The organism is Marinicauda sp. Alg238-R41, from assembly GCF_947331485.1.
GTDB classification, from domain to species: domain Bacteria; phylum Pseudomonadota; class Alphaproteobacteria; order Caulobacterales; family Maricaulaceae; genus Marinicauda; species Marinicauda pacifica.
Genome location: NZ_CAMZOJ010000003.1, coordinates 112,040 through 168,973 on the forward strand (window position 1 = coordinate 112,040; position 56,934 = coordinate 168,973).

The window sequence follows — 56,934 nt, forward strand, 5'->3', positions numbered from 1 at the left end:
TACGGTAGGCCAGGGTGCGAAGCCCCCAGTATTCGGTCTTGTTGACCGTGCCACCGTTTTCCTCGACGAGGGTCTTGAGATCCTCGAGGAGGCTTTCGGCCTGCGCCGGGGAGATATCCGGACGGGCCACGAACGTGTGTTCGTACTTAGCCATATATATGACCCTTCTGTCTGTGGGCTGCGGCGCGTCGGGTCCGAAGGGCCGGACCGTCCACGATGGCTCCGAACGCGCCCGTGCCGCACCATGCGACAGGGGGTAACGAACGGACCGCAGACCGGTGAAGGCGCGGGATATACGGGAAATGAGGACGGCGGGCAAGGGCGCTGCACGTCAGGTCCGGCGCGCCAGGCGGATCGCCGCCCTGACGGGCAAACCCTGCGGGTGTTTCGGCGGGATGTCGAAGAAGCCGCCGCTCGTGCCTTGCCACCGGACCCCCGGCCAGTCTATCGACGCGGCATACGAAGACCAGCTAGCAGGGAGGACGCCACGCATGGCGCTTGCTTTCACCTTTCCCGGACAGGGCAGCCAGTCGATCGGCATGGGCAAAGACCTTGCCGATGCCTTCGCGTCAGCGCGCGCCGTGTTCGAGGCGGTTGACGATGCACTCGGGCAGAAACTCTCTGCGATCATGTGGGAGGGGCCGGCTGACACGTTGACCCTGACCGAGAACGCCCAGCCTGCGTTGATGGCAAACTCGATGGCGGTCATGGCCGCGCTGGAGTCCGAGTTCGGGGTCGCGGTGACCGACGCCCAGTTCGTGGCCGGTCACTCGCTGGGCGAATATTCTGCACTGGCCGCCGCCGGCGCGCTGTCGCTGACCGATGCGGCCCGTCTTCTGAAGCTGCGCGGCCAGTCGATGCAGCAGGCGGTGCCCGTTGGCAAAGGGGCGATGGCAGCGCTGCTGGGCGCTGACGAGGACCTGGCCGAACGCGCCGTGGCCAAGGGGAGCGAAACCGGAATTGTCGCGATCGCCAACGACAATGCGCCCGGGCAGATCGTCATTTCAGGCGAGAAGGCGGCGGTGGAAGCCGCGATGGCGGCGGCACAGGAAGAAGGCTTGAAGAAAGCGATGCTTCTGCCGGTATCCGCACCCTTCCATTGTGCCCTGATGCAACCGGCCGCGGAAGTCATGGCCGAAGCTCTGCGCAAGACCGAAATCCGCGCCCCGAAAGTCCCGGTTGTCACGAATGTGAACGCCGGTCCGGTCGACGAGGCCGCCCTGATCCAGGCCCAGCTCGTCGAGCAGGTGACCGGCCGCGTGAGATGGCGTGAAAGTGTTCTGTGGATGGCGGAGAATGGCGTTGACCGCTTCGTCGAGTGCGGATCCGGCAAGGTGCTGACCACCATGCTGAAGCGCACCACCAAGGACGCGACGGGTCAGGCGCTGAATACGCCTCAGGACCTCGAAGCCTTTGCCAAAGAGATCAAGGGATAAGCGACATGTTCGATCTGTCAGGAAAGAAAGCGCTGGTAACCGGCGCAACGGGCGGGCTCGGCGGGGATATCGCTCGCGCGCTGCATGCTCAGGGCGCGACCGTCGCCATCTCCGGAACGCGTGAGGAGAAGCTTCAGGACCTGGCGAGCGAGCTGGGTGACCGGGTCGAGATCACCCCCTGCAATCTCGGCGATAGCGAGGCCGTCGATGCGCTGCCCAAGCAGGCCTCCGATGCGCTGGGCGGGCTCGATATCCTCATCTCCAATGCCGGCGTGACCCGCGATCAGCTGCTGATGCGCATGAAGGACGAAGACTGGCAGACAGTGATGCGGGTCAACCTGGAAGCCCACTACCGGCTGTGCAAGGCGTCCATGCGCGGGATGATGAAGGCCCGTTGGGGCCGGATCATCGGCATCACGTCCATTGTCGGCGTGACCGGCAACCCCGGACAGACCAATTACGCGGCCTCCAAGGCCGGCATGATCGGTTTCACCAAGGCGCTTGCCCAGGAGGTGGCGTCGCGCGGGGTGACGGCCAACTGCGTGGCGCCGGGTTTCATAGCCTCACCCATGACGGATGCGCTCAATGATGAGCAAAAACAGGCAATTCTGGCGAAGATCCCGGCGGGCGATCTGGGCAGCGGTGCGGACATCGCCTCGGCTTGTGTGTATCTTGCCAGCGAGGAGGCAGGCTATGTCACAGGCCAGACATTGCACGTGAATGGCGGCATGGCCATGATCTGATATCGCGTCTTGCGAGTCGGTGCACCAAGATGCATCTGCACGGAAGACGATTGTTTCGGGCTGCTGGTATCGGTGAAAAAGCCGTGTTATCAGCCCGCTATGCTGGGGATCGGAGGCCGCAGGGCAACCGGTGCCTCATATTTGTCCCTGGAGCGGCTATATCTCTGCCGCGCATAGTGCTTTTGGAAAGGTTTCCTATGTCTGACGTTCTCGCCCGGGTTAAGAAAATCGTTGTCGAGCACCTCGACGTTGAAGAAGAAAAAGTCACCGAATCGGCTTCCTTCATCGACGATCTGGGCGCTGACTCTCTCGACAATGTCGAGCTGGTCATGGCTTTCGAAGAAGAATTCGACATCGAAATCCCCGACGACGCTGCCGAACACATCCAGACGGTCGGCGATGCCGTGAAGTTCATTTCCGAAAAAACCAGCTAAGCGGACCGCTCCATGTCGAAGCGCCGCGTTGTCGTCACCGGTCTCGGTCTCGTCACCCCGCTGGGGTGCGGCGTCGAGACCGTCTGGTCCCGTCTGATCCAGGGTCAGTCGGGCCTGGCACGTATCGAGCATTTCGAGACCGAGGATCTGGCGTGTCAGATCGCCGGTATCGTTCCTCGCGTGGACGGCCGCAATGGCGGTGCGCCGGATGTGGACGGGTCGTTTGACCCGGATGCGGTCATGGCGCCGCGAGAGCAGAAGCGGATTGACGACTTCATCCTCTATGCGATCGCGGCCGCCGACGAAGCGTTGAAGCATTCCGGCTGGGAAGCGGCGGACGAGCGCGCGAGCGAGCGCGCTGGCGTCCTGATCGGTTCCGGCATCGGTGGTCTCCAGACCATTTACGACGCCTCGGTCACGCTTCACGAACGCGGTCCGCGCAAGCTGTCCCCGTTCGTGATCCCGGCGATGCTGATCAATCTGGCCTCGGGCCAGGTGTCGATCCGGCATGGATTGAAGGGACCGAACCACGCAGTGGTGACGGCCTGTTCCACCGGCGCACACGCGATTGGCGATGCCGCGCGTCTGATCGCCTATGGGGATGCCGACATGATGGTCGCCGGCGGCGCGGAATCCGCCATCACCCGGCTCGGGTTTGGCGGCTTTGGTGCTGCGCGCGCGCTGTCGACCGGTTTCAACGACAATCCCAAGGCCGGCTCGCGCCCCTATGACAAGGACCGTGACGGCTTCGTCATGGGCGAGGGGGCCGGGGTCGTCATTCTTGAAGACTATGACTCGGCCAAGGCGCGCGGCGCGACGATTTACGGCGAAGTCGCCGGCTATGGCCTGTCGGGCGATGCCTACCACATCACGGCTCCGGCCGAGGACGGTGACGGTGGCTATCGCTCGATGAAGATGGCGCTGGACAATGCCGGCATTGCGGGCGGCGACATCGACTATGTGAACGCGCATGGCACGTCGACGCCGAAGGGTGACGAGATCGAACTGCGCGCAGTCGAACGCCTGTTCGGCGGCACGGCCGACAGTCTGGTGATGAGCTCGACAAAGTCTGCCATCGGCCATCTGCTCGGCGCGGCCGGCGCAGTGGAAGCGATCTTCTCGATTCTGGCGATGCGCGACGGGATTTGCCCGCCGACACTCAACCTCGAAAACCCGTCGGTGGAAACCGCGATCAATCTAGCGCCCAAGGCGGCGGTGAAGAAGACCGTCGACGTGGCCTTGTCCAATTCCTTCGGTTTTGGCGGGACGAACGCATCGGTCATTTTCCGCCGGGCAGACTGATCCCTTTACGCGAAGGGTAACCGGCCATGGCCAAGACACAGAGTGCCCCGGAGACGCCGAAGCGCCGCTCCGGTCCGGCGCGGGTATTTGCCTGGCTGGCATTGCTTCTCGTCATTTTTGCCGTATTGGCCGCCGGCGGCGCGTTTGCCGGCTATACTTGGCTGCAGGCCCGGTTTCACGCCGAGGGTCCGGCCGGTCAGAATGAAACGGTCATGATCGAGCCCGGCTCCGGGCTCATCCGTATTGCCGACGTGCTCGATCGCGAAGGCCTCGTGAGCGACGGGCGAATATTCCGCGCGATGGTGACGCTGGATGGCGGGCAGGGCGATCTGCGCGCCGGGGAATACGCTATCCCCGAAAACGCGTCGATGGCGGATATTTACGACATCCTGCGCGAGGGCGAGACGATCCACTACCCGGTCACGGCCGCCGAGGGGCTGACCAGCGCGATGATCGCGGCGATCGTGGAGGCCCACCCGGTGCTGGAGGGCGAGATCGACGCGGTTCCCGCCGAAGGAAGCCTGCTTCCCGAGACCTATCTGGTTACACGCGGAACACAGCGCGAAGCCGTGCTGCAGCGCATGCGCGACGCGCAGGACCGCCTGATCGACGAGTTCTGGCCCGAGCGGTCGCCAGACCTGCCCTATGACAGCGTGGAAGAGGCGCTGATCCTTGCGTCGATCGTGGAAAAGGAGACCGGTGTGGCGGCCGAGCGCCCGATGGTGGCGTCTGTCTTCGTCAACCGCCTGCGCCGGGGCATGCGCCTGCAGAGCGATCCTACGATCATCTACGGTTTGACGCGCGGGGAGCCTCTGGGGCGCGGCATCCGGCGATCCGAGCTCGACGGCCTGGCCAACGGATACAACACCTACCAGATCGATGGCCTGCCCCCGACCCCCATCGCCAATCCGGGCGAAGCCTCGATCCGGGCCGTGCTCAATCCCCCGGATACCGACTATCTCTATTTCGTGGCCGACGGCACGGGCGGGCACGCGTTTGCCACCTCGCTGGCCGAGCATAATCGCAATGTCGCGGCCTGGCGCCGGATCGAACGCCAGCGCGGGGGGCAGTGAGATGAGCCAGCTATCCGGAATGACCGGCTTTGCCCGGGCCGAAGCGGCAGGCGCGCCGGGAACGGCCAGCGCCGAGGCGCGCTCGGTCAACGGCAAGGGCCTGGACCTGCGTGTGCGCCTTCCGGCCGGCTTCGACCGGCTGGAGACCGAAATCAAGGCACGCGCCAAGGCCCGGTTCGCGCGCGGCTCGCTGAGCGTCAACATCAACTTCGTCGAAGCCGAGCGCGGCGGCGCACTCCAGATCGATCACGAGCATCTGCGCGCCCTGGCCGAGGCGGGGCGGGCTCTGGTGGAGGCCGGGCTCGCCGACAAGCCGCGTGTAGACGGGCTGCTGGCCCTGAAAGGCGTGCTGACCACGCCGGAAGCCGACGCGGACGACGCGCGCCAGGCTGAAATCGAGGCGCTGATGCTGGAGGCGGCCAACGAGGCGCTTGCCGGCCTTCAGCTGGCGAGGCGCGAGGAGGGCGAGGCGATGGCCCGCCTGCTGAACGCTCATATCGGCGAGATCGAACACTTGCGCGACGCTGCGGCAGCCCATGCCGCCACGCAGCCGGAGGCCATTCGCGACCGCATTGCGGCCAAGTTTGACGAGCTGCTGCCCCAGGGTCTGGACGCGGACAAGCTTGCCCAGGAGGCGGCCAGTCTGGCGGTACGCGCCGATGTGCGTGAGGAGCTGGATCGGTTATCGGCCCATATCGACAGCGCGCGGAAGCTTCTCGCCGCCGGCTCCCCGGCCGGGCGCAAGCTGGACTTCCTGTCGCAGGAGTTTAACCGGGAGGCAAACACGCTGTGTTCGAAATCCTCCGATCGCGAGTTGACCGATCTGGGGCTGGCCATGAAAGCCGCCGTCGATCAGATGCGCGAGCAGGTTCAGAATGTGGAGTAGACGATGAGCGGTGATGGCCTCTCCGGTCCGGTATTTCGCGGACGCCGCCGCGGACTGATGTTCGTCCTCTCCAGCCCGTCCGGGGCGGGCAAGACGACGCTGTCCAAACGCCTGATCGCTCTCAATCCGGATGTCGTGCTGTCCATCTCCGCGACAACCCGCAAGCCGCGCCCCGGCGAGGTCGACGGTCAGGACTATTTCTTCCTGTCGGAAAAGGCGTTCAAGCAGAAGATCGAGGCTGGCGAATTCTACGAGTGGGCCAAGGTCTTCGATCATTACTACGGCACGCCAAAGGGCCCGATCGAGGAGGCGCTCGACGAGGGGCGCGATGTGGTGTTCGACATCGACTGGCAGGGCGCAAGAGTGCTGGCCGAGGCGGCGCCGGACGACTGCGTGCGCGTCTTCATCCTGCCGCCCTCCCTGGCGCTGCTGCGCGAACGCCTGACCAAGCGCAAGCAGGACAGCGAGGAGATCATCCGCGGGCGCATGCAGCGCGCCAAGGACGAAATCGAGCACTGGCAGGAATACGACTATGTCGTCCTGAACGACGATTTCTCCCGCGCGCTGGAGAAGATGTCCGAAATCCTGCACGCGGAACGCCTGAAACGGGTACGCCACCCCTGGCTGGAAGGCTTCGTCGAGGAATTGATGAAGGAGGAGTAGGGCCTACGTTGCGCTCGACTCCCCGGGCCACCGTGCTAGCCTCCCTTCACCTTTGGGGAGGACGCCACCATGAATTTTTCAGCAACGACGCTCGTATTGGGGCTGGCCGGCCTTGCGCTGACCGCCTGCGACGCGCCCGGGACCGCGACGGGCGGGGATAACGCGGCCGCAACCGGCCGGGACACCGCCGAGGCCCATTCGGCCGAGGTTTTCTTCAACACGACCTCGTTCGGCATGGCATCGCCGTCCGGTCACGCGTTTTCTTCCGAGACCGGTCAGCTCCTGATCTCCTCCGACGAGACCGGCGTGTTCAATGCCTTCGCGCTCGATCCGGAAAGCGGGACGCGCGAGGCGCTGACGACGTCGACCGGCAATGCCGTCTTCGCGGTCAGCTGGTTTCCCGCCGACGGCCGCGCCCTGGTCACGATGGACGGCGGTGGCGACGAGCTCAATCACGTCTATGTGCGCGAGCTGGACGGCACGCTGACCGACCTGACACCCGGCGACAACGTGAAGGCCGATTTCGCGGGCTGGACCGCGGACGGGACCGGTTTCTGGGTCACCAGCAATGAGCGCGATCCGGCTGCCTTCGACCTTTATGCCTACGACGCCGGGAGCTATGAGCGCGAGCTGGTGTTCGAGAACACCGACGCGCTCCAGCCGACAGCAATCAGCCCGGACGGGCGCTGGCTGGCCCTCGACCGCCCGCGGACTTCGGCCGATAGCGATATCCTGCTGGTCGACCTGGCAAGCGAGGACAAGGCACCGCAGCTCATTACCGGTCACGAGGGCAATATCGCCTACAGCACCTACACCTTCACACCGGACAGCGAAGCCCTGGTCTACGCGACCAACGAGCACGGCGAGTGGAACCAGGCGTGGCGCTACGAGATCGAGACCGGCGAGCAGAGCCCGCTGATCGAGGCAGACTGGGACGTCATGTACGTCGCCTACTCCAACTCCGGCCGCTACCGGGTCAGCGCGATCAATGCCGACGGCTTTACCGAGGTCACCGTGCTCGACCAGGACACGGGGGGCGAGCTGCTCCTGCCGTCCAGCGTACCGGCCGGCGATCTTGCGTCGGTGCGCTTCTCTCCGAGCGAGCGCCAGATTGCCTTCCTGGTGACCTCCTCGACTGCGCCGGCGAACGTGCACTGGGTCGACCTCAATTCGGGCGAGCATCGCCAGTTGACCGAAGCGCTGAACCCGGAGCTCGACCCGGAGGAGCTGGTCGAAGCCGAGATTGTGCGCTTTGAAAGCTTCGACGGGCTGACCATTCCAGGCATCATGTATCGTCCCCACGAGGCCTCGGCCGACAATCCGGTTCCTGCGCTCGTCATGGTTCACGGCGGACCGGGCGGGCAGAGCCGGGCCGGCTACAGCGCCATGGTCCAGCACCTGGTCGATCATGGCTACGCGGTCTACGCGGCGAACAACCGGGGAAGCTCGGGCTATGGCAAGACCTTCTTCCATATGGATGACCGCCGCCACGGTGAGGAGGACCTCCAGGACATCGTGGCTGCCGGCGAGTATCTGCGCGCCCAGGACTGGGTGCAGGACGATGCGGTGGGTGTGATCGGTGGCTCCTATGGCGGCTATATCACGGCGGCGGCGCTGGCCTTTCACCCGGAGGCCTTTGATGCCGGGATCAACATCTTCGGTGTAACCAACTGGGTGCGCACGCTGGAATCCATTCCGCCCTGGTGGGAAGCCTTCCGCGAGGCGCTCTACGACGAGATGGGCGACCCGGCGACCGATGCCGAACGCCACCGGGCCATCTCTCCGCTCTTTCACGCAGATAATATCGTCAAGCCGCTGCTTGTGGTGCAGGGCGCCAACGATCCTCGCGTCTTGCAGGTCGAAAGCGACGAGATCGTGGAAGCCGTGCGCGCCAATGGCGTGCCCGTCGAATACATCGTGTTCGAAGACGAGGGCCATGGGTTCCTGAAGCGGGAAAACCGCATCGAGGCCTCTAACGCCTATGTCGACTTCCTCGACACGCACCTTCGAGGCGAGGCGGGCATAGACGCCGCCCCATCCGAATAAGGCGACTGTCGGCCATGATGCCGGCAAAGGAGGCAAGACGGGTAGCCGAACCGCGGTTGCCCGTCTTTCCTTGCCTGCTGTCGGGCATTGCCGCGACCTGTGCCTGACAAAGGGTTGAACGGGCGGCGAGATGGCGCGTTAGACGGGTCCGGGAATTTCTCAGTACATCCGGTTAGAGGCGCAGGCGTTCATGTTCTCCAAGTTTGGTTTCCTATTGCGCCAGGGGCTCCGCTCCATCTGGTTCCGCCCGGCCTTGTTCACGGTCGCAGCGCTCGCCATCACGCTGATTACGCCGGTGTTCGACCGCTTCATGCCGGATGCCTGGGAAGCCGTGGTGGAAGCCGAGACGGTCGACTCGATCCTGACCATTCTGGCGTCCAGCCTTCTGGCGGTCGCAATCTTCTCGCTCTCCACCATGGTCGCGGCCTTCCGGGCGGCCTCTGATTCCGCGACGCCGCGTGCCCGCCCGCTGGTGATCGAGGACGAGACTGCCCAGAACGCCGTCGCCACCTTCATCGGAGCGTTTCTCTTCAGCCTGCTCGGCATTATCGGGCTCGCGACCAATCTCTATGACGATACCGGCCAGGTGATGCTGTTCGTCATGACGCTTGTGTTGATCGCCATCGTGGTCGTGATGCTGATCCGGTGGATTCGCACGCTTTCCTTGATGGGCGATGTCGGGGAGGCGATTCAGCGGGTCGAGAATGCGGGGCTGACGGCGTTCAAGGCGCGGCTCCACGCCCCGAACTATGGCGGCCGGCCGGCCCGCGCGTTTCCGCAAGAGTCCTGGCCGGTGGTGACCCGCCAGCCGGGCTTTGTCCAGGTCATCGATGGCAATGCCTTGCTCAAGGTATGCGAGGAGCAAGGCGTCGAGATCGATATCGTGACGCCGATCGGCGCTTTCTCCGATCCGGCCAGTCCGCTGGCACGTGTGACCGGAGAGCTGGAGGAGGATGCGATAGAGACGGTGCGCAACGCCTTCGTTACCGGTCCGCGCCGCACTTACGCCTCCGACCCGCATTTCGCGCTCATAGCACTGGCCGAGATTGCCTTGCGCGCGCTGTCGCCAGGCGTGAACGATCCCGGCACGGCGGTGGAGGCCGTGCGCTCGATCGAGCGCACGCTGCTTGGCTGGCGCCAGCAGTCCAGGCAGTGCGAGCCGGAGGAGCCGCGTGAAGGACTTTACGGGCCGGCGCTCGACCCGGCCGAGATGCTGGGCGAGCCGCTTCTGATGATTTCACGCGACGGAGCGGGATTCTACGAGGTTGGCGCGACGCTGCAGGCCGCCCTGGCCGGATTGAAAGCGGGCGACAGCGAGGCCTTTGGTAAAGCGGCCGACGAGTTGAGCGAGGAAGCGTTCGAACGCGCCAGGAAGGCCATGGCCTATGCCAGTGACGTTGAGCGGCTGGCAAGAAAGCGTCGCAAATCCGGCTTCGCCTGACAGCTGCGGGAGCGTATGGCGCAGCGCCTTCTTGCGCCGCAGCACAGGCATTGGTACGTCAACACGATTGAACGTCCTTCGTCTCTTCCCGGAGTGTTTTACCCATGTCCGTTACCCAGGATGATGTCCGTCGCATTGCGCGGCTGGCACGTATCGCCGAGCCGACCGACCGCATCGAGCAGCTGACCGGCGAGCTGAACGGGATTCTCGACTGGGTCGAGCAATTGGGCGAGGTCGATGTGGAGGGTGTGGAGCCGATGACGACGGCTGTGTCCACGCCGCTGCCCCTGCGGCCCGACGCGGTAACGGACGGCGAGATCACCCAGGATATCCTGAAGAACGCGCCGCGGTCCGAAGAAGGCTTCTTCGTCGTCCCCAAAAGCGTGGAGTAGAGTTCGATGACCGATTTTTCCACGCTGAGCCTCGCCGATGCGGCGGCCGGGCTGAAGAAGAAAGACTTCACCGCCACCGAGCTTGCCGAATTCACGGTTCGCGAGGCCGAAGCCGCGCAAGGTGCGCTGAACTGCTTCACGCTGATCGATGGCGAGCGGGCGATGCGCATGGCCAGGGCCAGCGACGAGCGCCTGTCCTCGGGGAACGGGCGTGCGCTCGAAGGCGTCCCGATCGCGATGAAGGATCTGTTCGCGGTGGAGGGCGTCGAGATGACGGCCTCGTCCAACATCCTGAAAGGCTTCACCCCGACCTACGAATCCACGGTCTCGCAGAATCTGTGGGATGCCGGCGCGGTCTTCTTCGCCAAGACCTCCATGGACGAGTTCGCGATGGGGTCGTCCAACGAGACCGCGGCCAGCGGTGCGGTCGTGAACCCGTGGCGCGCCAAGGGCTCTGACGAGAGACTGGTTCCCGGCGGGTCTTCCGGCGGATCGGCCTCGGCGCTGGCCGCGGGTATTTCCTACGGCGCGACCGGCACGGACACGGGCGGCTCCATCCGTCAGCCTGCGGCGTTCACCGGGCTGGTGGGCGCAAAGCCAACCTATGGACGCTGCTCGCGCTGGGGCGTCGTCGCCTTTGCCTCCTCGCTCGATCATCCCGGCCCGCTGACCAGGACCGTGCGCGACAACGCCATTTTGATGCAGCACATGGCCAGCCCGGACCCGAAGGACTCCACCAGCTATACCGGCGAAGTGCCCGATTTCGCGGCTGCGGTGGGCAAGTCGGTGAAAGGGCTGAAGATCGGCATCCCGTCCGAATATCGTGTCGAGGGCATGCCGGGCGAGATCGAGACGCTGTGGAGCCAGGGCCGCGAATGGCTGGAAGCGGCCGGCTGCGAGATCGTGGATATCTCCCTGCCGATGACGAAATATGCGCTGCCGGCCTATTACATCATCGCGCCGGCCGAGGCCTCCTCCAACCTGGCGCGCTATGACGGCATGCGCTACGGCCAGCGCGTCGAGGGCGAGGACCTGATCGACACCTACGAGAAGAGCCGCGCGGCCGGCTTCGGCAAGGAAGTCCAGCGCCGGATCATGATCGGCACCTATGTGCTGAGCGCGGGCTATTACGACGCGTATTACCTCAAGGCCCTCAAGGTGCGCCGCCGCATCCTGGAGGACTTCAACGCCGCGTTCGAAAAGGTCGATGCCATCCTGACGCCGACAACGCCGTCGGCCGCGTTCGGCATCGGTTCGAAGGCCAAGGCGAGCCCGATCGAGATGTATCTCAACGACATCTTCACGGTGACGGCCAATATCGCCGGCATCCCGGCGATGAGCGTGCCGGCAGGGCTGGACAAGTCCGGCCTGCCGCTCGGCCTGCAGGTCATCACGCGCGCGCTGGACGAGGAGACGATGTTCTCTGTCGGCGCCGCGCTGGAGGACTCCGCCGGGTTCAGCGCCAAGCCCGAGAAGTGGTGGGCTTGAGGCTGGACGGGCAAGAGACGATGACACGCCGCCTGCTCATCCTGGGCTTCGGCCTCGTAGCCATTCTCGGCGCTCTGCTGGCGTCCGGCCGGTTCGGCGAGGGCGGCCTGCAGATGGCGATCGGCATCACGATGCTGGTGGCCGGTGCGGTCGGGATGCTGAACGTCTTCTTCTTTACCCGCTTGAAAAAATCGCTCGACGCCATGACCGAGAAGAAACCAGACTGACACGACACGCTGAGACGCCGCCACAGACCGACCCCGTTTTCACGCCCTAGCAGGACTTTGCCCGATGCCGCTCGATACCGCCGACTACACTTATCGCATTCCCGGCCAGACCGGGGATTGGGAAATCGTCGTGGGTCTCGAAGTGCACGCGCAGGTGCGCTCGAAGTCGAAGCTCTTCTCCGGCGCCTCGACCGAGTTCGGCGCGGCACCCAACAGCCATGTCAGCCTGGTCGACGCGGCCATGCCCGGCATGCTGCCGGTGATCAACGAGGAATGCGTGGCCCAGGCCGTGCGCACCGGGCTGGGGCTGAACGCGAAGATCAACCGCTTCTCGCGCTTTGACCGGAAGAATTACTTCTACCCCGATCTGCCGCAGGGCTATCAGATCAGCCAGTTCGAGTTTCCCATCGTGGGCGAGGGTGAAATCGAGTGCGAGCGCGATGACGGCTCGCGCTTCACGGTCGGCATCGAGCGGCTGCACCTGGAACAGGATGCGGGCAAGTCGATCCACGATCTCGATCCGAACGCAACCTATGTCGATCTGAACCGCTCCGGCGTCGCCCTGATGGAAATCGTGTCGCGTCCCCACCTGCGCAGCCCCGGCGACGCGGCGGCCTATGTGCGCACGCTGCGCACCATCGTGCGCTATCTCGATACGTGCGGTGGCGACATGGAAAAGGGCCAGATGCGCGCCGACGTGAACGTCTCGGTCTGCAAGCCGGGCGCGTACGAGAAATTCCGCGAGAGCGGGGATTTCTCCCATCTCGGCACACGCTGCGAGATCAAGAACGTCAACTCGCTGCGTTTCATCCAGCAGGCCATCGAGTATGAGGCCCAGCGCCAGATCGACCTCCTCGAGGACGGCGGCAAGGTCATCCAGCAGACCCGCCTGTTCGACGCCAATACCGGCGTGACGCGGGCGATGCGGTCGAAGGAAGAAGCCCATGACTACCGCTACTTCCCCGATCCCGACCTGCTCCCGCTGAAGCTGGAAGAGGCCTTCATCGAGACGCTGAAAGCCGGCCTGCCCGAATTGCCGGCCGAGAAACGCGAGCGTTTCGTGTCCAGGCTCGGCCTGTCCGAATACGACGCTTCGGTGCTGGCTGCCGACAAGGACCGGGCCGACTATTTTGAAAAGGTCATCGAGGGACGCGACGCGAAGCTGGCCGCCAACTGGGTCAATAACGAGCTCTTCGGCCGGCTGAACAAGGAAGGCCTGTCGATCACCGAGAGCCCGGTCGGCCCGCAGCAGCTCGGCAAGCTGGTCAAGCTGATCGAAGAGGACGTGATCTCCGGCAAGATCGCCAAGGAAGTCTTCGAAATCCTCTGGGACGAGGGCGGCGATCCCGAAGCCATCGTCGAGAAAAAGGGCCTCAAACAGATCACCGACACCGGTGCCATCGAAAAGGTGGTCGACGATCTGATCGCGCAGAACCCCGACCAGGCGGCCCAGGTGAGGGACAAGCCCAAGGCCATGGGCTGGTTCGTCGGCCAGGTCATGAAGGCCACGGGCGGCAAGGCCAACCCCCAGGTCGTAAACGAAATCCTCCAGAAGAAGCTGCTGGGGTAGGTGTCCGCGCCGGTCCGGCGAGACGCCGGGCCGCAAAGCGGACGCTCGCCTCCTGCTGCCTCGACTCTCGCGGTGCTTTTTTTTTGGCAGCGCGTGTGTCCGGGCTGAGAAAGAGCCTGGCGAGGGTTGGGGGTGTGAACCGGGAGGGGGTAGTGTTCTCTCTCCTCCTCTTTCTCTTTCCTGACGAAAGTCAGGATCAGGAGAGGACAGGGCGGCGTCCATTGATGGCTGCGCTTGAGTAAAACCCGGGGGCACACGCTGTGTCTCAACCGAACGGCCATGTTGTCCGCCGGGCGACTTAAAGAGAGTAGTCCAACAATGAAGCGCTTTATTCTCGTTATCCTCGCTCTGGTTATTGCGCTCGTCATCGTCAGCGGGGCGGTGTTTGGCCTTTTTATCTGGCGTTTCACGCCGCAAATACCGCAGGCCTCCTATCCCGAGCCTGCCACTGCGACAGAGGCGCGGTTACAGGATCTCGACTATCTGCGCCGCCTGCCGGAAGCGGACAGGAGCTTTTCCGAATCTGAGATGGCTGCGCTCAACGCCCATATTGATGAGCTGGAAGGGCGCGCGGACACGCTGAGCGAGGCCCGGTTTCTCATGGAGGTGGCGGCAGCTGCGGCCATAACCGAGAACGGGCATACCAATGTGAGCACACGCTCCACGATGGATCGTCTCAACAGCCTTCCCGTGCGGTTCGCCTGGTTTGCCGATGGGCTGCATATCGTTCGCGCCCATGCCGAACATGCCGATCTGATCGGGACACGAGTCGCGGCTTACGAGGGGCAGGACCCTGAAACACTCTATCCGCAACTGGATCCCTATTTTGGAGGCAATGACGCATTCCTGCGCCAGAACACAGCCTACCATTTTGCAGCGCCCGCCTCGCTTCATGCCATTGGATTGATCGACCGGCCCGATACGGTATCGCTGGAGCTTGTGGATACGGACGGGACGGTTTTCTCGCAAACGCTGAGCGTTGAAAGTGAGCCGACCCGGTTCTTCCCGGTTTACCGGTATTCGCTGGCGCAAACCCACGAGTATGAGGCGCAAAGCGCTCATGACTGGCGCTTTCTTGACTCCGCCACAACCGAGGCGACCTGGTATGGTCGTCATCCACCGCAGGCGCTGTGGGCCGACACGCTCGACCATGGCGGCGCATACTGGCGCATGCGCAATGTGTACGGCGATCCAGAAACCCCGCTATCGGCCTGGCTCCAGGATCAAGCGAGCAGTCTGCGCGAAAATCCGGCGCGGTATCTGGTGCTGGACCTCAGAGCCAATTCGGGGGGTGATTACACCCTTGCCATGCCCGTCATGAGCAAGATTGACGAGCTGGTACAGCCCGGGGGCCGCATTTACGTCCTTACCGATGGCGATACCTTCTCGGCTGGCATCGTCACAGCCTTCTATGCCCTTCATAGCGGCGGTGAGAACGCCATCCATGCCGGTGCGGCGATGGGCGACGATGCGCAGTTCTGGGCGGAGGGTGGCGGCAACGGTATGCGTTTGCCGAACTCCGATGTCGGGATCTTTGTCTCAACCGGTTATCATGACTGGGAGAATGGCTGCACAGACTGGTCGCGGTGTTTCTGGGTCAATATCCTTTTCGGTGTCGAGGTAGGTTCGGTCGAGATTGATCTGGACGCTCCGCTGCTTTTCTCCGACTACCGGCGCGGTATCGATAGCGGCGTCGAAGCCATCCTTGCAGCAGAAGCAGCGCGAGCGAGATGAGGGTAAAACGGGGACACACCTGTTCACCCGGCGCCACCCCCTCCGCTCTCTTCGCAAGCGCTTCCCTCAAAACCTGAAATCCCGGGCCGCGCAACGGACCCGGGACCTCAGCGATCATCCGGCGGAAGCCGGGGTGAGGAGAGGCGAGACTGCCGCCATCGGATGCCGGCGGCTCACGATCTCTGGGTTCCCGATCAAGCCGGGAATGACGAAAAGTGTATACTTTTAAATAACTTAAATTCCTTCGTCATCCCGGACTTGATCCGGGATCCAGAGAGGCCAGGGACCGTCCCTTGATGGCGGCGCTTCATGATCGGTGAGGTCCTGACTTTTGTCAGAAAGACACGGGCCTGGGTTCCGCCCCCAAGCGCAGTGCGCCACTGCATCCGCCCGCACGAAAGCCGCCGTGTAGCGGCCCGATCCCTTGACATCGCGCGCGTTCCGTTGCCCTTTCCGCCGCGTCGTTTTTCAAGCGGCGCTGACAATCGAGGACACGACTTCATGCACGCCTATCGCACCCATACGTGCGGCGAGCTGCGCAAGCCCGATGTGGGCGGAACGGCGCGGCTGTCGGGATGGATTCACCGCAAGCGCGACCATGGCGGTCTGCTCTTCATCGATCTGCGCGACCATTACGGTCTGACGCAATGCGTGCTGGAGCCGGAAAATCCCAATTTCGAACGTCTCGAGCGCCTGCGCGTGGAGAGCGTCGTGACCCTGACCGGCAAGGTCGTCGCGCGCAGTTCGGAAACCGTCAACGCCAACCTGCCCACCGGCGAGATCGAGCTGCGCGTCGAGGATCTCGAAGTGCGCTCCGAGGCCGAGGAGCTGCCGCTGCCGGTGTTCGGCGAGCCGGACTGGTCGGAAGAAGTGCGCCTGAAGCACCGCTATGTCGATCTGCGCCGTGAAAGCCTGCACAAGCGCATCGTGCTGCGGTCCAGGATCATCGACTCCATCCGCCGGCGCATGGTGGAGCAGAACTTCACCGAGTATCAGACCCCGATCCTCACGGCGTCGAGTCCGGAAGGCGCGCGCGACTTCCTCGTGCCCTCGCGCCTGCACCCGGGCAAGTTCTACGCGCTGCCCCAGGCTCCGCAGCAATTCAAGCAGCTCATCATGGTCTCCGGCTTCGACCGGTATTTCCAGATCGCGCCCTGCTTCCGCGACGAGGATGCGCGCGCCGACCGCGCGCCGGGCGAGTTCTACCAGCTCGACATCGAGATGAGCTTTGTCGAGCAGGAAGACGTGTTCAACTCCATCGAGCCGGTCCTGCAGGGCCTGTTCGAGGAGTTCTCCGGCGACAACGCCGTCACCGCGCTGCCTTTCCCGCGCATTCCCTATCTGGAGTCCATGCGCAAGTTCGGCTCCGACAAGCCCGATCTTCGCAACCCGATCGAGATGCAGAACGTCACGCCCCATTTCGAAGGGTCGGGCTTCAAGGTCTTTGCCGGGATGATCGAGAAGAACCCCAAGGTCGAGGTCTGGGCCATTCCCGCCCCGACCGGCGGCAGCCGCGCCTTCTGCGACCGCATGAATGGCTGGGCGCAGAAAGAAGGCCAGCCGGGCCTGGGTTACATCATGTTCCGCGAGGAGGGCGGCCAGGTCGAAGGCGCCGGACCGATCGCGAAGAATATCGGGCCCGAGCGCACCGAACTCATCCGCCAGCAACTCGGCCTGAAGGCCGGCGATGCGGTCTTCTTTGCGGCCGGGGTCCCCAAGGACTTCGTCGCCTTTGCCGGGCGCGCGCGCAACCAGGTCGGCCGCGAGCTCGACCTGTTCGAGGACGGCGTCTTCAAGTTCTGCTGGATCGTCGATTTCCCGATGTATGAGTGGAACGAAGACGAGAAAAAGGTCGATTTCTCGCACAACCCCTTCTCCATGCCCCAGATGGATCCCGACGAATTCATGGCGCTGGACAAGGACGATCACGAGACGCTGCTGGCCATGAAGGCCTACCAGTACGACATTGTCTGCAACGGTGTGGAATTGTCCTCCGGCGCGATTCGGAACCACCGTCCCGACGTCATGCTGAAAGCCTTCGAATATGCCGGCTACGGCGAAGACGTCGTGGAAGAGGCGTTCGGCGGCATGCTCAACGCCTTCCGCTACGGCGCCCCGCCGCACGGCGGCATCGCGCCGGGCGTGGACCGCATCGTCATGCTGCTGGCCGGTGTGGAGAATCTGCGCGAAGTCGTGATGTTCCCGAAAGACCAGCAGGCCCGCGACCTGATGATGAACGCTCCGGCGACCGCCGAGCTGCGCCAGCTGCGCGAACTTCACCTGCGCACCGTGCTGCCCGAGCAGAAAAAGCCCGGCTGACGCCTCCGCTCCGGTACCTGGACGTGAAAAGACAAGGCCCGCAGCGATGCTGCGGGCCTTTTTCTATCGCCGGTCGGGAATGGCGGGGGGTCTGGGTTTGCCGCCGCCTTCAAGTTCGGGCACAGCTTCGGGTTCCGGTGCAGGCTCTGGCACAGGTTCCGGCGCCTCGGCCAGGCGGGCATTGGCCTGGTTGAGGATGATCTCGATCGGCACGCCGGATTCAGACCGCACGAAATCGAACTCCCAGCTCGACCCGCCATCGTCTTCCAGATCGGCGCGCACCTGGCGCAGTGCGCTCATCACGATGGCTTCCAGCTCGCCGGCGTCCATTGCGCTGCCGCGCGCCTCCATCTGGGCTTCGCTGATGGCCTGGGCGGCCTCGCGCAAGCCTTCGCGCGCGGCTTCGGCCAGGGCGCGCGAGTTGAGCACCTCGCTGCGGATGTTGGAGCGTTCCAGATCGTTCATCGCCGAGCGGAAGGCGACGCGCGCCGCTTCCATCTCGCGCTGGCGCGAGCGTTCATTGCCGGCGACCACGAATGCGGACGGGTCCAGCGTCACCGCACCGGGCGTGCCGCCGGGCGGGCAGGGGGCAAGCCTCAGCCCGCCGGGCAAAGTCGTCGCCGGCGACCCGCAGCTGCTCGACAGCATCTCCTGCTCGAGCCCGGTCACGTCGCGCATCTGCGCGCCGGAAAAATTCACATCGACCAGGCGCACGCCGCTGAAATCGGCCTCGCGCAGATCGGCCCCGCTCAGATCGACATGCTCCAGAATGGCGCCGTCGAACCGGACCTCGCGCGCGTTCACGCCGCGCATATTGGTATTGGTGATCCGCGCGCCGGAAAAATCGCTCTCGATCAGGTTGGCGGCCTGGAAATCGCACAGGCGCAGCGCCGCGTTCACGAAGACTGCCTCGCTCAGGTCCGCCCCGCTGAGATCGGTCAGGACCAGGGCGGCATCGGCCAGCATCGCGTCGCGCATGTTCGCGCCGGTGAAGTTCACCCGCTGGCTGCGCAGATTGGACAGGAGAGCATCGCCGAAATCGGCGCCGGCAAAGGACGCACCCGACAGGTGCGCATCGGCCATGCTGACATCGCGGAAATTGCCGCCCGTCACCGTGATGTTGGCAAAGCGCGCGCCGACCAGATGGGCATCTTCGAAATTGGATCCGGAGAAATCGCCGCCGTAAAGGTGCGCATTGGCCAGGTTGGAATCGGCAAAGTCGCACGCGACGCAGTCACCGCCGATGACGAGGCGGCGATGGGGTTCGCCCTCGCCGCCGGCCCGGGCCGGTCCCGACAGTGCGGCCGCGCCGGCCACTCCAATGAACAAAGTTCGCAGCATCATGGCCCAACAGGTACAACCGGCGACCGCCAAAAGCGACTTAAAAGGCGGTAACCCGTTGGAGAGTTGACGGCAATGTTACCTAGGGTCGCAAGGGGGCACGGACAGTGACGCAGGCAGGCGTGTGCGCGCATCCCCGCAGGCAGAGGAAAGCTGGGTCTGCGTCAGCCCGCGTGCGGTCTCCATCTCGGCGCCCGACAGATTGGTGCCGGTCAGGTTAGCGCCGGTCATGTCCGCGCTGCCGAAATACGCCCCGACCGCATTGGCCCCGCTCAGATCGGCCCCGCGAAAGCTCGCCGCGGTAAAGCGCGCGCCGAATAAATTGGCCACCGACAGATTGGCCCGGTCGAAGCGCGCGCGGTTCATCGTGGACAGGCTTAGATCGGCCTGGCGCAGGCGTGAGCCCGACAGGTCGATGCCCGGCAGGTCGGTATAGGCGAGATCGGCCTGGAACAGATTGCAGCCCGGGCAGGACTGCCCGGTCTGCACCGAGGCGATCTGGCCCGCATTCTGGGCACTGGCCGCAGCCGGCAGAAGCGCCGCCACGATCACGCTGAGGAATATCTGTTTCATCTCGGCATGCTCCAGCCACTGATGCAAGGGTCCAGCCCGCCTCCTGCAAGCGCCGCGCCAGCTTCTACCCTTTTAAAGCTGCAACCCCGGACGCTAAAGGCGATCCGGGGCCTCAGGCAGATAGGCTCACGCCCGCCATCCGATGCTTCGAGGCCCGGCAAAGCCGGGCACCTCAGCATGAGGGGGCGGGTTGGACGCCTGATGCCAGTATCGCAGTCAAACAATCATCCGATGTCACCCATTCCCTCACCCTGAGGTGCTCGCGTAGCGAGCCTCGAAGGGTCGGATGACGCGCTTCTCCCGAAATCCCTCTTTCCTGACGAAAGTCAGGACCCAGAGAGGACGGGGCGCCTGCCTGAAACCGCTCGTCTGAGACAGGGCCGTCACAACGCCCTGCTAGGCTCTCCCGCACAGATCATCCGGGAGGACCCTTTTCATGTTTCACGCCCTTTTCGCCGCCGCCCTTGCTGCCGCCGCAGTCCAGCCGGTGACGCCGCAGACCGATCCGGACGCCTTCGTGCTCGCCATCATCGACGTGGAGACGACGGGGCTCGAGCCCGGCCATCACGAGATGATCGATATCGGGGCGGTCTACACCGATCTTGAAGGGGAGGTGCTTGGCGAGTTCTTCATCCGCATCACCCCGGACCATCCCGAGCGCGCCGGTGAGATCGCGCGGGGCATCAACGGCTTCGACGAGGCCCGCTGGGCCGAGCTCGACGCATCCGGCGAGGCGGAGGCGGCCCGCGCCTTCCTGGCGTTTCATGACGAGATGGCGGGCGGCCGCACCGCGCTCTTCACCGCCTACAACGCCCATTTCGACCGCGCCTTCGTGGACGCCTGGCTGAAGGAGGAGGGCCATGGCGGGGTGTCGGACCTGTTTACCTATTTCATGGTGGACCTGCCGTCGCTGGCCTGGGGGCGCGGCTATCGCGGCCTTTACGGCGGCGAGATCGCGCAAGCGCTCGGCATCGAACCGGAAACCAGCGATCCCCTGGAACACACTGGCCAATCCGGCGCCGCATGGAATCTTCAATTCTACCGCGCGCTGATGGCCGCAGAGCTCCGTGAGTAACACGGCGGCGCAGGCTCACTCCCCCACTCTCCTTCTCCCGCTCCACGACTCTTTCCTGACGAAAGTCAGGACCCAGGGGAGGACGGGCGGCGTGATCGGATGACAGCGCTCCACGCTCTCTGGATCCCAGCATTCGCTGGGAAAGAGGAGTGCGCGATTTGTCTTGATGATTGCGCCTCGACTTTCAAATAGAGCTGAAACCCCGGCCAAACCGAAGGCGCCGAGCCGGGGCCTCGGAGACGCAGGATCGCCTGAGGTCCCGGGTCCGCTGCGCGGCCCGGGATTTCAGGGGGGCAGGCGGTTCTGCCGGGGAAGGGCCAGTTTAAGGTATTGAAAAATCGACTCCTCTTTCCTGACGAAAGTCAGGACCCAGAGAGGACAGGGCGGCGTCATCGGATGACGGCACTCTACGCTCTCTGGATCCCAGCGGCCGCTGGGAAAGAGACGTGCGCGATTTGTGTTGGGGGTTGTGCCTGGACTCTCAACCAATGCTGAAACCCCGGCCAAGCCGAAGGCGCAGAGCCGGGGCCTTGGAGCTGGATGGTCACCCGGTCCCGGGTCCGCTTCGCGGCCCGGGATTTCAAGAGGTGTGAGGAAGACCAGTAGGGTCAGCCCCCCGGCGGCGTGCCCGACCAGCTGCAGGCGTCGCAGACGAGGGTGCTGCCTTTTTCAAGCAGGGTGAAGTGGCCGCATTCGGGGCAGGGGTCGCCGGAATAGCTGTCGGCCGTGCGGGCCACGCTGGACACGCTGCCCGAGCCACCTGAACCGCCGGAAGCCCCGCCAGATACTCCGCTCGCAGACAAATCCTCCTCCTCGTCGAGCGCGCCGGCGCGCCCGGCTTGCGCCGCGCGCGCCTTTCTCGGCCCGGCCAGCATCACGACATTGTCGGGCAGCTGGCCGCGCGAGAAGCCCTTGGAGATGAATTTGCTGGGGTCGGCCTCGACGATCTTTTCCTTCGCCACGCCGTCTCCCAGCGCCGCCGGGTCCGATTTCGGGCCGTCGCTCTGCGCGAGATCCTCGCGTCCGAGATAGGAGGTGCCGAGCTCGCGGAAGAGATAGTCCAGGATGGAGGTGGCGTACTTGATGGAGTCGTTGCCTTCCACCGGGCCGGCCGGTTCGAAACGCGTGAACACGTAGGCGTCCACGAATTCCTCCAGCGGCACGCCGTATTGCAGGCCGATGGAGATCGCGATGGCGAAATTATTCATCAGCGAGCGGAAGGCCGCGCCTTCCTTGTGCATGTCGATGAAGATTTCGCCGAGCTCGCCATCGTCGAACTCGCCGGTGTGCAGATAGACTTTGTGGCCGCCCACCGTGGCCTTCTGGATATAGCCCTTGCGCCGGTCGGGCAGCTTGCGACGCCGGGCCGGGCCTTCGACCATGCGTTCCACGACCTTCTCGACCACGCGCTCCTCGGCGACGAATTCGCGCCGTCCGTAATCGCCGCCCTCGAACTCGATCGTGTTGAGCAGGTCGTAGAGCGCGTCGCCCTCGCGGCGCAGCGTCACGCCATGCAGGCCGCGGCGCGCGCACGAGACGATGAGACGCGAGACCTCGTCAATCCCGGCCGAGCCGGGCAAGGCCAGCTCCAGGTCGCAGGACTGGCCGCTCGCCGCCTCGATGCCGGCCGCCATGGCCAGGCGCGCCTCCAGCGAGGGTGCCGCGAACACGGCGCGCAGCTCTGGCGAGAGGGCGCTGCACGCGTCCAGCTGGCCGGTGCCGTGGACGAAACGTTCGGCGGCCTCGATGTCCTCGGTGCTGACGCCGAAGGCTTCCAGAAGGCCCGCCCCGGCCGCTTCGAGCTGTTCGGGCGCAAGCCCGCAGCGGCGCGCAATCTCTTCGCCCACCGTCCAGCGGTTGAAGGCGTGGCGCACGGCCATGCCGTCGGCGATCATCGCCTCGATGCGCGCCAAGTCCTCATCGTCCAGCCCCTGTCGTTGCAGGGCGGACAGCCAGTCCGCGCCGAGCCCGGACAGCGTACCGCGCCCGGTGGCGTGGCGGATGGCGGCGCGGCTTGCCTCGTCTCCGGCCGCTTCCAGCGCGATGCGGGCGCTCTTTGTCAGGTCGCCCGCGCGCACCAGGCTGGCAATCGGGTGGATCGAGATCGAGTCCAGGCCCAGCGCATCGCAGCAAGGCCCGTCGGGCGCTTTGAGCGAGACCGGGGCCGGGGAGTGGTCCTGGACCAGTGTGACGAGGGAGGCGGCCGTCTCGCGCGCGGCGTCGCTGTCATAGGCCAGATGCAGGCGCATCAGGGCGGCGGCCAGATTGGCAAGGCCCAGCGCGCCGGCCGGCTCGGCCGCGCGGCCCCAGAGGGCGGCAGCGTGGGCGAGCGCGTCCCGGTCGAGTTCGCCCCCGGTCACGAAGGCGGCAAGGTTCAGCACGGCGGCCGGCTCATGCTTGTCCTGCGGTTTGAACTCGAGCCTGGGCGTCCCATGGGTCCAGATCGTCTCGGCGATCCGGGCGAGCAGGGCGCGCGGGGTCTCGTCCAGACCGTCCAGCCGCGCGTCGCCATCCACCGCGTCGAAGAAATCGGGGGACAGGCGCAGGCTTTGTGCCCGGGGTGCGGGCGGGGAGAGATCGAGCCCGGCCTCTACCTCGGTGATGCCCTGGCGGGCGCGCGAGATGGCCCGCTCGATCATCGCGTCCGGCGCGCCGTCCCGGCGCGCGGCGCGCACGGCTCGGGCCAGCGCCCGGTTGCGGCGCGGATCGAAGCATTCTTCCGGTGTCCCGTCGCAGTTCACGCACGCCGACGCGACCGATTCCAGACGCTCGCGCAGGACGCGCGCGCCGAGATCGGCGGCCGCGCTGCCCGCCGCATGCGCGTTGACATCATCGAGTAGCGCGCGTGCATGGCTCAAGCCGACGGGGGGCAGCGGATGATGGTCTTCGCGCATGGAGGTAGGTGCAGCTTCGCAGCGTATCATGCTGGCGGCGAGCTCGGCTGCGGCGAGCTTTCTATCGTCTTGATCCCATTGGGAAACGATGCGCTCTGCCAGCTCGGTAATGGCCTGTTCGAGATCGCCGCCGCGGTCCAGCTCGTATCCGGTCAGGGCCGCGAAGCCGAGGATTGAGGCGGCGTCGAAATGGGCCGGAACCCGCAGCGGGACAGGCGTGCCCGCCTCCAGCGCATCGGGATCGGCGAGGGATAGGTCGCGCGTTTCCCAGTCGGTGTGAGGGGCCTCGGGGCCGGTCAGTCGGGGATCGAGCGCCATGGGAACTCCGGGGATAAACGGGGCGGGAAACGCGAATCGCCTGCTATGGTATCGCGTCCCGGCCCGGCGTGTCGAAAAAGCCGTAGCCGGACTGCAAACGGCGTGTTTGACAGCACCGTCACTGGACCCGGGCGGCCTGCGTGGGCATAGTCGCGCGCGAGACACACACCCCTTAGAGGACCGCCTCGATCATGCTCTTCTTCAAACGCCTTTTCGCCTGGTGGGACGGTGCCACCCTGGGCACGCTGTGGACGATTTCGCGCGGGGGTAAGTTCGTCGGCCAGGACGAAACCGGCAACCGCTACTTCGAAGAGGCCGAGGGCAAGGGAACCGGCGCCGGCAAGACCCGCCGCCGCTGGGTGATCTACAAGGGCTATGCCGACGCCTCCCGCGTTCCGTCCGACTGGCATGGCTGGATGCACCACACCTTCGACACCCCGCCCAGCGAGACGCCGCTGCCGCGCCATGCCTGGGAAAAGGATCACCAGCCGAATATGACCGGCACGATTCACGCTTATCGTCCAAAGGGTTCGCTGGCTTCGGCCCGCGAGCGCCAGCGCACGACCGCCGACTATGAGAGCTGGACTCCGGAAGGATAGGATCAATGAGAAGCGGTGCTGTTCTCGAGACCCTGATCGGTCTGATCGTCCTGGCCGCCGCCGGACTGTTCCTGTTCTACGCGCAGGGCCAGCTCGACGAGGGGCCGGGCCGCAGCGGCTATGCGGTCAATGCCAGGTTCAACTCGATCGGCGACCTCGCCCGGGGCGCCGACGTGCGCGTCGCCGGTGTCTCCGTGGGCACGGTGTCGGACATCTCGCTCGACACCCAGACCTATTTCGCGCGCACCCATCTGACCATTCGTTCGGATGTTGAAATCCCTGAAGATTCAACGGCCAAGATTGCCATGGCCGGGCTTCTCGGAGGCTCTTACGTGGAGATCGAGCCGGGCGGCGCGATGGAAATGCTGGAGGCCGGCGGAGAGATCGAGTTCACCCAGGGCGCCATCGACCTGTTCGATCTGATCGGTCAGTTCATGAGTCAGCGCGGGACCTCCAATTCGGATTCCAGTGCCTCGACATCGCCGTAAAGCGGTGCGAGCGTTCACCCCATGATGATCAAGGCGTTTCTTCTTCCGATTCTGGCGGCTTCCGCGTTGACGGCCCAGACGCAGGCCCAGTCCCTGCCCGACGCTGACGAGCCGGGCTCGGAGCCCGGTTCCGTGGCGATCCTGCGCGGGCTCGACAAGGTGACGGCCCGTACCCGGGATTTCGAAGCGCCGGTCGGCGAGCGTGTCGAGTTCGGAGCGCTCGAGATCGAAGTGAAGTATTGCCGCCGGCGTCCGCCGGAAGAACCGCCCGAGACGTTTGTTTTCATGGAAGTTTTCGATCGCCGCACAGACGGGTTCGGGTCGGATGTCGACGGCGCGGAAATCTTCTCCGGCTGGATGTTTGCCTCCAACCCGGCGCTCAATCCGCTCGAACACCCTGTCTATGACGTGTGGGTGATCGACTGCAGGAGCTGAGGCCCCGAGAGGCCGTCGGGAAGCGCAAAGAAGTCGGCTTCGTGGTCAGTGGCATCGTCCAGCTTGGCCGCATAGACGTGGCGTGACACGGTCCGCGCGCCGAAGCGCTCCAGGTGGGCGGTCGTGAATTGCGCGTCCAGCAAGCGGTACTGGCCGGCCTGCAGGCGGGTCACCAGATGAACCAGCGCAACCTTGGAGGCATCGGTCGCGCGCGAGAACATGCTCTCGCCAAAGAACGCCGCCCCGATCGAAACGCCATACAGGCCCCCGGCCAGCGCGCCGTCCTTCCAGCATTCCAGCGAATGGGCATGACCTGCGCGGTGCATCTCCCGGTAAAGATTGAGGATTGGCTGGTTGATCCAGGTCTCCTCACGCCCGGGGCCCGGCGCCGCGCACGCATTCACCACCGCGTCGAAGCAGCGATTGACCGTGACGTGGAACATGTCCTGACGAACCACCTTTTTCAGGCTGCGCGGAATATGAAATTCGTGCAGCGGCAGGATGCCCCGCTCGTCCGGGTTCAGCAGAAATATCCGGGGATCGTCGCGTGCTTCGGCCATGGGGAAGACCCCCCGGCGGTAGCAGGCCAGCAATTCCTCGACACCGAAGCCGCGCATGCGGCCCCTCCTATTGTCCGCGCTCGGCCAGAAACTGCTCCAGCCAGCGAATGTGATAGTCGCCGCTGATGAATTCGGGCTGTTCGAGAAGCTCTAGATGGAGGGGGATGGTCGTCTCGACACCGCCCACCACCATCTCCTGCAGCGCGCGCCGAAGGCGCAGCAGGGCTTCCTGCCGGCTGCGTCCGTGCACGATCAGCTTTCCGATGAGGCTGTCGTAATAGGGCGGGATGGAATAGCCGGAGTACAGTGCGCTATCGAGGCGCACGCCTGGGCCGCCGGGGGCGTGAAAATCGGTCACCTTGCCGGGCGAAGGGGCAAAGGTGAACGGATTCTCGGCGTTGATCCGGCATTCGATCGCATGGCCGTTGATCTTGATCTCGTCCTGGGTGAAGCCCAGCACTTCGCCATTGGCGACGCGAATCTGCTCGCGCACCAGATCGATACCGGTAATCTCTTCAGTGACCGGGTGCTCCACCTGCAGGCGGGTATTCATTTCGATGAAGAAGAACTCACCGTTTTCGTAGAGGAATTCGACCGTTCCCGCGCCGCGGTAACCGATATTGCGAACGGCATCGGTCACCGTCTTGCCGATGCGGGCGCGCTCTTCATCGGTGAGGGTCGGGGAGGGGGCTTCTTCCAGTACTTTCTGGTGACGGCGCTGCAGCGAACAATCGCGCTCGGCAAGATGAACCACATTGCCGTGCTGGTCGGCCATGACCTGGATTTCGATGTGACGCGGCTTGCCGAGGTACTTCTCGATATAGACCGCACCGTCGCCGAAGGCGGCCTTCGCCTCGGTCGACGCGGTCTGGAGGGCCTGCTCCAGCTTGTCTTCGCTCTCGGCGACCTTCATGCCGCGCCCGCCGCCGCCGGAGGCGGCCTTGATCAGCACGGGAAAGCCGATCTCCTTGGCGATGCGACGCGCTTCCTTCATGTCCGTGATCGCACCGCCAGAGCCGGGCACGACCGGAATACCGGCATCGGCCGCGGCCTGCTTGGCCGTGATCTTGTCGCCCATCAGCCGGATGGTCTCGGGCTTCGGACCGATGAAGACCAGGCCGTGGGCCTCGACGATCTCGGCAAAGCGCGCGTTTTCCGACAGGAAGCCATAGCCGGGGTGGATCGCCTGCGCGCCGGTGATCTCGGCTGCGGCAATGATCGAGGGCACGTTGAGGTACGAACGCCCTGCCGGCGGCGGCCCCAGGCACACGCTTTCATCGGCCAGGCGCACATGCATCGCGTCGGCGTCGGCTTCGGAATGCACCGCAACCGTGCGGATGCCCATGTCCTGGCAGGCGCGGTGAATGCGAAGTGCGATCTCGCCCCGGTTGGCGATGAGGATCTTGTCGAACATGAGATTGCGCCCGGATCAGGAGATGATGAAGAGGGGCTCGCCGTATTCGACCGGCTGGGCGTCGTCGACCAGGATTTCGGTGATCTTGCCGGACGAGGGTGCTGTGATCGGATTGAAGGTCTTCATCGCCTCGATCAGCAGGATGGTGTCACCTTCCTTCACTGCGTCGCCAACCGAAACGAAGTTCGGCGATTCCGGATTGGGTTTGCGGTAGACGGTTCCCACCATCGGCGACTTGACGGCGCCCGGATGGCTGGCCGGATCGGCGGCCTTCGTCGAAGCCGGTGTTTCTGGCGGATTGGCGCTGGCCGCCTGCGGCGCGGCAGCCGGTACCGGGGCAGGAGCCGGGGCCGGCGCATGCGCGTAGGCGATCGGAGCGGCATGAATTTCACGCGCGACGCGGATACGCAGTTCGCCGCGTTCGAGCTCGATCTCTGTCAGTTCCGAATCGCGCAGGATCTTTGCCAGATCGCGTGCGAGCTTGGAATCGTTCTGCTGAGACGGGTTGGATGCCATGTATGCCGTGCCCTTCTTCTATTTTTTCAGGCCGCGCCGTTCGCGATGATCTCAGCGGCGGCCTTGATCCCTAACACATAACCCAACGCGCCAAAGCCGGATATGACACCATCGGCAACGAGGCTGACGTAGGAATGATGACGGAAGCTCTCGCGCGCCAGTGGCTGAGAGAGGTGTATTTCGATGATTGGCAGGTCTAGCGCTTTCAGCGCGTCGTGCAAAGCCACAGAGGTATGGCCGTAAGCTGCCGGGTTGATGAGCAGGGCGGAGGCGTCTGCGCGCGCCTCGTGGATCCATTCGACCAGCACGCCTTCATGATTGGACTGGCGGAAGACACAGCCCAGCCCCAGTCCGGCCACTTCCGCTTCGCATCGCGCCTTGATGTCGTTCAGCGTTTCCCGGCCGTATATGCCAGGCTCGCGCGTACCGAGCAGATTGAGATTCGGCCCGTTCAGAATATGGATCGGCTTGGTCATCGTCCCGGCCCTGTGCTCGAAGTCGGATCGCAGCCTTGACTGCGGGCGGCGGTTTTACGACGTGAAGATACGAAGAAACAAGAAAAGACCGAGCCATGAGTGCAATAAGCATAACGGTGAACGGCGAACCGCGCGATGTCCCGGCGGGACTGACGCTGGAGGGGCTGCTGACGGAATTGTCGCTTCAGCCGCGCAAGGTTGCTGTGGAACGTAATCTGGAGATCGCGCCACGTTCGGCGTATGGCCAGATAGAGATCGAGGCGGGCGACCGTCTTGAGATCGTTCATTTTGTCGGAGGAGGCTGAGCCTATGGACGGACTACCCGATCAGAAGCCGGAAGACCGTCTCGTCGTTGCGGGCCGGGCTCTGTCCTCGCGTCTCATCATCGGCACGGGCAAGTATGAGAGCTACGCGCTCAACGCCCGGGCCCTGGAGGCCTCCGGCGCGGAGATGATCACCGTGGCGGTACGCCGGGTCAATCTGTCAGACCCCGGCAAGGAGCGCCTTGTCGATCACATCGATCCGGAGCGCTATGTCTTCCTGCCCAATACTGCAGGCTGCTTTACCGGTGAAGACGCAGTCCGGACGCTGCGCCTCGCGCGGGAGGCGGGAGGCTGGAATCTTGTGAAGCTGGAAGTGCTGTCCGACCCGAAACATCTCTATCCCGACATGGCCGAGACCCTGCGCGCAGCCGAAATGCTGCTCAAGGAGGGCTTCGAGGTGATGGTCTATTGCTCCGATGACCCGGTCTACGCCAAGCGCCTGGAAGAGGCTGGATGTTGCGCCATCATGCCGTTGGGCGCGCCCATCGGCTCGGGGCTCGGCATCCAGAACCCGGTCAATATCCGCCTGATCATCGAACAGACCAAGGTCCCGGTTATCGTCGATGCGGGGGTCGGCACGGCCTCCGACGCCGCCATTGCCATGGAACTCGGCTGCGACGGGGTCCTGATGAATACCGCCATTGCGGAGGCCAAGGATCCTGTGCGAATGGCGACCGCGATGAAGCATGCCGTCATCGCCGGGCGCGAGGCCTATCTGGCCGGCCGCATGCCGCGCAAGCGCTACGCAGACCCGTCCAGCCCGCTGGCCGGCTTGATCTGAGGAAGGCTAGCCGCCGAGCGCTTCGCCGAGCGCACGCTCGAGGCCGGCGATATCGGCGCCGGGGATGACCGCATCGCCCACGATGAAGAAGGGCGTTCCCGTGATCCCGATGTTCTGAGCGAGTGCCCGGATTTCAGCGATGTGATCGGACACGGCCTCGCTCTCCATCTCGGTGCGCATGGTCTCGACATTCACGCCGGAATCTTCGGCCAGATCGTCGATACGGGCGCTCGGCAGCGGTCCGCTGGAACCCATCATCGCGTCGTGGAAGGCGAGATAGCGCTCGGGCTGCGTCCGCCAGACGGCAAGCGCGGCACGGGACGCTTCTACCGATTCCGGCCCGAGTACCGGGAATTCCTTGAATACGAAACGAACCTGGTCGCCGTGCTCGTCCAGAACGTCGGTGACCCACTCATGCGAGCGACGGCAAAAGCCGCATTTGTAATCGAAGAACTCAACGATGGTGACGGCCGCATCATCCGGGCCGGCGACCGGATCGCGCGGATCTTCAAACAGGGCTGCGCTCGAGTTTTCGACACTCTCGAATAGCGAGCTCTGCTCGCGCTGGCGCGCCCGGCGCTGCAGTTCGATCAAGGCTTGTTCGATGACTTCGGGATTGTTCACGATGTAGGCGTGAACAAGCTCTTCAAGCTCATCTTGAGTCCAGTTGCCATCTTGCGCCTGAGCGTCCTGCGCCCCTTGGCCGCAAGCCACCAGGCCGAGCGCAAACAGTCCGGCAAAAAGCGATCGCATCAATGAACTCCTGTCAGGTGGAAGCGGCTAAGCCGGGACTTAACGGAGACCCCGGGACGGGGCAAGCGGTTGCCGTTGACGCTGATTGCGATTCCATTCGCGAATCTCGTCAGGCGAGGGTTGGGCAACCGCCTTCAACTCCGCCGCGCGAACCCAGGCAGGCGTACCGCTCTCCAAGCTCTCATGCGCCCGCGTGGCGAACTGATAGGCTTCAACGTTATTTCCTACCGAGAAGGCGCGTTCCGCCGTTGCAAGTTCGGCAAGCGCCTGCTCGCCCAACGCCTGGTGGGCGATCGAGAGCTGGTACCAGCCGAGCGAATTTTGCGGCTCTTCGGTAAGCGCGAAACGTAAGTGCGCCTTGGCCGATTCCAGCTGTTCGGTACTGCCGGCCGCGATCAGCGAGGTAGCCAGCCCGATGCGCAGGAGAGGGGAGTCCGGCATGAGCTCCACCGCACGCTCGTACGGCGCAATGGACTCTGCGATGAATCCGCTTTCGTACAGCATCTGACCTTCCAGCTCGCGGAAGAACGGATTCTCCGGCTCTTCATCCATCAAGGTCTGCAATTCCGCTCGCGCGTGATCGAGGTCGCCGCGCTTGAAATACGCAACCGACCGCGCGTACCGGGCGGGGATCGACGTATCGCTCTCCGGATATCGATTGAAGGTCTGGGCCGGCGGAACCATGAAGCCGATGATCTTGGCCTGGACACGGCGCAGCTCGTCGACCTCCTCCGGGGTGTCGGTCACGTCCACATAGGGGGAGTTGTCGACGCTGCGCCTCAGGGCGCCGATGCGGTCGGCGGACAGCGGGTGCGAGCGGAAATATTCCATCTGGCGCTGACGGGACATGACTTCCTGATAACGGAAGCGTTCAAACGTCGCGACCAGGCCGCGTCCGGACTGCCCCGTGGCCTCGAGATAGTTCGCGGCGGCCTGATCGGCAGCCGCTTCCTGGGCGCGCGTATAGCGCAGCATGTCCAGAGTCGCGAACTGGCTGCCGGAGGCCATGATGGCCGCTCCGGCACCGCCTTCGCCTGCCAGCGCGGCCGCGAGGCCCAGGCCGACGGTCATTGCCATGGTCGCCAATGCCCCGCGCGACGCATCGCCGAAACGAGCCAGGTGCGCGCCATCGATGTGACCGATTTCGTGCGCGAGTACACCTTTGATTTCGATGGGCTGGTCGGCGATGACGATAGCGCCGGTATGCATGAAGATGTTCTGCCCGCCGGTCACGAAGGCGTTGAACTCCATATCGCCGATCAGATAGAGATCCACCGAATCCGGGTTCAGACCGGCCGCCTGGATCAGCGGATCAGCGTAGCGCTCCATCATGATCTCGGCCTCGGCGTCGCGGATCAGTCCTTGAGCGAAGGACTGAGCGGATACGCCAAGCGCAAGGCTCAGGGCGAACACAAGCCGATAGATAAACCGCATTGAAGCCTCATCTCCTGCGCCCCCGCATCACCATCAGTGTAGCGCGAGCCGCACCAGCTTTCATCCCGTCAGGCCACACAAGCATGTGAAGTGGCGCTGGACGGAATGAAAGCTGAACTGCGTGGCCAGACCAAGGCCGCAATGAGGCCTAGTCGTTCCCGAGGCCGAAGAGCTTGCCTGAGCGCTGCCACCAGCCGCGCTTCTTGGACCCTTCGTCTGCGGCTGGCTTCGCCGCCGGTTCGGGTTTGGCGGGCTCTGCCCGAGCTTCAGCCGGGGCTGGCTGGGATTCGACAGTGCGGGCCGCTGGAGCCGGTTCGCTGGTCGTCTCGGTCTCGGTCTCGGGTTTGGCCTTGGGCGCAGGCTTCTTGCGCGTGCGCTTTTTCGGCGCCGGCTTGGCGCTTGTCCCGGTCTCGTCTTCGGTGGCAGCCTTGGCCTCATCCGACGCCGCCGCTGTGGTTTCCTCGGTCGCGGATGTATCGGGCTTGACCTTGCTCGCGGCCGGTTTGCGGCGGGTCCGCTTCGGCTTGGCGGGCTTCTCGGCCTCGTCCGGCTGGTCTGCCACATCCGAAACGGGCTGAGCCTCTTCTTGAGACTCGCTGGTCTCGTCCTTGGCCTCCGGCGTCATATCGTCCTGCTGTGCAGTTTCTGCGGCAGGCTTGCGGCGGCGGCGACGGCGCTTGGGTTTGTCCTCGCCGGTCCCGCTTTCCCTGTCGGCGGGTGTCTCGTCAGCCTTCGCTTCCGCGTCCTGCGCGCTGTCGGCAGGGGCATCATCGGCCGTTTTGGCCCTGCTGCGCCGGCGCGACGGGCGTTTGCGTGCAGCGGTCTCCTCGTCGGAGGCGACATGCGTCAGATCATCCCCGCCGACCGGCTCGACGACGGCCAGAACGTCATCGCCGCTGGGGTCGGTGTCGGTATGAGGCGCCATATCGGAATCCTGGCTGTCCGATCGTGCTTCAGCGTTTTCACCAGCCTCGTTTTGACCGTTATCCCCCCCGCGCCGCCGGCGGCCGCGCCCGCCGCGACGACCGCGACGGCGCCGCTTGCGGCTGCCGTCATCTTCCGCGCCGTCGGCGCGGTTTCCAGAGCTCCGCTCGCGAGCGTTGGCGGTGTCGTCCTGCGCGTCGGAATCGGCGGTCTCGTCGGCCTCGTCCTCGACGTCATCGTCGACGTCGTCAAAGTCGTCATCGTCATCCGACACGTCCTGGACGCGCGGCTCGATATCGGCCTCGGTAATCGCCGGGGAATCCGCGCGCGCCTCCGCCCTGGCCCGAGCGGCCTCCTTGCGTGTCTCCAGGCGGTCCAGTGTGAGGTGCGGCCGGATCAGCGTCTCGTCGGTCGTGACGATGACCTTCATGTCAAAGCGCGCTTCGATGGCGTGCAGCGAGTCCCGCTTCTCGTTGAGAAGGTAGAGCGCGACATCCATCGGCACTCTGAGCTCGACCTTGGCGGTGCGGCCGCGCAGTCCTTCTTCTTCCAGCGTGCGCAGTGCCAGCAGGGCACTGGATTCCACCGAGCGCATGAAGCCCGACCCGCCGCAATGGCTGCAAACCTGGGTCGATCCTTCCATCAGGCTGGTCCGCCTGCGCTGGCGGCTCATTTCCATCAGGCCGAATTGTGAAATCCGCCCGACCTGGATGCGCGCGCGATCCTTCTTGAGCGCATCCTTCATCTTCTTCTCGACCGCGCGAACATTCTTGTTCTCGTCCATGTCGATGAAGTCGATGACCAGCAGACCTGCCAGGTCGCGAAGACGCATCTGGCGGGCGGCCTCCTCGGCCGCTTCCATATTCGTCTTCAGGGCCGTCTGCTCGATATTGCGTTCTTTGGTGGCACGCCCGGAGTTCACGTCAATCGAGACCAGGGCCTCGGTCGGGTTGATCACGATATAGCCGCCCGACTTGAGCTGCGCGATCGGGGAATAGATCGCCTCAAGCTGGCTCTCGACCTGATGGCGTTGGAAGAGCGGCGTGTCGTCCCTGTAGTGCTGGACCTTCTTGGCGTGACTGGGCATCAGCATGCGCATGAAGGCCTTGGCCTCTTTATAGGCCTCTTCGCCTTCGACCAGGACTTCCTCGATATCCTTGTCGTAGAGATCGCGGATCGCACGTTTGACCAGGTTGCCTTCCTCGTAGATGAGGGTCGGCGCCGTCGACTGAAGCGTCAGCTCGCGGATCGTCTCCCACAACCGGATCAGATATTCGTAATCGCGCTTGACCTCGAGCTTGGTGCGCGACGCTCCGGCCGTCCGGATGATCAATCCCATGCCTTGCGGCACTTCGAGTTCGTTGACGATGCTCTTCAGGCGCTTGCGGTCCGAGGCAATCGCGATCTTGCGCGAAATGCCGCCGCCGCGCGCCGTGTTCGGCATCAGCACGCAATAACGTCCGGCCAGCGACAGATAGGTCGTCAGCGCGGCGCCCTTGTTGCCGCGTTCTTCCTTGGCAACCTGGACCAGAAGGACCTGGCGCCGCTTGATGACTTCCTGGATCTTGTACTTGCGCAGGAGCTGGCGGCGTTTGCGGGCGGCTTCCTCGACGATTTCGTCGTCGTCGTTATTTCCGACCGATTCGGTTTCGCCGTCTTCGACCTCGATCGGGTCGGCATTCAGCTCGCCCTCGATCTCGGCTTCGGCCTCGCGCAGCTTTTCGCGATCCTCGAAGGGTATCTGGTAGTAGTCGGGGTGAATTTCGTTGAAGGCGAGGAAGCCGTGCTTGTTCCCGCCATATTCGACAAAACAGGCCTGGAGCGAGGGTTCGACCCGCGTCACCTTGGCCAGATAGATATTTCCTCGAATTTGCTTCTTGGTGGATGATTCGAAGTCGAAATCTTCAACTCGGTTGGAGTCGACGAGCACGACCCGGGTTTCCTCCGGGTGGCCGGCATCGATCAGCATTTTCTGCGGCATAAAAAGGGGCTCCATGCCATGCATCGACGTTTCCGCACGCAACGGCGAGCGGAGTGGTCAGGCATTGGCTTTGCAGGGGGCGCGCGGCGTGGGACTCGCGGTTTGGTTTCAGCGATGTCGAACGCGCATGGCGCATTGGTGTATTCCTTTGATGGCCCTTTGTTGCAGCGCGCTCCGAACGAGGGAGCCGGCGCGGGCCACCGGTGACTGGCGTTCTTCGCGTCCCTTTTGGATGTCCAGGCAACGAGTGTTGCGGTACTGGACGGCGGGGCGCGTCGATAATGGTTTCGGCTCAACCGGCCCTGTCTGAAGGACGGACCGGACAGGTTGCAAGGATCACCCTGATCAGGCCAAAGGCCCTCAAAAGTCAGAGACTCCTGCAACGGATGTCACAATGCACCATCTGCCTGACGATGAAAAGCACAGCGTGCCGTGTTAGACGTGGTACACGGTTCGCTAACCGAATCTAAAACAAAGCGCCCTATCGTTCCTGCTCACAGATCCGTTCAAACGGACATCCCGGATCGAGGCAGGTGGTGGTCATGGTCATAAAATCGCTCGCTAGAATTGTCGGCATTCTGGGCTCTGCCATTGTCGTGGCGGGACTGGGTACCAGCGCATTCGCGACTGATGTGACCGCAGTTCGCTTCGGCGCCCATGACACGTTCTCCAGGGTCGTGATCGAGGCCGACTCGCCGATCGAGTTCGATGCGTTTGTTCTGGCCGAACCCAATCCGCGCCTGGTGGTTTCTCTGCCGGGTGCTCAATGGCGCGTCAGCGGCCTCGACAACGGGCAAGGCCTCGGCCACGGGCTGTTCGAGGATTTCCGCTTCGACCCCTCGGGTCTCCACCCGCGCCTGGTTTTCAATCTGGACGGGCCCTCGCGTATCAATCAGGAAATGGTGCTCGATCCCACCGATGGCGGCTACCGCATGGTGATCGACATCAACCCGTCCACACAAGCCGATTTCATCGAAGCGGCCGGTTTTCCAGAGCGCAGCCAGACCCTGACCCAATTGCTCGCCGAGCATGCGCAGATTGATGCGTTGGCCGGGGTCTGCGAATTGCCGCGCATCGTGGTCGATGCCGGTCATGGCGGGCGCGATCCCGGGGCGCTGACGCGGTTCGGCGGCGGACATGAAGCCGACGTCAATCTGGCGGCGGCCCGGGTGCTGCGCGAATTGCTGGAGGCAACCGGCCGGTTCGAAGTCGTGATGACCCGCGAGAGCGATGTCTTCATCGATCTCGAAGACCGGGTGCGGATCGCCCGGGCGGCGGAAGCGGACATGTTCGTGTCGCTGCATTCGGACGCGGCCGGATCGAGTTCTGCGCGCGGGGCGGCGGCCTATGTCCTTTCCAGCTCCGGTGTGAACCGCTCAAGGACGCGGGCCCGGCGAGAGGGCGACTGGTTCCTGCCTGACGCGGCAAACCGGCCCGATGAGGTCAATGAAATCCTGTTCGACATTTCGATGGGAGACAAGCTCAACCGCTCCTACCAGTTTGCCACCGAGCTTCTGTCAGAAGCGCGTTCGGTAACGCCCTTGTTGCGCGAACGTCCCGAGCATCGCGGATTCCTGGTGCTTCTGGATGCGCAGTTTCCCGCCGTGCTGTTTGAAATGGGCTTCCTGTCCAACGAGCAGGACAGCCGCAATCTGAACAGCGACGCCCATCGGCGCCGGCTCATGGCGTCGATCGTGAACGCGCTGGAAGATCATTTCCCGTCCTGCGGTCAGAGCCCAGGCGTGCAGTTTGCTGCGCGCACCGATGGCGCGGCCCGCTGACATTGCCCGTCAGCGCTGTTCTGGCAATCTGAGCCTCATTGGATTGAACCGCGAAGGCGGTCATAATGCCGCCCAATCGCGCATTCACAACGCGCGGCGCCGAGGGCACGGTTTGTCGGCCGGCGGGTGCAAGAGGGCAGTATGAAAGTATTCACCTGGAAGAACGCGCTTCGCACGCTGATCTGGGGCGGCGCGACGGTTGGCGTTCTGGGCGTGGCCGCGATCATCGCGGTCGCGGTCTATGTCGTGCGCGTGACCGAGGATCTGCCCGAGTATCAACAGCTTGCCGAGTACGAGCCGGCCATCATGAGCCGGGTCCATGCCGGCGATGGCTTGCTGATCGCCGAGTTTGCACGGCAGCAGCGCGTCTTCGTGCCCATCGAGAATATCCCGCCGCTCGTGATCAACGCCTACCTGTCCGCTGAAGACAAGAATTTCTACAATCACGGCGGCGTCGACTTTTTCGGGATGGCGCGGGGCGGCTTGCGATCCGCAATCCAGATTGCGCGCGGGCAGGGCGGCCCTCTTCAATCGGGGTCGACGATCACGCAGCAGGTGGCCAAGAATTTCCTCTTCTCCGCCGATCAGCGGATCGAACGCAAGGTGCGCGAAATCGTGATCTCGCGGCGCATGGAGCGTGCCTTTACCAAGGATCAGATACTCGAGCTCTATCTCAATGAGATCTATCTGGGTAACCGGGCATATGGTGTTGCGGCAGCCGCGCTGAATTATTTCGGCAAGTCACTGGACGAGCTGGACCTTCATGAGGCCGCATATCTGGCCGCTTTGCCCAAGGGCCCGTCCAACTACCATCCCGAGCGCGAGCGCGCCGCGGCCATCGGCCGGCGCAACTGGGTGCTCGAGCGCATGCACGCCAATGGTTACATCACGCGCGAAGAGATGAATGCCGCGCAGGCCATGCCGCTGGAAAGCGGAGAGCGCCTGTCCGGCTCGCAATACCTGGCGGCCAATTATTTCGTGGAGCAGGTCCGGCGGGAGGTTTTCGATCTCTACGGCGAGGACCAGCTCTACGATGGCGGATTGTCCATTCGCACCACGCTGGACACGACCATGCAGCTGACCGCCCGCCGGGCGCTGCGCAACGGCCTTGAGGCCTATGACCGGCGTCATGGATATCGCGGGCCGTTGACGCACTTCGACAGCATGGAGTCCTGGCGCGACCAGCTGGCCGAGTTCACGCCGCCACCCGATCTAGACGAGACCTGGACCGTGGCGGTGGTCACCGGCCTGTCCTCAAGCGCGGCCGAGATCGGCCTGCTGAGCGGCGAACGCGGGTCGATTTCTCTGGAGGCGCTGGAGTGGGCGCGCGAGCCGTTGACCCGCGAAGACGGGTTTCCGGCTCTGGGAGCACAGATCACGGCGCCGTCCGCCGTGTTGTCAGAAGGCGACGTGATCCTGATCGAGCCTTTGCGGGCCGACATGGCAGAGGATGCCGAAGACCTGCCGCCGGCGGATGCCTATGGTTTGCGGCAGGTTCCCGAGGTGAACGGCGGCATTATCGCGATTGACCCCTATACCGGCCGCGTGCTGGCCATGGTCGGGGGGTATTCGTTCGAGCAGAGCGAGTTCAACCGCGCCACACAGGCGCGCCGTCAGCCCGGTTCCTCGTTCAAGCCCTTCGTCTACGCCGCAGCCTTGCTGAATGGCTGGACCCCGGCGAGCATCATTCTTGACGCGCCCTTTGTCGCCTCCGGCGATAGCGAGATGCGCTTCTACCGGCCTCAGAACTACTCGAACGAGTTTTATGGCCCGTCCCCCTTGCGTCTGGGACTTGAGCTGTCGCGCAACGTGATGACGGTACGTCTGGCCCAGGATCTCGGCCTGGCCCCGATCGTCCAGATCGGCGAGGATTTCCGTCTCTACGATCAGGTGCAGCCAAATCTCTCCATGGCGCTTGGCGCCAGCGAGACGACGCTCTTCAGGCTGGTGGCGGCTTACTCGGCACTCGTGAACGGCGGGCGCTACATCGAGCCGACCCTGCTGGACCGTGTTCAATCGCGGTCCGGTGAAACGATCTACGTTCACGATCAGCGCTCGTGCGAAGGCTGTGACGTTGAGGAATGGGGCCCGGAGGTCGAAGAGCCCGATCTGCCGGTGCTGGGCGAGCGTGTGATCGACGAGGTCACGGCATTCCAGGTCGTGCACATGCTGGAAGGCGTTGTCGAACGCGGGACTGGCGCGCGTCTGCGGGCGCTGGGCCGTCCGCTGGGGGGCAAGACCGGCACCACAAACGATTTTCGCGATGCCTGGTTTGTGGGCTTTGGACCGGACCTGATCGCCGCAACCTATGTGGGCTTCGACACACCCCGGCCGCTGGGTTCGGGCGAAGCCGGTAGCCGGGTTGCGGTTCCCATCGTGCAGGAATTCCTCGAATCGGCTCTGCAGGATTACCCGGCTGCGCCATTCCGGGTGCCCGAGGGCGTGCGTTTTGTGCCCATCGACCGGCAGACCGGCGAACCGTCCGTCATCGGGCGTCCGTTCACGATCATGGAGGCGTTCAAGCCGGGTACCGAGCCGACCCGCGGCCAGAGCGCAGCGGAGGAAAGCCTGTCCTTTGGCAGTGGCGCTCTGGGCGGGCGCACCCCGGAGGAGGAGCCTGACTCTGGCAGCGAAGAAGATGAAGAGGACGATCTGAGCGGCTTGTATTAGCGGCTCAGTCTCGCTATCCCGCGCCCTTCCGATTTCTCTGTTCCATCGCGTGAGGAGCTCTGCCCATGCGCGCCGAAATGACCACCCTCAATCAAGCCATCCAGCAGTCGAGTGAACTGCTGAGGAGGCGTCTTTGACTGGGATACAGCCCAGAAACGACTCGATGAACTGAACGCGAAAGCTGAAGACCCCTCGCTCTGGGACCGGCCAACCGAAGCCCAGGCGCTCATGAAGGAGCGCAACAAGCTGGACGCCGCCATGACCGAGGTGCGCGAGATCGAGACCGAGCTCGAAAGCACTCTGGAGGTGGCCGAACTTGCCGAGATGGAAGAGGACTCCTCGCTTCTCGACGAAGCAGAGCAGGCGTTGAAGGCGCTTGCCGACCGTGCGCGTCGGGCGGAGTTACAGGCCTTGCTGTCCGGAGAAGCGGACGCGAACAGCTCGTTCGTGGAGATCCATCCGGGTGCGGGCGGCACGGAGGCCCAGGACTGGGCGTCGATGCTGGCGCGCATGTACTCGCGCTGGGCACACAGCTCGGGCTTCAAGGTCGATGTAATCGAGGAACAGGCCGGCGAGGAAGCCGGGCTCAAATCGGTGACCCTGCATGTGAAAGGCGAGAACGCCTATGGCTGGCTGAAAAATGAAGCCGGCATTCACCGCCTCGTGCGGATCTCTCCGTTCGATAGTTCCGGACGCCGCCATACCAGCTTCGCCAGCGTTTGGGTCTATCCCGAAATCGACGAGAACATCGAAATCGAGATCGCGGAGAAGGACGTGCGCACCGACACGTTCCGGGCGTCTGGGGCTGGCGGTCAGCACATCAACAAGACCGATTCCGCCATTCGCTTGACCCACGTGCCCTCAGGCATCGTGGTTCAGTGTCAGGCCGACCGGTCGCAGCACAAGAACCGGGCGACCGCCTGGAACATGCTGCGTGCGCGGCTGTATGAGCTCGAACTTCAAAAGCGGGAGGAAGCTGCGCAGGCGGAAGCCGATTCCAAAACCGAAATCGGTTGGGGTCACCAGATCCGGTCCTACGTTCTTCAGCCCTACCAGATGGTCAAGGACCTGCGCACCAATGTGGAGACGTCCGACACGCAGGGCGTGCTGGACGGCGACCTTGATGACTTCATGGCCGCCGCGCTCGCTGCACGCGTTGGAGTAGACGACGAGTCCTGACGTGTGTGCGCCGGGGAGGATAGCGAACGCAATCTGCATAAATCTCCGGGACGTCACCCGCTGCGATCGCATTTTTAGGCTTTAGGACAAGACAATGCTTGAGACATGGCTTCCGCTTCTGGGAGGTTTGATCTTCCTCATTCTGGGTGGGGACCTCCTGGTGCGCGGCGCCGTTGGCGTGGCAGAGCGCCTCGGCGTCTCACCGCTCGTCATCGGACTGACGCTGGTCGGGTTCGGCACGTCCATGCCTGAACTTGTCACATCGGTTCAGGCTGCTCTGGCGGACTCACCCGGAATTGCGTTCGGCAACATCGTGGGCTCCAACATTGCCAACATCCTGCTGATCGCAGGCGTGTCTGCGGTAATCTTCCCGATTGCGGTCGCATCGTCAGCGTTGAAGCGCGATGCAGTCGTGATGCTGGCCGTGGCTGTCGGCTTCGCGGTGCTGGCGGCGCTCATGCCCATGGGACGGATTGCCGGCGCGGTCTTTTTGGTCGGGCTCGTTGCATACATCTACCTCGCCTTTCAACAGGAGCGCAGCGCCGCCGGGCACGGGGCGGTCTTTGACAAGAGTGCGGCCCTTCAGGCAGCCGACCCGGCCCTCGAACCGGGAAATCCGGCGCGCCGCGACCGATCCGTATTCGTTGCCTTGCTGATTGCTGTCGCGGGGCTTGTCCTGGTAGTGGTGGGCGGGTCTTTCCTCGTGAGGGGCGCTGTCTCTCTCGCGCAAGCCTTCGCCATCCCCGAAACGGTAATCGGCCTGACCATCGTGGCGGTCGGGACCTCGATGCCGGAACTGGTCACGTCCGTGATCGCGGCGCTGAAGCGGCAGGGCGACGTGGCCTTCGGCAATATTGTCGGCTCGAATATCTACAATATTCTGGGAATTGGCGGCACGACCGCCCTGATCGCCCCAAGTGCGGTCCCCCAGCAGATTGTGGGGTTCGACAATCTCATAATGGTCGGGGTTTCAGCGTTGCTGCTCGTCTTCGCCGCGACCGGCCTGCGCGTGGCGCGATGGGAGGGGCTGGTCCTGCTCGTCAGCTACGGCGTCTACCTGTTCCTGATCTGGCCAAAATAGACCGGGCGGTCATTTTCAGGCTGGACCACCGGTTGCCGAAATCGCGTCTCCGGAACGCAGAACGCCCGCCCGCGCCGATCTGAAGGGGCGCGGGCGGGCGTTGATCGTTTGCGGTCTCCGCGGGATCGCGGAGCGTCAGGAGGCCTTGAACGGGTCGGAACCGGCGCCTGCCTTGGGCTTCGAATCGCCGAACACCGAGCCTGAGCTGCTGCCGCTTGCCGCACTGGCGCTTTTCGGGGCCGGCGGTGCGGATGGCGGCGTGCTGGAGTCCTGCGGCTTGGGAGCGCTCTGGGCAGCGGGCTGGGCCGCCGCCTTGGAGCTGGAGGACTTGTCGCTCAGCGGGTCTGAATCGCGGCGGCAATGACCATCGAAATATGCACCGCTCTCGATCGCCAGCGTGGCATGCACGATGTCGCCGTCGATCCGGGCGGTGGACGCCAGCTGGACCTGACGGGCGCGAATTGAGCCTTCGATCCGGCCGCGCACGATGACGGAGTCCGCGACGACTTCGCCGTGGACCGAGGCTTCTTCGCCAATGGTCAGCGTCCCGGCGCGAACGTCGCCACGCACTTCGCCATCAAGCTGGACCTCGCCTTCGGAACTGATCGACCCGGTGATGACCAGGTCGGAGCTCAGGATGGATGGGGCTTGCGCTTTCATGGCCGACCTTTTCGATTGCACCGGCGCATGGCCAGCCTGGGGTGGAGGGTTATGGGCGGTGGTAGTAGTAGTGGTAGGAGTCTCTTTTTTACTGAACATAGCGTCCCGCTCTCAAAAAGCGCTCAGGATCAAGGTGATCACCTTGATACCAAATCTCATAGTGAAGGTGCGTGGCCGTAGACCGGCCGGTGGACCCCATGCCCCCGATGCGTTGACCTGCCGTGACCTCGTCACCGCGGCGCACATCGATCGAGTTGAGATGGCCGTACCGGGTCTTGAATCCGTAGCCGTGATCAACCTCAACGGTGCGACCATACCCTGCGCGCCAGCCAGCGTAAACGATCCGACCCGGTGACGCGGCCACGATCGGCGCGTTTCGGTATGCCGCGAAATCCTTGCCGGCATGAAATGCCGCACGACGGGTAAACGGATCGATCCGGGTGCCGTAATCGCTCGTCTCACGAAAACCGTCGCCGACCGGCTCGCGTAGCGGAAGGGCGGTAACGGCCTCGGAAAGCGACTCCGCTTCCACAAGGCGCGCCGCAATGCGCGAGACACGGGCGTTAAACGGATTTTCAAGGTCGAGCGACGTTCCGAAAAGCTGGCTGTCTTCGAGCGGAATGAAAGGGCCGCCAGTACCGCCGCCATCAGGGCTCTCGTGCTCGATGACATCATCCAGCCGCAAGCCGGTGAGGCGCAGCACCGCTCTCAGATTTTCAAGACGCGCCTCGGCGGAGTCTTCTGCTTCGGCGAGCAGCGCATCCTGCTCTTCCACGAGCTGCTGGACCCGGCCTTCAGCGCCGGCTTCGTCACCGGCGCGATGATCGAGCGAAACGAGCGCAGTTCGTGGATCCGGGTCGGCGGTGGTGGCCGCCATCAAAATCTCGCCGCCGCCCAAGGACGGGCTTTCATTCCCGCCGCCGATCTGAAGGTCTTCGGCGAAGTCCATAAGACGGCGCAGCGTTTCGTGCCGCATCTGAAATTCGCCGGCCGTGCGGTCAAACTGGTCGGTGCGGCTTTCAAGATAGGCGATCGCGGCCGCCTCAGCGGCGCGCGCCTCTTCCAGCATCTCCTGATAGCGTGCTTCTAGAGCTGCCAGTCGCGCCTTGTCGCCGCGATCGTCTGCGGTGTTTACCACCATGTTGACAGTGGCGATCGCGACCCACATCGCAACCAGGCAAGCGGCCGCGATTGCGCCAACCTGCATTTCGGTGCGAACAACGAAATAGCGAACCTGGCCTTCAGTGCGGTGGTAGATCTGCCGATCAGGAAAGCGCTCTTTGAGCGCTTCCCACGGGCCGGCGAGAATACGTTTCACCATGCGCTTGCGATACCCTGTCTGCCCCTCAACCCTCAGGCGCGCGTATCTGACACAAGATTGCGCGTTGTTTCAATCAACTCGATGCAAACTATATGCCCGCGACAGGGTTCTGCCATATCTTAGGTGGTGTTCTGCGGCAATTCGCGCTGAGCGACCGGCCGGTACATGTTTTCGCTAAGCCCTGCACTGGCACGGCCCTTTACGTTAAATGGAGGCTTGAGAGACCCTCGAAATCGATCCCTGACCAGTTGATGAAATTTTTCTTGAGGCGTTTCGCCGCGTCGGCGGCAAATATGCTCGAACCAACGCGTTCCGGCCGCGACGTGGGCAATTTCGTCCTGGTAGATGACGTCGAGATGGGCAGCGCTAGCCTCATCCCCCACGGAACGAAGACGCTGTGCCATTCCGGGCGTAACGTCCAGACCCCGGGCCTCTAAGACCATCGGAGCGATAGCGAGACGTGCAAGAAGATCGTCGCTGGTCTCCATCGCTGCATTCCACAGCCCGTCATGGGCGGGCAGGTCACCGTAGCGTCCGCCTAGTTCGACCAGCCTGCTCTCAATCATCATAAAATGCCGCGCCTCGTCATCGCCAACCGCGATCCAGTCAGAGATAAAGGCGTGCCTCTCCTCCGGCCACAAATCGGACACGGCGGAAAAGCGTGCCACCATATCAAAGGCCAGGTCGATGGCGTTGAATTCTATGTGGGCAAGCGCGTGCAGCAGGGCAAACCGGCCTTGAATGCTGTTGAGCCTGCGCCGGGGGACCCCGCCGGGAGATACAAGCTGCGGTCGCGGTGGTCGTGCCGGGCAACCGGGGGATAGGGGCTCGCTCGCGGTGAACTCGAACGTGCCCGCGCGCCAGCCTGCGGCGACTTCCCGGGCCAGGGCCGCCTTGCTTCCCGTATTCCCCGTTTCGAGAATGCCGACGCATGCGTGACGGATATCCCGGGCGCTTTGATCGCTCATAGCGCTCGAACAGCGTCGAGCACAGCTTCGGCATGTCCGGGAACCTTCACCTTGCGCCAGATTTCCCGCAATGTGCCATCGGCCCCGATCAGGAAAGTGGAGCGCTCAATACCCATATACTTGCGGCCGTACATGTTCTTCTCCTTCCAGACACCGTAGCGTTCGCACACATCTGCGTCCGCGTCCGAAAGAAGGGTGAGCTTCAGGCCGTGCTTGTCGACGAATTTAGCGTGTTTGGCGGCGGTGTCCTTGGAAACCCCGATGATGGTTGCACCCTCAGCCTCGAACTCGGCGAAATTCTCTGTAAATGCCATGGCTTGCTTCGTGCATCCCGGCGTGTCGTCCTTAGGATAGAAATAGAGCACCACTGCTTTGCCTCGTAGCGCCTCCAGAGACACGTCTTCTCCCGTCTGCGAAGGCAGGGAAAAATCAGGTGCAGGGTCGCCGGGGGTGAGGTCGCTCATGTGTGTCTCCGTTGCTGGGTCGTCGCTGTGTCTGAGGGACTACTAATGGAGGACGCTCACAAGTCACGTCCAGTCCTTCGCCTGAAAGATGGGCCGATCCGGACATGATGAAACGCACCGCGCGGCTGGCATTGCTCTACACGCTCGAAGCGATCGCGGCGCTCCTGGCGCTGGCGATATTCGGAGTAGCGCTGGCGTTGTGGCGACTGGCGGCCGGGCCAGTTGCTGTCGATATGTTCGCCTCTGAGCTCGAAGCTCGAACCGCCAGGGCGTTCGGGGCGGGCCGGGCCGAGATCGGCGCCTTGCTTCTGAGTTATGATCCGCAGCTGGCTACTCTCGTCCTGAGAGCCGAAGAGGTTCAGGTTTTTGGCGATTCAGGCCAGATAATCAGCGCCGCTCGCCATATCGAAGCGGGTCTAGCCTTGGATCTCCTGTTGATAGGGCGGTTCGCGCCGGTGCGCGTCGATGCGGATGGAGGCAGCTTCGCTGTGGTCCGCCGAGCCGACGGGTCGTTTGCCGCCGGCCTTGGCCATGCGGAATACGTCGCTGCTCGCTCCGATGACAATTTAGGTGGGTTGGATGCCCGTCTCGCGATTTTCAACCAGGCTGCGCAGAGCTCGATGCTCGACCGGCTGGTGCAGATCGATCTTCGGGGGGCGGATATTCGCTACGTCGACCATCATGATGGCCTCACACTTTTATTCGAAGACACTCGCGCTGACGTAGATCTGACAGAGGATCGGATAGACGCCGATCTCTCAGGCACATTGCTTTCCTCTGCCGGCGAGACGCCGATTGCATTGGGGCTGGAAACAGGACGTGATTTTCAATCGCTTTTCATCGACTTGCGTGTTCGCGAACTGGTTCCTTCCAGCATCTCGGCCCAACGTGGTCGGACCGAGATGCTGGGGCGGTTCAACGCACCGCTGAATCTTGACCTGGTGCTCGATGCCAGCCGCGAGCAAGGACTGACCAGCGCTCTCATCGACCTGGAAGTGGGAGCGGGTCATTGGTTGGCAGCAAACGGCCGTGAACCGATAGAGCGCGGCACGTTGCGCTTGAGCTATGACACGACAGCCGGGCGCATCGATCTTGATGTGTTGCAGATCGAGTCCTCACTCGTGCAACTCGATCTTCAAGGCGAGCTAACCGGCCTATCCGGGTATGAGGACGCGCTGCCGTCGCGCGCGCGGTATCGATTGCGTTCAGGACCAGGCTCGATCGACACTGGCGACGTCTTCCCTGAACCGTTGGTATGGACGTCGGCAGACATGCGCGGTGACCTCGATCGCCGAGCCTTGCGGGTCGGGTTTGAACAACTCGATCTATCGGTTGAGCGCGCTCAGGCCAGCTTCACGGGAGCTGTAAGCCTGCAGCAAGTCGAGGAGCGGTGGTTACCCAACCTGACTATCGAAGGGCCGATTGAGGGCCGGATCGGCAAGGAGGATGTGCTTAGATACTGGCCGGTCGATTTCGCGCTCGGCGCTCGCGATTGGATCAGAGACTCGATCATCGGCGGGTCGTTGTTTGACGCCCATCTTGATCTGGACATTCCTGCTCGCGCGATCGCGGAGCGTCAGCTGGACGACGAGGCGCTGAGTCTGCGTTTCAACTTCGCGGATGCTGACGTGCGTTATGTGTCCACAATGACACCGCTAACCGGGTTATCCGGCGAGGCAGAGCTGCTCGGCAATTCGCTTACTCTTGACGGGCGGGGCGGCCAGATCGGATCCCTTCAGGCGGAAACGATCTATGTGCGCATTCCTCGCCTGAACCCGAAAGGCGCAATGGCTCGTTTCGGCGGGACCGGGCGCGGCGCCGCCCGCGATCTGATCGCACTTCTCGACGAGGAGCCGATGGGGTTCGCGACCGCTTATGGCATCGATCCCGCAGCCTTTGATGGGGAGGGCGCGATCCGGTTCGAGATCGGTCGCCCCATGCGCCGGCACGTGGCCGTGGAGGATGTGGACTTCGATGTCACAGCTCAATTCGAGAACGTCTCCGGTCCCGCGGGCGTGGGCGACGTGCGCTTCACCGACGCTGATGTGGAATTGGTGGCGAACCCTGACGGTCTCCTCGGCACGGGTGAAGCCGATCTCGCTGGCAGCCGGGCTAGTATTCGCTGGGAGGAGAGCTTCAACACGCCGGAGGACCAGCCAAGCACCTTGATCACGGTATCCTCGACTGCAGGCGCCGGGACGCTCGACCAGTTTGGATTGCCGGTCCGGCGGTTCCTTAACGGGCCCGTGGGGGTCGATGCGCGGCTGCTTGGCAACGGGTTCGATTTTCGCAATGCGACTTTGACTCTCGACATGGCCGATGCCGCTATCGCGCTGCCCGGTGAGCTCTGGCAAAAGCCGCCCGGCGTGCCCGCCGCGGCAACACTGACTTTGAGTATAGAGCCAAACGGGGAAATCCACGTTGACGAACTGGCTGCTACAGCTCCCACCGCGCGTATCGCGGCGAACGCCGTGCTTGAGCCTGGTGGCCGGCTGGTCCGCGCCTCAGCCGAAGAAGTCTTCGTTGAAGGATTGCTGGATGTCGCGCTCATGGCTGACCGGGCAGGCCAAGAGGATGACCGGCTGCATATCGCCGTCAATGGCTCCTACCTTAATGCACGCACTCTCTTCGACGAGTTGCCATTTCCGCGCACCGGAGGGTCTGACGGGACATCGAGCGGCTTGCCGTTGCTCTTCGAAGCCGGGGTCGACACGGTCGAGGTGCGCGGGGAGAGTTTCACCAACGCGCGTCTCTATCTGGACTCCGTCGAGCGCGGCATTCGCGGCTTCAGTTTCTCCGGCCAGACCCGCGCCGGTCCGGTCGAGGTGCGCTTCGGGCCAGACGGAGACCTGGAAGGCCCGCGGCAGCTGGTGGTGAACAGCGCGGATGCCAGCGCTCTGCTGCGCGCCTTCACCGGATTCGACAATGCCAGCGGCGGCGAGCTGTATCTGGAGGCACGGGCGCCGACCCTGGGCGAGGCGGGACCGATGGAGGGACGTCTCGAAGCCAACGGTTTTGTGCTTGAGCGCATGCCTCTACTGGCCCGAATTCTGGCGGCTGGTTCGCTGGAAGGCCTTGGTAGCCTCCTGAGTGGCCAGGGTCTGGTCTTCGAGCGTCTGGAGGGGCAGTTTGTCTGGCAAAATGGTGTGCTGGAAATGCCTGAAGCGAGAGTGGCCGGACCTGCACTCGGCGTCACCTGGACCGGTCTGGTTGACACCGCTACTCAGCGTGTGGCGATCGACGGCACCTTGCTCCCCTCATATGGCGTCAACTCCGTGCTTGGAGACCTTCCCCTGGTTGGTGGTCTGCTGACGTCGCGTCAGGGAGAGGGGGTTATCGGAGTTACCTTCTCGGTTCAGGGCGAATTCGACGAGACGCGTGTAACGGCTAATCCCTTGTCGGCGCTCGCGCCCGGCGTCTTGCGGCGAATATTCGAAGGGACATCTGCCGAACGGGAACTCGATGCCTTGGAGGCCGAGCGTCTCGAACGAGAACGAAGCCGAGAGCCCTCACAGGCCGACCCCGGTGAGACGATCGACGAGGCCTCGCCGACGGCGGATGAAGCTGGCGCGACGGATGAAACGCTGGAGCCCCAACCATGAGAATCGCCGGCTTGATGAGCGGCACCTCGCTCGACGGGGTAGATTGCGCGATCCTCGATACGGATGGACACATGATCACCGCGTTCGGGCCGGGACTGGAACGACCCTATACCTCCGAAGAACGGGCGGTTCTGGCAGAGGCCGTGGAGGCGGCGCTGGGTTGGCGATTTCAGGGCGAGGAGCCCCTAGCTTTCGCGAAGGCCAATGAGGTTTTGATGCGAACCCATGCAGAAGCCGTACACGCGGCTTGTGAAATGGCGGGATGTCGACCGTCAGATCTCGATCTGATCGGGTTTCACGGACAGACTGTGCTCCACCAAGCTCCTGCGGGAGGCGCGCCGGGGCGTACACGCCAGCTAGGCGACGGGCAGGCACTGGCGGATATTCTGGGGTGCGCCGTGGCCTACGATTTTCGAACCGATGATGTGCTTGCCGGCGGTCAGGGCGCACCTCTGGCACCCGTGTATCACAAGGCCCTGGCTGACACGTCAGGGCTTGAGCGTCCGCTCGGTATTCTCAATCTCGGTGGTGTGGGAAACCTGACCCTTGTCGACTCTAATGGCGGCCTGATCGCATTCGATACCGGTCCCGCCAACGGCCTGATCGACGCTTTCATCGAAGAACGAACCGGTGAGGCTATGGATCGAAACGGTCAGATGGCGGCGCAGGGCCGGGTGCATGAAGGGGCATTAGCGGAATATTTGGACCACGCCCATTTCTCACGGGATGGAGCCAAATCTCTGGACCGCTGGGATTTTTCGCTCGATCCTGTGCGTAATCTGACCACTGCCGATGGTGCGGCCACCTTGTCGGTCCTGACCGCACGTACGGTAGGACTGGCGTTAAATCGCCTGCCTGAACGTCCCGAGCGGCTCATCGTGTGCGGGGGAGGTCGCAAAAATACGACGTTGCTCGCGCTTATAGAGGCGGCGGCAGACATCATCGTCCATTCCGCCGAGGCCGTTGGCTGGCGCGGTGACCTGATCGAGGCGGAGGCCTTCGCCTTTCTCGCCGCGCGCACCGAGCTGGGGCTTCCCATCAGCTTTCCGGGAACGACAGGGATCGCCCATCCGCTACTCGGCGGACGGATCGCGCTCCCCGCACAGCTCTGACGTCTAGCGCTTCTTCTTGTCCTTCGATTCCAGCGACGGCGCGTTGAGCTGAGCCAGGCGGCGGTCCAGATACCTTGAGACCGAAGATTCCAGCTCGCTGACATGGTTGGTGAAAAGATGGGAGGCGCCAGGAATGATATCGCGTTCGATCTCGATGCCTTTTTGAACCCGGACCTTACTCATGACGCGCTCCATGTCCTCGGGCGAGATAATGGAATCAGCGTCGCCATGAGCAATCAGACCAGAGGCCGGGCAGGGCGCTAGGAAGGTAAAATCATACATGTTCGTCGGCGGCGCGACCGAGATGAAGCCGGCGATCTCCGGTCGGCGCATGAGCAACTGCATCCCCACAAACGCGCCGAAGCTGTGTCCCGCGACCCAGCAATAGGGCGCATTCGGGTTATGGGCCTGGGCCCAATCCAAGGCGGTCGCGGCATCCGACAACTCGCCAAATCCCTGATCGAACACGCCTTGGCTGCGTCCGACCCCGCGGAAATTGAATCGCAGAACCGCAAACCCGCGCTGCTTGAACAGGTCGTACATCATCAGATTGACAGGCGTTTCCATGTGACCACCGCCGCGCGGGTGAGCATGAAGAATTAGCGCAACGGGTGCGCCTTCTTCCTTGGCGGGGCTGTACTTGCCTTCGAGACGGCCGGCCGGGCCGGAAATGATGACGTCGGGCATGGGCTTAAAAACGTGTCCTTCGATCAATACCTGAGTGCTGCGCCTGGTCTTTGATTCCGCTGAATCGTTAAGTTACAGACGGGCTGGGGGCGAATACTTGACCTCTGCGCTCGGAAACCTAAATGAAAGAGTGCGCGGCGGTTCAGAGTGGTGTGGCGGGCCTCATAACACATGCCTGCAGGTTAAAGCGAGAGCGTTGGCGCATCCGGTATGGCTGTTCCTGTCTAGAAGGGTAGACCCATGAAACTTGGCACAAAGGGCCGCTATGCGGTGATGGCGATGGTTGATCTCGCCCAGGCGTCGAAAAAAGCTCCTGTCACGTTGGGCGATATAGCTTCGCGACAGGAAATTTCGCTTTCCTACCTTGAGCAGCTTTTTGCCAAGCTTCGAAAGGCAGGCCTCGTGAAATCCGTGCGCGGGCCGGGCGGCGGTTACAAGCTTGCCCGTTCTGCAGATCAAACCCGTATTTCCGATATCATGGTTGCCGTCGAGGAGCCCGTCGAAGTCACCCGGTGTGGCAATGCTTCGCGCGGCTGCCTGGAAGGCGGGCGGCGATGCATCACGCACGATCTATGGGATGAGCTGGGCCGCCACATCCATCTGTTTCTCAATGGCGTTACGCTTGAGGATGTTCTGCAGCGCCGTGTTATGGGCGCAGCGAGTGGACAGCACTTCGCACTGGGGGCGGCTGCGGAATAGTGACTGTTTACCTCGACCATAATGCCACCACTGCGGTGAGACCCGAGGCGCGCGACGCGATACTGGACGTCATGTCTCGTCCCGGTAATCCCTCCTCGATTCATTCCAGTGGACGTAAGGCCAAGGGGGTGCTGGAACGGGCCCGCGAAGCGATTGCGCGATCTATACGAGCCCGGGCCGAGGACGTCGTGTTCACCTCAGGCGGAACTGAAGCGAATAATCTGGCCGTTTTCAGCGCGTGCGAGGCCGGAGCGAAAACCTTGATCGTCTCCGCGGTCGAGCACAGTGCGGTAATGGCTGCAGCAGAAGCGAGCGGTGTTGCGGTCGAGATATTGCCCGTCAATGAGCACGGAGTCGCCGATCTCGATTGGCTGGCTCAGCGTCTCAATGGCGAGACAAGTACCAACGGGCCGACCCTCGTTTCGCTCATGGCGGCAAATAACGAGACGGGCGTGATCCAGCCTGTCGAGGCGGCCGGACGAATCGTGCGCGAGGCCGGTGGTCTTTTTCACGTTGATGCCGTTCAGGCGCTTGGCAAGGTTGATTACAACGTTGCCGCATCGCTTGCGCACTATACGGCGTTCTCCGCCCACAAGGTTGGTGGACCGCAAGGCGTCGGGGCGCTCGTCCTTGACTGCGATGCCCCCGTCACCCCTCGGATGATCGGGGGCGGCCAAGAGAAAGGGCGGCGCTGCGGTACCGAGAACCTTCCGGGAATCGCCGGATTCGCCGCGGCAGTAGAAGCCGCCGTCGCCGACCGGAACGACTTCGAGCGACTGATTGGGCTTCGTGATCACACGATCCGACAAATCCGCGTCGGGGCACCCGACCTTCAGGTCTGGGGCGAGGTCGCCGAGCGATTGCCCAACACGATCTGCCTGTCCGTTGAGGGGTGGCCCAGCGAGATTCAGGTGATTGCGATGGATCTGGCGGGCTTCGCTGTCAGTGCCGGCTCCGCGTGCTCGTCGGGCAAGATCAGAAGATCACGCGTACTTGAAGCGATGGGTGCAAGCGAGGCGCACGCGGCAAGCGCTCTGCGCGTCAGCTTTGGGTACACGAACACGAAACACGATGCCGAAGCCTTCGCAGACGCGTGGCTGTCGGCCCGGGCCAAGGCGCAGCGCACGCTCGCCACGGCCAGTTAAGCGAACGGAAGGTGACGTAGATGCCTGCGGTCAAAGAAACGATCGAAGACGTCAAGAAGCTGGAATCAGACAAGTACAAATACGGCTTTACGACTGAAATCGAACAAGAATACGCCCCAAAGGGGCTGGACGAAGACACCGTCCGGTTCATCTCTGCCAAGAAGAACGAGCCCGACTGGATGCTCGATTGGCGCCTTGATGCCTATCGCCGCTGGACGAAGATGACTGAGCCAGATTGGGCCAAGGTGAAATATCCGCCGATCGACTACCAGGATGCGATTTATTACGCCGCACCGAAGACGGGCGCGAAATACAAGAGCCTGGACGAGGTTCCCAAGGAGTTGCTCGATACCTACGAGAAACTCGGCATCCCGCTTCGCGAGGCCGAGGTGCTTTTGGGCGTCGAAGGCGCTGAGGACAAGACTGCTGCAGAAGCGCGCGAGAAGCCGAAGGTCGCGGTGGACGCGGTGTTCGACTCCGTGTCAGTCGCCACAACGTTCAAGGCGGAGCTGAAGAAGGCCGGCGTGATCTTCATGTCGATTTCCGAGGCTTTGCAGGAATACCCTGAGCTGGTGCGCCAGTATCTCGGGAGCGTCGTCCCACCGACGGATAATTTCTTTGCGACACTGAACAGCGCGGTCTTTTCAGATGGCTCCTTCGTCTACATCCCGGAGGGCGTGCGCTGCCCGATGGAGTTGTCGACTTATTTCCGGATGAACGCTCAGGGCACAGGCCAGTTTGAACGCACGCTGATCATTGCCGACAAAGGGGCCTACGTATCCTACCTTGAAGGGTGCACTGCCCCGATGCGCGACGAGCATCAGCTGCATGCAGCTGTCGTGGAACTCGTGGCCCTCGACGATTCCGAGATCAAATATTCCACCGTGCAGAACTGGTGGCCAGGCGATGCCGAGGGCAAGGGCGGCGTCTACAATTTCGTAACCAAGCGTGCCGACTGCCGCGGTCGAAATTCCAAGGTAAGCTGGACGCAAGTTGAGACCGGTTCTGCGATCACGTGGAAATATCCAAGCTGCGTGCTGCGCGGCGATAACTCGCAAGGTGAGTTCTATTCGATTGCGGTGACCAATGGACGCCAGCAGGCCGATACCGGCACCAAGATGATCCATCTGGGAAAGAACACCAAAAGCCGGATCATCTCGAAGGGCATTTCGGCGGGGCGTTCCGACCAGACGTATCGCGGCCTGGTGTCGATCCACAAGAACGCCACGGGCGCACGCAACTTCACCCAGTGCGACAGCCTGCTGATCGGCGACGAATGCGGCGCGCATACCGTGCCCTATATCGAGGCCAAGACGCCCAAAGCCGTGCTCGAGCACGAGGCAACCACCTCCAAGCTCTCCGAAGAACAGCTCTTCTATGCGCGTCAGCGCGGTTTAGGCGAGGAAGCGGCTGTTGCGCTTCTGGTGAACGGCTTCTGCCGCGAGGTCATCCAGGAATTGCCGATGGAGTTCGCCGTCGAGGCCCAAAGCCTTCTTAAAGTGAGCCTTGAAGGTTCAGTGGGTTAAGAAAGGACGACACGCATGCTTAAAATCAAGAATCTTCACGCGCGCGTCGAAATCGAAGACGCGGAGGACAAGCCGATCCTGAAGGGGGTCTCGCTTGAGGTGCCGCTCGGCGAGGTGCATGCCGTCATGGGCCCGAACGGTTCGGGCAAGTCGACCTTGTCCTACGTGATGACCGGCCGAGAGGGCTATGAGGTCACTGACGGCTCGGTCGAGTTCAACGGCGAAGACCTCACCGCCATGGAGCCGGAGGAACGCGCGGCTCGTGGCTTCTTCCTGTCCTTCCAGTATCCAGTCGAAATTCCCGGCGTGCCCACGCTGACTTTCCTGAAGGAGGCGGCCAACGCTCAGCGTAAGGCGCGCGGTGAAGAACCGATCTCCGCACCGGAATTCATGAAGGCGGCACGCGAGAACGCTGCCAAGCTGGGCATTTCCAATGACATGCTCAAGCGGCCTGTGAATGTGGGATTCTCAGGAGGCGAGAAGAAGCGCATGGAGATTTTCCAGGCGCTGATGCTGCAACCTAAATTCCTGATACTCGACGAGACCGATTCCGGACTCGATATTGATGCGCTCAAGGTGGTGGCAGAGGGGGTCAATGCGCTTCGCGCGCCAGACCGTGGAATGCTGGTGATTACACACTACCAGCGCCTGCTCGACTATCTGACGCCGGACAAGGTTCACATCCTGTCCGACGGAAGGATCGTGAAGAGTGGTGGGCCAGAACTCGCTCATGAGCTCGAGCGCGAGGGCTATGACAAGTTCACCGGCGAGGCCGCGTAATGACACTGCCTGTCAAACTCTCTCCGATCGAACATGGCTTTCTTCGCGATCTCTCCGCTTCCGGCAGCGGCTGGGGAGCCGAGTTGCGCGAAGAGCTTGAAGCGAGAGGCCTGCCCCATCGCCGGGTGGAAGAGTGGAAGTGGAGCGATCTCAAGACTGCGCTTTCTCGCGTCGAATCCGGTCAGGTCCCGCTCACCGTGTCCGCGTCGCGCGAGCCCGATGAACGTAGAGCTCCGGGCGATGACGATGTCATGGCCGGGGTCATGCCCCGCCTGGCCGCTGCGCTGGGCGGTGATGCGAGCCTCTATCGTCTGGAGCGTCAGGATGACGTTCTTTCACTCGACATCGAAGCGAATGCCGGTACCGGGCACACGCTGATCGTGGTGGATGTCGCTCCGGGAATCTCAGCGCGCCTCGATGAGCGTTATGCCGTCACAGACCCGAGCCTCGCCAATATTGCCATCCTTGTCCGTCTGGGATCAGGTGCCCGGCTGGAGCGCACCATAGAGCAGGCAGGCAGCGATGACGGGGTGCTGGTGGTGACCTCCAGGATAGAGCTGGGAATTGAGGCCGGCTTCAAGCAAACCACGCTTGGCTTCGGCGCCCGTCTGGCCCGTCTTGAAACGCATGTCATTCATCCGGGCGAGGGCGCAAAGGTTTCACTGGCCGGGTCATATCTCCTTTCGGGCAAGCGCCATCTCGACCAGACGACATTGGTTCATCACACCGGGCCGAATGGAGAGACGCGTGAGCTGTTTAAAGGAGCGGCCGGGGAACGCGCGCGGGGGGTGTTTCAGGGCAAGATTGCCGTGGACCGGGCAGCCCAGAAGACTGACGCCGAGATGCAGCATCGCGGTATGCTGTTGAGCGACGGCGCGGAAATCGATGCCAAACCTGAGTTGGAGATCTATGCCGACGATGTCGTGTGCGCACACGGCAACGCGCTCGGGGCCATCGACGATGACGCGCTGTTTTATATGCGCCAGCGCGGCATGAGCGAGACCGAGGCCCGTGCACTTCTAACTGAGAGCTTTCTGGCAGAACCTCTCGATGCCATCACCGACGAGGTGCGCCGCGACGATCTTCTCGCCAAGTTGCGCACCGCGCTGGAGGCACTGACATGAATGCGTTGAGCAAACCGCAAGCCGGTTTCGATCCCTACGCGGCGCGCGAACAGTTTCCGATCCTGAAGCGCGACGTGAATGGTAAGCCGCTGGTCTATCTGGACAGTGCCGCCTCCGCGCAGAAACCCGAAGCGGTGATTGAGGCCGTGGCAGATGTCTGGCGCGGGTCTTACGCGAATGTGCATCGCGGTCTGCATACGCTCGCCAATGAGGCGACCGCCGCCTTCGAAAACGCTCGGGCGACGATTGGGCGATTCATCGGTGCGGAGCGCAGCGAGGAGATCGTGCTGACCAAAGGCGCGACCGACGCGATCAATCTTGTCGCCTCCTCCATCGGCCAGACCCTGGAAGAGGGTGACGAAGTCATCCTTTCGCAGATGGAGCACCACTCCAATATCGTGCCTTGGCATTTCCTGCGCGAACGCAAGGGCGTGGTGATCAAATGGGCTCCGGTCACCGAGGACGGGCGCATCGATCTGGAGGCCTATGAGGCGCTTTTCAGCGATCGGACACGTTTCGTGAGCCTGGTTCATATGTCCAATGTACTGGGCACGTTAAACCCGGCGACCCGGCTGGCCGAGATTGCGCACGCGCATGGTGTTCCCATCATGTTCGACGGCACCCAGTCTGCCGTCCATAGCCATATCGACGTAGCCGAACTGGGCTGTGACTTCTTTGCGTTTACCGGCCACAAGCTCTACGGACCCAATGGCGTCGGTGTTCTGTATGCGGCTGGAGACTGGCTGAACAGGCTTGCCCCGTATCAGGGGGGCGGAGAGATGATCGCCGAGGTCAGTGAAGACGGCGTGGTCTACGCTGATGCGCCGCACAAGTTCGAGGCCGGCACTCCCGCCATCGCCGAGGTCATTGGCCTGGGTGCCGCGATCGAGTGGTTGACGGCGCAGGACCGGGTGGCGATCCATGCCCATGAGCTGTCGCTGCTGGACCGCATGATGGCGGGCCTGAACGAGTTTGATGATGTGCGCGTCCTGGGCACAGCACAGGAAAAAGGCGGGATCGTCTCCTTCGTCATGAAGAATGCCCACGCCCATGATCTGGCCCAACTCATGGACAAGTATGGCGTCGCGGTCCGGGCGGGACATCACTGCGCGCACCCGCTTATGAAGCGCTATGGCGTCACTGCCACGGTGCGCGCCAGCATCGCTCTCTACAACACGGCTGAGGATGTGGATGCCTTCCTGGAGGCATTGAAGAAGGCCAGAAGCTTCCTCATCTGAGGAGTCGAGGAATTATTATGGATAATGCGACTACACAGACCCGCGATGTGATTGACCTGTCGGCCAGCCCAGTCGGCGAGGATCAGGCCGCGCCCGCGCCTGAAGCGGATCAATCTCTGGAGGAAGGTATTCCCCAGGCCGAGATCGAGCGGATCACGACTGATACGGTTGCGGCACTGAAGACGGTCTACGATCCGGAGATTCCGGTCGATATCTACGAGCTCGGGCTGATCTACAAGGTAGACTTGGAGACAGACC

At 63.3% G+C, this 56,934-nt stretch carries 50 protein-coding genes (2 of these 50 only partly in view); 34 read left to right on the forward strand and 16 right to left on the reverse strand.

Going from position 1 to position 56,934, the window contains the following annotated elements; translation table 11 throughout:
* A protein-coding gene (gene rpsF / locus PGP17_RS12580) for a 30S ribosomal protein S6 (protein WP_135943542.1) crosses the window boundary here: on the reverse strand, nt 1–154 show its 5' end (the start). Its footprint begins 194 nt before the window's first position; only the first 154 of its 348 coding nucleotides appear in the window; the start codon lies at nt 152–154; its stop codon lies beyond the left edge, outside the window.
* A gap of 337 nt (nt 155–491) precedes the next feature.
* Here rpsF and fabD point away from each other — a divergent pair, with 337 nt between their 5' ends.
* The 15 genes from fabD (at nt 492) to aspS (ending at nt 17,754) form a co-directional block, all read left to right on the forward strand.
* Entirely contained in the window at nt 492–1,436 is a 945-nt protein-coding gene (gene fabD, locus PGP17_RS12585; RefSeq protein WP_270375701.1) for an ACP S-malonyltransferase, read from the forward strand.
* Nucleotides 1,437–1,441: 5 nt separating this feature from the next.
* Nucleotides 1,442–2,179 (forward strand): 3-oxoacyl-[acyl-carrier-protein] reductase, encoded by a 738-nt coding sequence (fabG, locus tag PGP17_RS12590; RefSeq protein WP_270375703.1) that lies wholly within the window; start codon nt 1,442–1,444, stop codon nt 2,177–2,179.
* A 197-nt stretch (nt 2,180–2,376) separates the two neighbouring features.
* Complete coding sequence (locus PGP17_RS12595; RefSeq protein WP_135943547.1) at nt 2,377–2,613, forward strand: acyl carrier protein; 237 nt, start codon at nt 2,377–2,379, stop codon at nt 2,611–2,613.
* A gap of 12 nt (nt 2,614–2,625) precedes the next feature.
* On the forward strand, nt 2,626–3,915 hold the full coding sequence (fabF, locus tag PGP17_RS12600; RefSeq protein ID WP_270375704.1) for a beta-ketoacyl-ACP synthase II: 1,290 nt from the start codon (nt 2,626–2,628) through the stop codon (nt 3,913–3,915).
* A 26-nt stretch (nt 3,916–3,941) separates the two neighbouring features.
* Nucleotides 3,942–4,988 carry an endolytic transglycosylase MltG gene (gene mltG / locus PGP17_RS12605; RefSeq protein WP_270375705.1) on the forward strand — a complete coding sequence of 349 codons (1,047 nt, stop codon included), beginning with the start codon at nt 3,942–3,944 and terminating at the stop codon, nt 4,986–4,988.
* A gap of 1 nt (nt 4,989) precedes the next feature.
* A complete protein-coding gene (locus PGP17_RS12610) occupies nt 4,990–5,874 on the forward strand; it encodes a YicC/YloC family endoribonuclease (RefSeq protein WP_270375707.1) in 885 nt (294 codons plus the stop codon).
* 3 nt (nt 5,875–5,877) lie between these two features.
* Nucleotides 5,878–6,537 carry a guanylate kinase gene (gmk, locus tag PGP17_RS12615; RefSeq protein ID WP_135943551.1) on the forward strand — a complete coding sequence of 220 codons (660 nt, stop codon included), beginning with the start codon at nt 5,878–5,880 and terminating at the stop codon, nt 6,535–6,537.
* A gap of 69 nt (nt 6,538–6,606) precedes the next feature.
* On the forward strand, nt 6,607–8,583 hold the full coding sequence (locus PGP17_RS12620) for a S9 family peptidase (RefSeq protein ID WP_270375708.1): 1,977 nt from the start codon (nt 6,607–6,609) through the stop codon (nt 8,581–8,583).
* 190 nt (nt 8,584–8,773) lie between these two features.
* On the forward strand, nt 8,774–10,024 hold the full coding sequence (locus PGP17_RS12625) for a DUF2254 domain-containing protein (protein WP_270375709.1): 1,251 nt from the start codon (nt 8,774–8,776) through the stop codon (nt 10,022–10,024).
* Nucleotides 10,025–10,128: 104 nt separating this feature from the next.
* Nucleotides 10,129–10,416 (forward strand): Asp-tRNA(Asn)/Glu-tRNA(Gln) amidotransferase subunit GatC, encoded by a 288-nt coding sequence (gatC, locus tag PGP17_RS12630; RefSeq protein ID WP_135943554.1) that lies wholly within the window; start codon nt 10,129–10,131, stop codon nt 10,414–10,416.
* Between the two features lie 6 nt (nt 10,417–10,422).
* Nucleotides 10,423–11,904 carry an Asp-tRNA(Asn)/Glu-tRNA(Gln) amidotransferase subunit GatA gene (gene gatA, locus PGP17_RS12635; protein ID WP_270375710.1) on the forward strand — a complete coding sequence of 494 codons (1,482 nt, stop codon included), beginning with the start codon at nt 10,423–10,425 and terminating at the stop codon, nt 11,902–11,904.
* A 20-nt stretch (nt 11,905–11,924) separates the two neighbouring features.
* Complete coding sequence (locus PGP17_RS12640) at nt 11,925–12,131, forward strand: hypothetical protein (RefSeq protein WP_135943556.1); 207 nt, start codon at nt 11,925–11,927, stop codon at nt 12,129–12,131.
* Nucleotides 12,132–12,195: 64 nt separating this feature from the next.
* Entirely contained in the window at nt 12,196–13,701 is a 1,506-nt protein-coding gene (gene gatB / locus PGP17_RS12645) for an Asp-tRNA(Asn)/Glu-tRNA(Gln) amidotransferase subunit GatB (protein ID WP_270375711.1), read from the forward strand.
* Nucleotides 13,702–14,019: 318 nt separating this feature from the next.
* Nucleotides 14,020–15,435, forward strand: coding sequence for a hypothetical protein (locus PGP17_RS12650; protein WP_270375712.1), 1,416 nt, complete (start codon nt 14,020–14,022; stop codon nt 15,433–15,435).
* Nucleotides 15,436–15,936: 501 nt separating this feature from the next.
* A complete protein-coding gene (gene aspS / locus PGP17_RS12655; RefSeq protein WP_270375714.1) occupies nt 15,937–17,754 on the forward strand; it encodes an aspartate--tRNA ligase in 1,818 nt (605 codons plus the stop codon).
* A gap of 63 nt (nt 17,755–17,817) precedes the next feature.
* On the opposite strand, the gene PGP17_RS12660 is transcribed toward aspS, so the two are convergent.
* Nucleotides 17,818–19,098 carry a pentapeptide repeat-containing protein gene (locus tag PGP17_RS12660; RefSeq protein WP_270375716.1) on the reverse strand — a complete coding sequence of 427 codons (1,281 nt, stop codon included), beginning with the start codon at nt 19,096–19,098 and terminating at the stop codon, nt 17,818–17,820.
* A 75-nt stretch (nt 19,099–19,173) separates the two neighbouring features.
* On the reverse strand, nt 19,174–19,668 hold the full coding sequence (locus PGP17_RS12665) for a pentapeptide repeat-containing protein (RefSeq protein ID WP_135943562.1): 495 nt from the start codon (nt 19,666–19,668) through the stop codon (nt 19,174–19,176).
* Nucleotides 19,669–20,104: 436 nt separating this feature from the next.
* Here PGP17_RS12665 and PGP17_RS12670 point away from each other — a divergent pair, with 436 nt between their 5' ends.
* Complete coding sequence (locus PGP17_RS12670) at nt 20,105–20,743, forward strand: exonuclease domain-containing protein (RefSeq protein ID WP_270375719.1); 639 nt, start codon at nt 20,105–20,107, stop codon at nt 20,741–20,743.
* A 608-nt stretch (nt 20,744–21,351) separates the two neighbouring features.
* On the opposite strand, the gene PGP17_RS12675 is transcribed toward PGP17_RS12670, so the two are convergent.
* Nucleotides 21,352–23,955, reverse strand: a complete 2,604-nt coding sequence (locus tag PGP17_RS12675; protein ID WP_270375720.1) for a TSCPD domain-containing protein — start codon at nt 23,953–23,955, stop codon at nt 21,352–21,354.
* 191 nt (nt 23,956–24,146) lie between these two features.
* Here PGP17_RS12675 and PGP17_RS12680 point away from each other — a divergent pair, with 191 nt between their 5' ends.
* Genes PGP17_RS12680 through PGP17_RS12690 form a run of 3 tightly spaced genes read left to right on the forward strand, consistent with a single transcriptional unit; the run spans nt 24,147 to nt 25,477 of the window.
* Nucleotides 24,147–24,554 (forward strand): NADH:ubiquinone oxidoreductase subunit NDUFA12, encoded by a 408-nt coding sequence (locus tag PGP17_RS12680; RefSeq protein WP_270375722.1) that lies wholly within the window; start codon nt 24,147–24,149, stop codon nt 24,552–24,554.
* A gap of 5 nt (nt 24,555–24,559) precedes the next feature.
* A complete protein-coding gene (gene mlaD, locus PGP17_RS12685; protein WP_135943566.1) occupies nt 24,560–25,042 on the forward strand; it encodes an outer membrane lipid asymmetry maintenance protein MlaD in 483 nt (160 codons plus the stop codon).
* Nucleotides 25,043–25,063: 21 nt separating this feature from the next.
* Complete coding sequence (locus PGP17_RS12690; RefSeq protein ID WP_270375724.1) at nt 25,064–25,477, forward strand: DUF2155 domain-containing protein; 414 nt, start codon at nt 25,064–25,066, stop codon at nt 25,475–25,477.
* Here the strand turns inward: PGP17_RS12690 and aat are convergent.
* The 4 genes from aat to aroQ are packed head-to-tail and all read right to left on the reverse strand — an operon-like array spanning nt 25,444 to nt 28,443.
* On the reverse strand, nt 25,444–26,094 hold the full coding sequence (aat, locus tag PGP17_RS12695) for a leucyl/phenylalanyl-tRNA--protein transferase (protein ID WP_270375726.1): 651 nt from the start codon (nt 26,092–26,094) through the stop codon (nt 25,444–25,446). The genes PGP17_RS12690 and aat overlap by 34 nt on opposite strands.
* A gap of 10 nt (nt 26,095–26,104) precedes the next feature.
* Nucleotides 26,105–27,451: an acetyl-CoA carboxylase biotin carboxylase subunit gene (gene accC, locus PGP17_RS12700; protein WP_135943569.1), complete on the reverse strand. Its 1,347-nt coding sequence runs from the start codon at nt 27,449–27,451 to the stop codon at nt 26,105–26,107.
* A 15-nt stretch (nt 27,452–27,466) separates the two neighbouring features.
* Nucleotides 27,467–27,967 (reverse strand): acetyl-CoA carboxylase biotin carboxyl carrier protein, encoded by a 501-nt coding sequence (gene accB, locus PGP17_RS12705; protein ID WP_270375727.1) that lies wholly within the window; start codon nt 27,965–27,967, stop codon nt 27,467–27,469.
* Nucleotides 27,968–27,993: 26 nt separating this feature from the next.
* Entirely contained in the window at nt 27,994–28,443 is a 450-nt protein-coding gene (aroQ, locus tag PGP17_RS12710) for a type II 3-dehydroquinate dehydratase (protein WP_270375728.1), read from the reverse strand.
* A 95-nt stretch (nt 28,444–28,538) separates the two neighbouring features.
* On the opposite strand from aroQ, the gene thiS reads away from it, so the two are divergent.
* Nucleotides 28,539–28,748, forward strand: coding sequence for a sulfur carrier protein ThiS (thiS, locus tag PGP17_RS12715; protein WP_135943572.1), 210 nt, complete (start codon nt 28,539–28,541; stop codon nt 28,746–28,748).
* Nucleotides 28,749–28,752: 4 nt separating this feature from the next.
* Nucleotides 28,753–29,547, forward strand: a complete 795-nt coding sequence (locus tag PGP17_RS12720) for a thiazole synthase (protein WP_135943573.1) — start codon at nt 28,753–28,755, stop codon at nt 29,545–29,547.
* Between the two features lie 6 nt (nt 29,548–29,553).
* Here the strand turns inward: PGP17_RS12720 and PGP17_RS12725 are convergent, their stop codons facing one another.
* The 3 genes from PGP17_RS12725 to PGP17_RS12735 all read right to left on the reverse strand — a co-directional run bounded on the left by PGP17_RS12725 (nt 29,554) and on the right by PGP17_RS12735 (nt 34,639).
* The gene (locus PGP17_RS12725) at nt 29,554–30,300 is read right to left on the reverse strand and encodes a DsbA family protein (RefSeq protein ID WP_270375730.1); all 747 of its coding nucleotides are present in this window, start codon (nt 30,298–30,300) and stop codon (nt 29,554–29,556) included.
* 39 nt (nt 30,301–30,339) lie between these two features.
* Nucleotides 30,340–31,734, reverse strand: coding sequence for a M48 family metalloprotease (locus PGP17_RS12730; RefSeq protein ID WP_270375731.1), 1,395 nt, complete (start codon nt 31,732–31,734; stop codon nt 30,340–30,342).
* A 148-nt stretch (nt 31,735–31,882) separates the two neighbouring features.
* Nucleotides 31,883–34,639 (reverse strand): Rne/Rng family ribonuclease, encoded by a 2,757-nt coding sequence (locus tag PGP17_RS12735; RefSeq protein ID WP_270375732.1) that lies wholly within the window; start codon nt 34,637–34,639, stop codon nt 31,883–31,885.
* A 542-nt stretch (nt 34,640–35,181) separates the two neighbouring features.
* Between PGP17_RS12735 and PGP17_RS12740 the strand changes: the two genes are divergently transcribed.
* From PGP17_RS12740 to PGP17_RS12755, 4 genes are all read left to right on the forward strand, one after another.
* Nucleotides 35,182–36,420 (forward strand): N-acetylmuramoyl-L-alanine amidase, encoded by a 1,239-nt coding sequence (locus tag PGP17_RS12740; protein ID WP_270375734.1) that lies wholly within the window; start codon nt 35,182–35,184, stop codon nt 36,418–36,420.
* Nucleotides 36,421–36,561: 141 nt separating this feature from the next.
* Entirely contained in the window at nt 36,562–39,090 is a 2,529-nt protein-coding gene (locus tag PGP17_RS12745) for a penicillin-binding protein 1A (RefSeq protein WP_270375735.1), read from the forward strand.
* A 65-nt stretch (nt 39,091–39,155) separates the two neighbouring features.
* Nucleotides 39,156–40,269 (forward strand): peptide chain release factor 2 gene (prfB, locus tag PGP17_RS12750; protein ID WP_270375736.1). Its coding sequence is split into 2 segments (ribosomal slippage): nt 39,156–39,224 and nt 39,226–40,269, totalling 1,113 coding nucleotides; the frame shifts between segments, so codons are not numbered across the junction.
* A gap of 94 nt (nt 40,270–40,363) precedes the next feature.
* Nucleotides 40,364–41,350, forward strand: a complete 987-nt coding sequence (locus PGP17_RS12755) for a calcium/sodium antiporter (RefSeq protein WP_270375737.1) — start codon at nt 40,364–40,366, stop codon at nt 41,348–41,350.
* Nucleotides 41,351–41,485: 135 nt separating this feature from the next.
* Here PGP17_RS12755 and PGP17_RS12760 read toward each other — a convergent pair whose 3' ends face one another.
* The 4 genes from PGP17_RS12760 to bcp form a co-directional block, all read right to left on the reverse strand.
* Nucleotides 41,486–42,010 (reverse strand): bactofilin family protein, encoded by a 525-nt coding sequence (locus tag PGP17_RS12760; protein WP_270375738.1) that lies wholly within the window; start codon nt 42,008–42,010, stop codon nt 41,486–41,488.
* A gap of 88 nt (nt 42,011–42,098) precedes the next feature.
* On the reverse strand, nt 42,099–43,331 hold the full coding sequence (locus PGP17_RS12765; RefSeq protein WP_270375739.1) for a M23 family metallopeptidase: 1,233 nt from the start codon (nt 43,329–43,331) through the stop codon (nt 42,099–42,101).
* Between the two features lie 119 nt (nt 43,332–43,450).
* Nucleotides 43,451–44,299 (reverse strand): ferritin-like domain-containing protein, encoded by an 849-nt coding sequence (locus PGP17_RS12770; protein ID WP_270375740.1) that lies wholly within the window; start codon nt 44,297–44,299, stop codon nt 43,451–43,453.
* Complete coding sequence (bcp, locus tag PGP17_RS12775; protein ID WP_135943584.1) at nt 44,296–44,763, reverse strand: thioredoxin-dependent thiol peroxidase; 468 nt, start codon at nt 44,761–44,763, stop codon at nt 44,296–44,298. Before bcp ends, PGP17_RS12770 begins: the two co-directional genes overlap by 4 nt.
* Nucleotides 44,764–44,867: 104 nt before the next feature.
* Here bcp and PGP17_RS12780 point away from each other — a divergent pair, with 104 nt between their 5' ends.
* On the forward strand, nt 44,868–48,365 hold the full coding sequence (locus PGP17_RS12780; protein ID WP_270375741.1) for a YhdP family protein: 3,498 nt from the start codon (nt 44,868–44,870) through the stop codon (nt 48,363–48,365).
* Nucleotides 48,362–49,477, forward strand: a complete 1,116-nt coding sequence (locus tag PGP17_RS12785) for an anhydro-N-acetylmuramic acid kinase (protein ID WP_270375743.1) — start codon at nt 48,362–48,364, stop codon at nt 49,475–49,477. The genes PGP17_RS12780 and PGP17_RS12785 overlap by 4 nt, the downstream gene beginning before the upstream one ends.
* Before the next feature lie 3 nt (nt 49,478–49,480).
* Here PGP17_RS12785 and PGP17_RS12790 read toward each other — a convergent pair whose 3' ends face one another.
* On the reverse strand, nt 49,481–50,164 hold the full coding sequence (locus tag PGP17_RS12790) for an alpha/beta hydrolase (RefSeq protein WP_270375744.1): 684 nt from the start codon (nt 50,162–50,164) through the stop codon (nt 49,481–49,483).
* A gap of 240 nt (nt 50,165–50,404) precedes the next feature.
* Here PGP17_RS12790 and PGP17_RS12795 point away from each other — a divergent pair, with 240 nt between their 5' ends.
* The 7 genes in view from PGP17_RS12795 to PGP17_RS12825 are tightly spaced (at most 47 nt apart) and all read left to right on the forward strand, a layout consistent with a single transcriptional unit that may run on beyond the window.
* On the forward strand, nt 50,405–50,863 hold the full coding sequence (locus tag PGP17_RS12795) for an Rrf2 family transcriptional regulator (protein WP_135943588.1): 459 nt from the start codon (nt 50,405–50,407) through the stop codon (nt 50,861–50,863).
* Nucleotides 50,863–52,008: a cysteine desulfurase family protein gene (locus tag PGP17_RS12800; protein WP_270375745.1), complete on the forward strand. Its 1,146-nt coding sequence runs from the start codon at nt 50,863–50,865 to the stop codon at nt 52,006–52,008. Before PGP17_RS12795 ends, PGP17_RS12800 begins: the two co-directional genes overlap by 1 nt.
* Nucleotides 52,009–52,028: 20 nt before the next feature.
* Entirely contained in the window at nt 52,029–53,534 is a 1,506-nt protein-coding gene (sufB, locus tag PGP17_RS12805) for a Fe-S cluster assembly protein SufB (RefSeq protein WP_135943590.1), read from the forward strand.
* 15 nt (nt 53,535–53,549) lie between these two features.
* Entirely contained in the window at nt 53,550–54,314 is a 765-nt protein-coding gene (gene sufC, locus PGP17_RS12810; RefSeq protein ID WP_270375746.1) for a Fe-S cluster assembly ATPase SufC, read from the forward strand.
* Nucleotides 54,314–55,438, forward strand: coding sequence for a SufB/SufD family protein (locus tag PGP17_RS12815; RefSeq protein WP_270375747.1), 1,125 nt, complete (start codon nt 54,314–54,316; stop codon nt 55,436–55,438). Before sufC ends, PGP17_RS12815 begins: the two co-directional genes overlap by 1 nt.
* Nucleotides 55,435–56,676, forward strand: coding sequence for a cysteine desulfurase (locus tag PGP17_RS12820; protein ID WP_270375748.1), 1,242 nt, complete (start codon nt 55,435–55,437; stop codon nt 56,674–56,676). The genes PGP17_RS12815 and PGP17_RS12820 overlap by 4 nt, the downstream gene beginning before the upstream one ends.
* A gap of 47 nt (nt 56,677–56,723) precedes the next feature.
* On the forward strand, nt 56,724–56,934 hold the 5' portion of the coding sequence (locus PGP17_RS12825; protein WP_370372436.1) for an SUF system Fe-S cluster assembly protein. 191 nt of this gene lie beyond the right edge of the window; only the first 211 of its 402 coding nucleotides appear in the window; its start codon is at nt 56,724–56,726; the stop codon falls past the right edge of the window.

Bases quoted from the DNA above. Each gene is read 5' to 3' on its own strand.
- fabD (WP_270375701.1), top strand. From the start codon at position 492: ATGGCGCTTGCTTTCACCTTTCCCGGACAGGGCAGCCAGTCGATCGGC.
- fabG (WP_270375703.1), top strand. From the start codon at position 1,442: ATGTTCGATCTGTCAGGAAAGAAAGCGCTGGTAACCGGCGCAACGGGC.
- PGP17_RS12595 (WP_135943547.1), top strand. From the start codon at position 2,377: ATGTCTGACGTTCTCGCCCGGGTTAAGAAAATCGTTGTCGAGCACCTC.
- fabF (WP_270375704.1), top strand. From the start codon at position 2,626: ATGTCGAAGCGCCGCGTTGTCGTCACCGGTCTCGGTCTCGTCACCCCG.
- mltG (WP_270375705.1), top strand. From the start codon at position 3,942: ATGGCCAAGACACAGAGTGCCCCGGAGACGCCGAAGCGCCGCTCCGGT.
- PGP17_RS12610 (WP_270375707.1), top strand. From the start codon at position 4,990: ATGAGCCAGCTATCCGGAATGACCGGCTTTGCCCGGGCCGAAGCGGCA.
- gmk (WP_135943551.1), top strand. From the start codon at position 5,878: ATGAGCGGTGATGGCCTCTCCGGTCCGGTATTTCGCGGACGCCGCCGC.
- PGP17_RS12620 (WP_270375708.1), top strand. From the start codon at position 6,607: ATGAATTTTTCAGCAACGACGCTCGTATTGGGGCTGGCCGGCCTTGCG.
- PGP17_RS12625 (WP_270375709.1), top strand. From the start codon at position 8,774: ATGTTCTCCAAGTTTGGTTTCCTATTGCGCCAGGGGCTCCGCTCCATC.
- gatC (WP_135943554.1), top strand. From the start codon at position 10,129: ATGTCCGTTACCCAGGATGATGTCCGTCGCATTGCGCGGCTGGCACGT.
- gatA (WP_270375710.1), top strand. From the start codon at position 10,423: ATGACCGATTTTTCCACGCTGAGCCTCGCCGATGCGGCGGCCGGGCTG.
- PGP17_RS12640 (WP_135943556.1), top strand. From the start codon at position 11,925: ATGACACGCCGCCTGCTCATCCTGGGCTTCGGCCTCGTAGCCATTCTC.
- gatB (WP_270375711.1), top strand. From the start codon at position 12,196: ATGCCGCTCGATACCGCCGACTACACTTATCGCATTCCCGGCCAGACC.
- PGP17_RS12650 (WP_270375712.1), top strand. From the start codon at position 14,020: ATGAAGCGCTTTATTCTCGTTATCCTCGCTCTGGTTATTGCGCTCGTC.
- aspS (WP_270375714.1), top strand. From the start codon at position 15,937: ATGCACGCCTATCGCACCCATACGTGCGGCGAGCTGCGCAAGCCCGAT.
- PGP17_RS12660 (WP_270375716.1), bottom strand. From the start codon at position 19,098: ATGATGCTGCGAACTTTGTTCATTGGAGTGGCCGGCGCGGCCGCACTG.
- PGP17_RS12665 (WP_135943562.1), bottom strand. From the start codon at position 19,668: ATGAAACAGATATTCCTCAGCGTGATCGTGGCGGCGCTTCTGCCGGCT.
- PGP17_RS12670 (WP_270375719.1), top strand. From the start codon at position 20,105: ATGTTTCACGCCCTTTTCGCCGCCGCCCTTGCTGCCGCCGCAGTCCAG.
- PGP17_RS12675 (WP_270375720.1), bottom strand. From the start codon at position 23,955: ATGGCGCTCGATCCCCGACTGACCGGCCCCGAGGCCCCTCACACCGAC.
- PGP17_RS12680 (WP_270375722.1), top strand. From the start codon at position 24,147: ATGCTCTTCTTCAAACGCCTTTTCGCCTGGTGGGACGGTGCCACCCTG.
- mlaD (WP_135943566.1), top strand. From the start codon at position 24,560: ATGAGAAGCGGTGCTGTTCTCGAGACCCTGATCGGTCTGATCGTCCTG.
- PGP17_RS12690 (WP_270375724.1), top strand. From the start codon at position 25,064: ATGATGATCAAGGCGTTTCTTCTTCCGATTCTGGCGGCTTCCGCGTTG.
- aat (WP_270375726.1), bottom strand. From the start codon at position 26,094: ATGCGCGGCTTCGGTGTCGAGGAATTGCTGGCCTGCTACCGCCGGGGG.
- accC (WP_135943569.1), bottom strand. From the start codon at position 27,451: ATGTTCGACAAGATCCTCATCGCCAACCGGGGCGAGATCGCACTTCGC.
- accB (WP_270375727.1), bottom strand. From the start codon at position 27,967: ATGGCATCCAACCCGTCTCAGCAGAACGATTCCAAGCTCGCACGCGAT.
- aroQ (WP_270375728.1), bottom strand. From the start codon at position 28,443: ATGACCAAGCCGATCCATATTCTGAACGGGCCGAATCTCAATCTGCTC.
- thiS (WP_135943572.1), top strand. From the start codon at position 28,539: ATGAGTGCAATAAGCATAACGGTGAACGGCGAACCGCGCGATGTCCCG.
- PGP17_RS12720 (WP_135943573.1), top strand. From the start codon at position 28,753: ATGGACGGACTACCCGATCAGAAGCCGGAAGACCGTCTCGTCGTTGCG.
- PGP17_RS12725 (WP_270375730.1), bottom strand. From the start codon at position 30,300: ATGCGATCGCTTTTTGCCGGACTGTTTGCGCTCGGCCTGGTGGCTTGC.
- PGP17_RS12730 (WP_270375731.1), bottom strand. From the start codon at position 31,734: ATGCGGTTTATCTATCGGCTTGTGTTCGCCCTGAGCCTTGCGCTTGGC.
- PGP17_RS12735 (WP_270375732.1), bottom strand. From the start codon at position 34,639: ATGCCGCAGAAAATGCTGATCGATGCCGGCCACCCGGAGGAAACCCGG.
- PGP17_RS12740 (WP_270375734.1), top strand. From the start codon at position 35,182: ATGGTCATAAAATCGCTCGCTAGAATTGTCGGCATTCTGGGCTCTGCC.
- PGP17_RS12745 (WP_270375735.1), top strand. From the start codon at position 36,562: ATGAAAGTATTCACCTGGAAGAACGCGCTTCGCACGCTGATCTGGGGC.
- PGP17_RS12755 (WP_270375737.1), top strand. From the start codon at position 40,364: ATGCTTGAGACATGGCTTCCGCTTCTGGGAGGTTTGATCTTCCTCATT.
- PGP17_RS12760 (WP_270375738.1), bottom strand. From the start codon at position 42,010: ATGAAAGCGCAAGCCCCATCCATCCTGAGCTCCGACCTGGTCATCACC.
- PGP17_RS12765 (WP_270375739.1), bottom strand. From the start codon at position 43,331: ATGGTGAAACGTATTCTCGCCGGCCCGTGGGAAGCGCTCAAAGAGCGC.
- PGP17_RS12770 (WP_270375740.1), bottom strand. From the start codon at position 44,299: ATGAGCGATCAAAGCGCCCGGGATATCCGTCACGCATGCGTCGGCATT.
- bcp (WP_135943584.1), bottom strand. From the start codon at position 44,763: ATGAGCGACCTCACCCCCGGCGACCCTGCACCTGATTTTTCCCTGCCT.
- PGP17_RS12780 (WP_270375741.1), top strand. From the start codon at position 44,868: ATGATGAAACGCACCGCGCGGCTGGCATTGCTCTACACGCTCGAAGCG.
- PGP17_RS12785 (WP_270375743.1), top strand. From the start codon at position 48,362: ATGAGAATCGCCGGCTTGATGAGCGGCACCTCGCTCGACGGGGTAGAT.
- PGP17_RS12790 (WP_270375744.1), bottom strand. From the start codon at position 50,164: ATGCCCGACGTCATCATTTCCGGCCCGGCCGGCCGTCTCGAAGGCAAG.
- PGP17_RS12795 (WP_135943588.1), top strand. From the start codon at position 50,405: ATGAAACTTGGCACAAAGGGCCGCTATGCGGTGATGGCGATGGTTGAT.
- sufB (WP_135943590.1), top strand. From the start codon at position 52,029: ATGCCTGCGGTCAAAGAAACGATCGAAGACGTCAAGAAGCTGGAATCA.
- sufC (WP_270375746.1), top strand. From the start codon at position 53,550: ATGCTTAAAATCAAGAATCTTCACGCGCGCGTCGAAATCGAAGACGCG.
- PGP17_RS12815 (WP_270375747.1), top strand. From the start codon at position 54,314: ATGACACTGCCTGTCAAACTCTCTCCGATCGAACATGGCTTTCTTCGC.
- PGP17_RS12820 (WP_270375748.1), top strand. From the start codon at position 55,435: ATGAATGCGTTGAGCAAACCGCAAGCCGGTTTCGATCCCTACGCGGCG.